Source organism: Listeria grandensis FSL F6-0971, assembly GCF_000525835.1.
In the GTDB taxonomy this organism is placed as follows: Bacteria; Bacillota; Bacilli; order Lactobacillales; family Listeriaceae; genus Listeria_A; species Listeria_A grandensis.
Genome location: NZ_AODD01000012.1, coordinates 57,672 through 115,342, shown reverse-complemented (window position 1 = coordinate 115,342; position 57,671 = coordinate 57,672). Strand labels below are relative to the sequence as shown.

Annotated in this window: 40 protein-coding genes and 5 pseudogenes (2 of these 45 cut by a window edge); 7 read left to right on the top strand and 38 right to left on the bottom strand. The window is 42.4% G+C overall.

Features of this window, described 5'->3' with window-relative positions:
* From PGRAN_RS08570 to PGRAN_RS08555, 4 genes and pseudogenes are all read right to left on the bottom strand, one after another.
* Positions 1 to 803: pseudogene (locus PGRAN_RS08570) on the bottom strand (Y-family DNA polymerase); it reaches 476 nt to the left of the window's first position.
* On the bottom strand, positions 791 to 1,129 hold the full coding sequence (locus PGRAN_RS08565; RefSeq protein ID WP_036066479.1) for a hypothetical protein: 339 nt from the start codon (positions 1,127 to 1,129) through the stop codon (positions 791 to 793). The pseudogene PGRAN_RS08570 and the gene PGRAN_RS08565 overlap by 13 nt, the downstream one beginning before the upstream one ends.
* Before the next feature lie 215 nt (positions 1,130 to 1,344).
* Positions 1,345 to 3,488: pseudogene (locus PGRAN_RS08560) on the bottom strand (DNA topoisomerase III).
* A 376-nt stretch (positions 3,489 to 3,864) separates the two neighbouring features.
* Positions 3,865 to 4,875, bottom strand: coding sequence for a WxLIP family cell surface protein (locus PGRAN_RS08555; protein ID WP_036066508.1), 1,011 nt, complete (start codon positions 4,873 to 4,875; stop codon positions 3,865 to 3,867).
* 257 nt (positions 4,876 to 5,132) lie between these two features.
* On the opposite strand from PGRAN_RS08555, the gene PGRAN_RS15680 reads away from it, so the two are divergent.
* Positions 5,133 to 7,511 carry a GDSL-type esterase/lipase family protein gene (locus tag PGRAN_RS15680; RefSeq protein ID WP_051998523.1) on the top strand — a complete coding sequence of 793 codons (2,379 nt, stop codon included), beginning with the start codon at positions 5,133 to 5,135 and terminating at the stop codon, positions 7,509 to 7,511.
* A gap of 51 nt (positions 7,512 to 7,562) precedes the next feature.
* Here PGRAN_RS15680 and recQ read toward each other — a convergent pair whose 3' ends face one another.
* Positions 7,563 to 9,341: a DNA helicase RecQ gene (recQ, locus tag PGRAN_RS08545; RefSeq protein WP_036066478.1), complete on the bottom strand. Its 1,779-nt coding sequence runs from the start codon at positions 9,339 to 9,341 to the stop codon at positions 7,563 to 7,565.
* A 748-nt stretch (positions 9,342 to 10,089) separates the two neighbouring features.
* On the opposite strand from recQ, the gene PGRAN_RS15675 reads away from it, so the two are divergent.
* The gene (locus PGRAN_RS15675; protein ID WP_051998522.1) at positions 10,090 to 13,227 is read left to right on the top strand and encodes an MSCRAMM family protein; all 3,138 of its coding nucleotides are present in this window, start codon (positions 10,090 to 10,092) and stop codon (positions 13,225 to 13,227) included.
* A 73-nt stretch (positions 13,228 to 13,300) separates the two neighbouring features.
* Here PGRAN_RS15675 and guaB read toward each other — a convergent pair whose 3' ends face one another.
* The 19 genes and pseudogenes from guaB to PGRAN_RS08450 all read right to left on the bottom strand — a co-directional run bounded on the left by guaB (position 13,301) and on the right by PGRAN_RS08450 (position 37,256).
* The gene (gene guaB / locus PGRAN_RS08535) at positions 13,301 to 14,767 is read right to left on the bottom strand and encodes an IMP dehydrogenase (RefSeq protein WP_036066476.1); all 1,467 of its coding nucleotides are present in this window, start codon (positions 14,765 to 14,767) and stop codon (positions 13,301 to 13,303) included.
* A gap of 208 nt (positions 14,768 to 14,975) precedes the next feature.
* A complete protein-coding gene (abc-f, locus tag PGRAN_RS08530; protein ID WP_065427914.1) occupies positions 14,976 to 16,667 on the bottom strand; it encodes a ribosomal protection-like ABC-F family protein in 1,692 nt (563 codons plus the stop codon).
* A 518-nt stretch (positions 16,668 to 17,185) separates the two neighbouring features.
* A complete protein-coding gene (locus PGRAN_RS16990) occupies positions 17,186 to 18,103 on the bottom strand; it encodes a MucBP domain-containing protein (RefSeq protein WP_065427913.1) in 918 nt (305 codons plus the stop codon).
* A 6-nt stretch (positions 18,104 to 18,109) separates the two neighbouring features.
* A pseudogene (locus PGRAN_RS16985) lies at positions 18,110 to 18,838 on the bottom strand (EndoS/ChiA family endoglycosidase); the annotation flags it as partial.
* 277 nt (positions 18,839 to 19,115) lie between these two features.
* A complete protein-coding gene (locus tag PGRAN_RS08520; protein WP_036066473.1) occupies positions 19,116 to 19,916 on the bottom strand; it encodes a hypothetical protein in 801 nt (266 codons plus the stop codon).
* A gap of 7 nt (positions 19,917 to 19,923) precedes the next feature.
* Positions 19,924 to 20,430, bottom strand: a complete 507-nt coding sequence (locus tag PGRAN_RS08515; RefSeq protein WP_036066472.1) for a hypothetical protein — start codon at positions 20,428 to 20,430, stop codon at positions 19,924 to 19,926.
* 112 nt (positions 20,431 to 20,542) lie between these two features.
* Positions 20,543 to 20,836 carry a hypothetical protein gene (locus tag PGRAN_RS08510; RefSeq protein WP_149024024.1) on the bottom strand — a complete coding sequence of 98 codons (294 nt, stop codon included), beginning with the start codon at positions 20,834 to 20,836 and terminating at the stop codon, positions 20,543 to 20,545.
* A gap of 85 nt (positions 20,837 to 20,921) precedes the next feature.
* Complete coding sequence (locus tag PGRAN_RS08505; protein ID WP_420911972.1) at positions 20,922 to 21,509, bottom strand: DUF3885 domain-containing protein; 588 nt, start codon at positions 21,507 to 21,509, stop codon at positions 20,922 to 20,924.
* Positions 21,510 to 21,789: 280 nt separating this feature from the next.
* On the bottom strand, positions 21,790 to 22,101 hold the full coding sequence (locus tag PGRAN_RS08500; RefSeq protein WP_036066467.1) for a hypothetical protein: 312 nt from the start codon (positions 22,099 to 22,101) through the stop codon (positions 21,790 to 21,792).
* A gap of 18 nt (positions 22,102 to 22,119) precedes the next feature.
* Positions 22,120 to 22,299, bottom strand: coding sequence for a hypothetical protein (locus PGRAN_RS08495; protein ID WP_036066466.1), 180 nt, complete (start codon positions 22,297 to 22,299; stop codon positions 22,120 to 22,122).
* Positions 22,300 to 22,599: 300 nt separating this feature from the next.
* Entirely contained in the window at positions 22,600 to 23,013 is a 414-nt protein-coding gene (locus PGRAN_RS08485) for a YxiG family protein (RefSeq protein ID WP_036066463.1), read from the bottom strand.
* 174 nt (positions 23,014 to 23,187) lie between these two features.
* Positions 23,188 to 23,367, bottom strand: coding sequence for a hypothetical protein (locus PGRAN_RS08480; protein ID WP_036066462.1), 180 nt, complete (start codon positions 23,365 to 23,367; stop codon positions 23,188 to 23,190).
* Between the two features lie 472 nt (positions 23,368 to 23,839).
* Positions 23,840 to 24,403: a hypothetical protein gene (locus tag PGRAN_RS08470; protein WP_036066459.1), complete on the bottom strand. Its 564-nt coding sequence runs from the start codon at positions 24,401 to 24,403 to the stop codon at positions 23,840 to 23,842.
* Positions 24,404 to 24,884: 481 nt separating this feature from the next.
* On the bottom strand, positions 24,885 to 25,058 hold the full coding sequence (locus PGRAN_RS17770; RefSeq protein ID WP_077914638.1) for an AAA family ATPase: 174 nt from the start codon (positions 25,056 to 25,058) through the stop codon (positions 24,885 to 24,887).
* Positions 25,059 to 25,409: 351 nt separating this feature from the next.
* Positions 25,410 to 25,859: a hypothetical protein gene (locus tag PGRAN_RS08465; RefSeq protein WP_036066458.1), complete on the bottom strand. Its 450-nt coding sequence runs from the start codon at positions 25,857 to 25,859 to the stop codon at positions 25,410 to 25,412.
* A complete protein-coding gene (locus PGRAN_RS15670) occupies positions 25,856 to 26,173 on the bottom strand; it encodes a hypothetical protein (protein ID WP_051998521.1) in 318 nt (105 codons plus the stop codon). Before PGRAN_RS15670 ends, PGRAN_RS08465 begins: the two co-directional genes overlap by 4 nt.
* Before the next feature lie 12 nt (positions 26,174 to 26,185).
* Positions 26,186 to 32,260 (bottom strand): DNRLRE domain-containing protein, encoded by a 6,075-nt coding sequence (locus tag PGRAN_RS08460; protein WP_051998520.1) that lies wholly within the window; start codon positions 32,258 to 32,260, stop codon positions 26,186 to 26,188.
* Positions 32,261 to 32,372: 112 nt separating this feature from the next.
* Positions 32,373 to 33,533: a hypothetical protein gene (locus PGRAN_RS08455; RefSeq protein WP_036066456.1), complete on the bottom strand. Its 1,161-nt coding sequence runs from the start codon at positions 33,531 to 33,533 to the stop codon at positions 32,373 to 32,375.
* A 9-nt stretch (positions 33,534 to 33,542) separates the two neighbouring features.
* Positions 33,543 to 37,256, bottom strand: a complete 3,714-nt coding sequence (locus tag PGRAN_RS08450; protein ID WP_051998519.1) for a DNRLRE domain-containing protein — start codon at positions 37,254 to 37,256, stop codon at positions 33,543 to 33,545.
* 532 nt (positions 37,257 to 37,788) lie between these two features.
* On the opposite strand from PGRAN_RS08450, the gene PGRAN_RS08445 reads away from it, so the two are divergent.
* The 3 genes from PGRAN_RS08445 (at position 37,789) to PGRAN_RS08435 (ending at position 41,604) form a co-directional block, all read left to right on the top strand.
* Positions 37,789 to 39,234, top strand: a complete 1,446-nt coding sequence (locus PGRAN_RS08445; RefSeq protein WP_036066454.1) for a glycoside hydrolase family 1 protein — start codon at positions 37,789 to 37,791, stop codon at positions 39,232 to 39,234.
* 114 nt (positions 39,235 to 39,348) lie between these two features.
* Positions 39,349 to 40,713 (top strand): PTS sugar transporter subunit IIC, encoded by a 1,365-nt coding sequence (locus PGRAN_RS08440; protein ID WP_036066452.1) that lies wholly within the window; start codon positions 39,349 to 39,351, stop codon positions 40,711 to 40,713.
* A gap of 12 nt (positions 40,714 to 40,725) precedes the next feature.
* The gene (locus PGRAN_RS08435) at positions 40,726 to 41,604 is read left to right on the top strand and encodes an ROK family protein (protein WP_036066450.1); all 879 of its coding nucleotides are present in this window, start codon (positions 40,726 to 40,728) and stop codon (positions 41,602 to 41,604) included.
* 43 nt (positions 41,605 to 41,647) lie between these two features.
* On the opposite strand, the gene PGRAN_RS08430 is transcribed toward PGRAN_RS08435, so the two are convergent.
* The 7 genes from PGRAN_RS08430 to PGRAN_RS08400 form a co-directional block, all read right to left on the bottom strand.
* The gene (locus PGRAN_RS08430) at positions 41,648 to 42,376 is read right to left on the bottom strand and encodes a MurR/RpiR family transcriptional regulator (RefSeq protein WP_036066449.1); all 729 of its coding nucleotides are present in this window, start codon (positions 42,374 to 42,376) and stop codon (positions 41,648 to 41,650) included.
* 101 nt (positions 42,377 to 42,477) lie between these two features.
* Complete coding sequence (locus tag PGRAN_RS08425) at positions 42,478 to 43,095, bottom strand: NUDIX hydrolase (protein ID WP_036066501.1); 618 nt, start codon at positions 43,093 to 43,095, stop codon at positions 42,478 to 42,480.
* Between the two features lie 58 nt (positions 43,096 to 43,153).
* On the bottom strand, positions 43,154 to 43,813 hold the full coding sequence (locus tag PGRAN_RS08420) for a DUF1129 domain-containing protein (RefSeq protein WP_036066448.1): 660 nt from the start codon (positions 43,811 to 43,813) through the stop codon (positions 43,154 to 43,156).
* Between the two features lie 77 nt (positions 43,814 to 43,890).
* Positions 43,891 to 44,988 (bottom strand): hypothetical protein, encoded by a 1,098-nt coding sequence (locus tag PGRAN_RS08415; protein ID WP_036066447.1) that lies wholly within the window; start codon positions 44,986 to 44,988, stop codon positions 43,891 to 43,893.
* Positions 44,989 to 44,999: 11 nt separating this feature from the next.
* The gene (locus PGRAN_RS08410; protein ID WP_149024023.1) at positions 45,000 to 46,058 is read right to left on the bottom strand and encodes an ABC transporter permease subunit; all 1,059 of its coding nucleotides are present in this window, start codon (positions 46,056 to 46,058) and stop codon (positions 45,000 to 45,002) included.
* A gap of 42 nt (positions 46,059 to 46,100) precedes the next feature.
* A complete protein-coding gene (locus PGRAN_RS08405; RefSeq protein ID WP_036066445.1) occupies positions 46,101 to 46,988 on the bottom strand; it encodes an ATP-binding cassette domain-containing protein in 888 nt (295 codons plus the stop codon).
* Positions 46,989 to 46,994: 6 nt separating this feature from the next.
* Entirely contained in the window at positions 46,995 to 47,372 is a 378-nt protein-coding gene (locus tag PGRAN_RS08400) for a GntR family transcriptional regulator (RefSeq protein WP_036066444.1), read from the bottom strand.
* Positions 47,373 to 47,570: 198 nt separating this feature from the next.
* On the opposite strand from PGRAN_RS08400, the pseudogene gshAB reads away from it, so the two are divergent.
* A pseudogene (gene gshAB, locus PGRAN_RS08395) lies at positions 47,571 to 49,893 on the top strand (bifunctional glutamate--cysteine ligase GshA/glutathione synthetase GshB).
* Between the two features lie 48 nt (positions 49,894 to 49,941).
* Here the strand turns inward: gshAB and ychF are convergent.
* The 3 genes and pseudogenes from ychF to PGRAN_RS08375 form a co-directional block, all read right to left on the bottom strand.
* The gene (ychF, locus tag PGRAN_RS08390) at positions 49,942 to 51,045 is read right to left on the bottom strand and encodes a redox-regulated ATPase YchF (RefSeq protein ID WP_036066443.1); all 1,104 of its coding nucleotides are present in this window, start codon (positions 51,043 to 51,045) and stop codon (positions 49,942 to 49,944) included.
* A gap of 116 nt (positions 51,046 to 51,161) precedes the next feature.
* On the bottom strand, positions 51,162 to 51,863 hold the full coding sequence (locus PGRAN_RS08385; RefSeq protein WP_036066442.1) for a hypothetical protein: 702 nt from the start codon (positions 51,861 to 51,863) through the stop codon (positions 51,162 to 51,164).
* Between the two features lie 599 nt (positions 51,864 to 52,462).
* Positions 52,463 to 53,920 (bottom strand): annotated as a pseudogene (locus PGRAN_RS08375) (catalase); the annotation flags it as partial.
* A gap of 357 nt (positions 53,921 to 54,277) precedes the next feature.
* Between PGRAN_RS08375 and PGRAN_RS08370 the strand changes: the two are divergent.
* The gene (locus PGRAN_RS08370; RefSeq protein ID WP_036066439.1) at positions 54,278 to 54,562 is read left to right on the top strand and encodes a hypothetical protein; all 285 of its coding nucleotides are present in this window, start codon (positions 54,278 to 54,280) and stop codon (positions 54,560 to 54,562) included.
* A 559-nt stretch (positions 54,563 to 55,121) separates the two neighbouring features.
* Here PGRAN_RS08370 and PGRAN_RS08365 read toward each other — a convergent pair.
* From PGRAN_RS08365 to PGRAN_RS08350, 4 genes are all read right to left on the bottom strand, one after another.
* On the bottom strand, positions 55,122 to 55,313 hold the full coding sequence (locus PGRAN_RS08365; protein WP_036066438.1) for a DUF951 domain-containing protein: 192 nt from the start codon (positions 55,311 to 55,313) through the stop codon (positions 55,122 to 55,124).
* 5 nt (positions 55,314 to 55,318) lie between these two features.
* Entirely contained in the window at positions 55,319 to 56,176 is an 858-nt protein-coding gene (locus PGRAN_RS08360) for a ParB/RepB/Spo0J family partition protein (protein WP_036066437.1), read from the bottom strand.
* Positions 56,169 to 56,930, bottom strand: coding sequence for a ParA family protein (locus PGRAN_RS08355; RefSeq protein WP_036066436.1), 762 nt, complete (start codon positions 56,928 to 56,930; stop codon positions 56,169 to 56,171). Before PGRAN_RS08355 ends, PGRAN_RS08360 begins: the two co-directional genes overlap by 8 nt.
* A 151-nt stretch (positions 56,931 to 57,081) precedes the next feature.
* Positions 57,082 to 57,671, bottom strand: the final stretch of a protein-coding gene (locus PGRAN_RS08350) for a DHA2 family efflux MFS transporter permease subunit (protein WP_036066434.1). It continues 832 nt past the right edge of the window; only the last 590 of its 1,422 coding nucleotides appear in the window; the start codon falls outside the window, past its right edge; it ends in the stop codon at positions 57,082 to 57,084.

Genomic DNA, 57,671 nt, shown 5'->3' with positions numbered 1-57,671 from the left:
GGCTCTTGCCAAAGCTTTTCGACAATGGGACGTACTTCTCTGCCAAATCCGTGTGGTCAATACCATTCGCATGATAAAAAAGCTCTTCGCCAACGAGACCCATCGCGTGACGTAATAGGTTGGGTTCTGTATGCGCTAAGTCATATATTGTATATATTCCCAACCGATTCAATTGTACTTCTGTTCTTCGGCCAATGCCCCACATTTCTGTCATTGGCTTCACACGCCATAACTTGCTGGGAACATCTGCGTAGCGCCACTCTGCTATTCCACTTTGTTGATGTTTTGCTTCCACATCTAATGCTACTTTGGCTAGCAATGGATTATCGCCGATACCGATAGTGACGTAAAGTCGCAATTCCGTTAAAATATCTTGCTGAATCCGCTTCGCAATCGTCATGGTATCTCCAAATAGGCTATGTGAATACGATACGTCTAAAATCGCCTCATCAATGGAATAAATCAGCAAGTGTTCTGGCGCCACGTAACGCTTAAATATTGCGATAATCATTTCATTCACTTGCAAATAAAGCTTCATTCTTGGTTCCGCCACCACAATACGCGAATCTTCTGGGATTTCATAGCGTCTCGATCCTGTTTTGATATTGAATGCATCTTTCATTCTCGGTGTTGCGGCAAGGACTAAGCCTCCTTGATTTTCTTGATTGCTCATCACAACTAAATAAGCCTCTAACGGGTTTAAGCGTCGTTTAACACATTCAACAGACGCGAAAAAAGCTTTTTACATCGATGCATAAAATATCGCGTTTCGGGGCGCTATCATAGTCTATTAACTGAACCATTTCTCAAGCCGCCTCTCCTCAATATGGCGAATATTCGCAAGTTCCGTCGCAGAGATTCCTGTACTCGTTCGAATGTAAATACTGTTGCCTTCTATCCCAATTAATTGCCCAATAATATCCGCCTGTGCATCGACACCGATAGCTTGATATTCTTGAATTGCTAACATGACGCGTTGGGAAGTTGCGTGCTGTAGAATGGACTCAATTTGTTCTTCACTCATCGCTTCTTTCCACTCTGGAGTCTTGTTCGCTTGCTCCATATGTGCTGTGTGCTCACTTAATATAAAGCCGCCCCACTTCTTCATTCCTCGATCTGTGTAGGACATGATCAATCGCCTCCGGTTTATTGGTTGGGTGATATTTTCCATGTCTTGTCTCCACCACTATATATAACAGTATACAAACATACGTTCGCTTTAACAAGTCCCTAAAGAACTATTTACTACTGTATCTAATTATCTAGTCCATTACCAATTTCAAGAAGCGCATGAAAAAAATACACATCCTAGCCCATTTCTAGGTTTGGATGTGTATCCTGCTCTTACTTCAGCTTCAATTTCGCTAATGCTTCTGCCATTGGGTTATTGAATGGCTCTTCTTCTTGTTTATTTTGCTTCTTCATATAGTTTGCAACTTCGCTTTTCGAGACGTTTTTATTCTTTTCGTTGCCTCGGCGAGCGTTGAATGCTGACAGTTTTTCGCGATGACCACAGGAGCACGTGAAAATTTGTTTATCGCCTTCTCCGCGTAATTCCATCCGTTTATGGCAAACGGGACAGCGGGCGTTTGTTGTTCTAGCAACGGATTCACGGTGCCCACATTCGCGGTCTTGGCACACGAGCATCGTGCCCCGCTTTCCTTTGACTTTAAGCATTAGTTTACCGCAATCTGGACATTTTGTTGATGTGATATTATCATGCTTGAATTTCTTATCATTTTGCTTGATTTCCGTCACGGCTTTTTTGGCGTAGTCGCGCATTTCATTCGTAAATGTCGTTTTATCTAGCTGACCTTTTGCGATTTTAGATAGTTTTTGCTCCCAAATTGCAGTAAGTTCTGGTGATTTCAAATCAGCGGGAACAAGGTCGAGCAACTGACGACCTTTGGAGGTGATCATGATGTCTTTGCCTTGCTTTTCTAGGGAAAAACTGTTGAAAAGTTTCTCGATAATATCGGCGCGTGTCGCAACGGTACCGAGTCCGCCGGTTTCTCCGAGCGTTTTCGCCAGATCTTTTTTTACCACTAGATAAGCTTGGGTTTTCCATCGCAGAAAGTAGTGTTGCTTCATTGAAACGAGCGGGTGGCTTTGTTTTGCCAGTTTGAATCTGGATGTCGCGAACTTTTAGCTGCTCTCCTTTTTTCAGCTTTGTCACGGTGTCTGTGTCGTTGTCTTCATTGTAAACCGCTTTCCAACCAAGTGATTTCACGACTTTGCCTTTGAGACCGAATGTTTCAGCCCCAATTTTAGCTTGTACAGCGGTTTCTTCATACACAAATGGTGCAGATAACACGGCTAAGAAACGCTTCACAACGAGGTCATAAATTTTGCGTTCGCGGTCATTTAAGTCGGATAGACTCGGCGTTTCTTCGGTCGGGATAATCGCGTGGTGATCGCTTACTTTGCTATTATCAACAAATGATTTGTTTGCCTTGATCGGCTTAGATGCCACAGCACGAGCAGGTTTCGCGTATGGGCCGATACCACAGGCCTCGACGCGCTCCTTCAGCGTTGGTACGATATCATCCGAAATAAAACGCGAATCGGTACGTGGATACGTCAGAATTTTGTGGCGTTCGTAAAGGGTTTGCATAATGTTCAGCGTTTCTTTTGCGGAAAAATCAAAGCGTTTGTTGGCGTCACGTTGCAGCTCGGTCAAATCGTACAGACCTGGCGCGTGTGTTTTCTTCTCCTTCACGGCTACATCGGTAATCAGGCTTCCTTGCCGTTCAAGCTCCGCGCAATTTTCTCAGCCTCGGCTTCGTCGAACGTCTGGCCTTTGCTCCAAGCAAAACTCCCTTGCTCCGTCACCGCGGTCAACTGATAAAATTCTTTCGGCTTAAATTGGCGAATTTCTTCTTCGCGCCCGGCAATCATCGCAAGCGTCGGCGTTTGCACACGACCACAAGATAGTTGGGCATTGTACTTCGTCGTTAAGGCTCGTGTGGCATTGATTCCAACCACCCAATCAGCCTCTGAACGCGCTTCTGCCGAACGATAGAGGTTTTCGTAGCTTTGCCAGGTTGTAACTTGCTGAACCCTTCACGAATCGCCTTGTCCGTCACAGATGAGATCCATAAACGTTTAATTGGCTTCTTCACTTTGGCGTACTCGATAATCCAGCGCGCCACGAGTTCACCTTCGCGCCCAGCATCTGTCGCAATCACGATGTCGCTTACATCTTTACGCGTCATCAAGCTTTTTACCGTTTCGTATTGTTTACGCGTTTGCTTGATTGGGACGAGTTTCATTTTTTGCGGGAGCATTGGCAGGTCTTCCATGTTCCACGATTTATATTTGGCGTCGTAATTCTCTGGATCAGCGAGCGTGATCAAGTGCCCCAGCGCCCAAGTAACGATATATTTCGAGCCTTCCAAGTACCCGCTCTTGCCCTGTTTACAGCCAAGAACGCGCGCAATATCTTTCCCAACAGAAGGCTTCTCTGCTAAAACTACTGTTTTTGTCATATTAAAATTCCTTTCTGGATTATGAGATACGTTTATTTTAACACAGAAAAGCTAAGCAGGCTCGTCCAGATCTGACAGTGCTTGGAAGCCCCGCAGTAAAAATCCTCTTTTGATTTTTGCGGAGGGGATGAAAGCTCCGAAGATCTAGCCTGCGAAGCTAGACACACAGAAAAGCTAAGCAAGCTCGTCCAGATCTGACAGAGCTTGGAGGCCCCGCAGTAAAAATCCTCTTTTGATTTTTGCGGAGGGGGTGAAAGCTCCGAAGATCTAGCCTGCAAAGCTAGATGCTAACTCAGCGCACGACACTTCTTAAGACCTACAACAAAAATCTGGATAACGCGGGTACTTCCCTCCCGTCATTATCCAGATTCCCTACTTATTCTTCTTTATCTTTGTCTTTCTTCGAGCGTTTTCCTAACCAGAATGCTAGTAGTACAAGTAGAATTAGCGCTAATGCTCCACCTGCAACGTACCACCACGTATAGTCTTTCTCAAGTTCTACGGCGGTATCGTTTAGTTTCTTCGCATCGTCACCTTTAATGGTGAATTCTTCATCCCATTTCCATGTTTTATCACCGGATGTAGCGACCATTTTCAATCGGTATTTTCCAGCTTTGAGTGGCTGGTTTTCCCAGTCAATCGCGTAGTTAAAATTAGAATTTGGTGCCATGCGAAGATTATCACGTTTGGCTTGATGCAAAACTTGATCGTCCCCTGATTTGTAAACTTTTGCATCGATCGTCAGTGGTTTAATCATCGTTGCTTCGGGATTTTGTAAGTTCGCCGTCACCACATTGCGATAGTTGATTTGTTGAGGTTTGATTTCGTGTAATTTCATGTTAGGCTCTACAACCGTATCGTTTTCCGATAGTTGCACGCCAACCACATACGCGTAACGGTTCTTGATTTGTACGCCTTTGCCATCTTCATTTTTTGCGTTAGGATCTTCTTTTTCGATGAACTGTAGACCTCCGAGAATAATGCCGTCAAAGCTTTCTGCTGGCATCGTCACGGATACCTTAATTGTTTTGCTACTTTTGGCGGGAAGTACAGCCTCTGCATCAGTTTTAGCGATTGCGGAGAACGGTGTTTTCAGGGATTTATCAAGCTTCGGATCGGTCTGGCTATAATCCACGATTCCGTTGTCATTCGTCACGGCCGTGTTTGCGTTCGTTTCGATTGTAATCTCTTTATCTGTATCATTTCTAAGTACAACCTCTAAATCTTGCTTTTGACCTGGCTTCATGCGCAAGTCAAAATAGGTTTTCGATTTATCTATTTGGTTCTCTGGAATCACTGCCGTTACCGAGAAATTCGCGGCCGCCTCAGGGCTTAACGGGTGAAACAGCACCCCTATCAACATTATTGGCAATACTAAAAGTAACATGAACTTCTTCACAAAAACCCAACTCCTCTCAATTCTCTCTTTTAAAAAAATTTTATATACCTCTCTTACTTGTACCCGCTGATCCCATTTTAAAAACTAAGAATGCGTTTTTTTATACAATCAATCGTGGAAAACTGTTCTTTTGGTGAACATTTTGTTAACACTAGCTTTTTTTGTCCTTTATAACACTAAATAAAGCTGGTGCCCCCATTTGAATTCGCTTATGCTTAGGAAAGATTACAATAGAAAGGATGAAAATGTTGAAAAAAACACTAAAATACGCTTGGATGACATGCCTAATTTTTGCCATTTTCGTGATTTTACCTTTATCGACGAAAGCAGCTGAAACCGGCTTTATTCCCACTATAAACATTGTGACAACAGTTGGAAATGCAGTTGGATTACCTACAGAGGTGCAACAAGCGGACAATGCATATAAACTAACAAAAGTGAAAGTACAGTGGAATACTATCGATCCTGCCATTTTTAATGAGGTTGGGGAACATGTTATATTCGGAACAACCGAAAATGCGCATAAACCGGTAAAAGGAGCGATTCATGTTTTCTCAAATGCAAAACCGGTGAATATTGCTGCAATTGGGGATAGTATCACATACGGGCTGAACGTGGAAAACGTTTTTTATAACGCTTATCCGAAACAGCTGAACAATCGACTCGGAACGAATTACAATGTCACGAATTATGGGAACAGCGGGAAAACCTTGCTGGAGAACGGGGATGATCCGTATATCCGCACAACGCAGTACACGCAAAGCTTAGCATCTAACCCAAATGTCGTGATTATACAACTTGGCACGAATGATTCTAAATCGTTTAATTTTGCAAAAATCGATCAATACGTGGGCGATTACGTGAAATTAATTAATAAATATAAGGCGCTAGCAACGAAACCGGTCGTCTATGTTTCCCTACCACCGGTTGTGTTTAACACAGCTTACATGATTAACCAAGCAAACATGGATAAAATTTTGCCAAAAATTGTAGAGGCTGCTGAAAAAGCGAATGTGGACGTTTCGATTATCGATAATCAGACGGCGACGGTTGGTGCGAAAGAATTTGTACCTGATGGCGTGCATCCGAATGGGAAAGGCGCTGCGATCTTGGCAAACAATGTCTACCATACAATAACTGGTGAGCAACCTGAGTTGTCTGGAAAAGTAGCGGCGAATGCTTATAGTACAAGTTATGGCGCGATTAATGCGGTCCCTACGACAGCGGACAAGACGCCATTTCTATCGAATATTTCGACACAAAACTGGGTTTCTTACAAAAATGTGAATTTTGATAAGTCTTTTGGTAGCTTGCAGATGTCAACGGCGGTACTCTATGATGCAACGACTGTTGAAGTGAAACTGGATAGTCCAACGGGCACAACGATTGGGACAAAGGTTTTGAAACAAACAGGAAATGTGAACACATGGGCTCTAAATACAATCTCAACAACGAATGTTAAGGGTACGCATGATGTATATTTCATTTTTAGCAGACCTTTTTCATTCCCGAATTTTGAGTTGCTGAATCTAGGAAGCATTGATTTTTCTTATGATGCGGCGAAACCGACGGAAATTATGTCAGCGCAGGATCTTGAGGCAGCTCTAGCAAGCAGGCTTACAAATTTGAAGCTGATGAATAATGTGACATTCACGAAGAATTTACAGCTTTCAGATGATACGAAACTAAACCTAAATGGCTACACGATGAATACCTCGAACTACTATTTAAGCAAAAATGACGCGGCAGGGAAACGTATTCAATTTGATATTTTTGGCGGTAAGGTAGCTGGTAATAACGCGTACGGGAGTATTTATAGCGCTACTTCTGAGTACAACAACTACGGCATGAACATTAACGCTAAGGACATCACGTTTAACGGTACTCTCTTTATTCGTAATAATGTGCTGGGCGCAGTAGTTACTTTTGATGGTCATAACGTGATTAAATCAACGACGGGTAGCAATGTTTACGTTCGCAATATGACGATTAAGGCAGGCTCTTATTACTATGGTTCCACGGAGGGCGGCGGTTCATCTAATGAAAGCGGCTCGACGGTCATCACGATGGGCATGGGTAATACAGACAAAAACTTCATCGTTGAACCTCAGGCAAAAGTAGAGCTGTACCCTGGTAGTAATGGGCCTTGGTATGGACAGAACGCGATTTACGGCTTCTCTAAAATAAGCATTGCAGATGGCGCTAGCTTCACGGCAAGTGGCGCGCAACCGATGCTACGTACAGAATACACAGCCAAAAATGCACGCGTAGAAGTTGCACCAAATGCGGTATTCAATGTTCGCACAACAGAAGCGGCAGAGGGCTTTTCTTATAGTTTTGGTATCGATTATGTTTTTGATCATGTCGCGTATCTGAACTTGGAGAGCCCAAATAAAACAAACTTCATGTATGCCTTTTACAACAGTTCCATAAGCATTTCCGGTGGCAAAATCAGCGTCTGGAATGCAGCAAATAGTACGCAAACCTGGGATTCTGTCAATGTTTTCCGACTGAATAATATTCTGAGCAGCAAAAACATGGGCACACTAACAACAAGCTCGGCGGAACTGAAAAATACATTCGGTAGCCTTGCGAATTATGTAAGAATCACGAATCAAAACTAAGCAACAAAAAAGCAGTATCTGGGTTTAAGAATACACCCAAATACTGCTTTTTTATGCTTGCTTTTGTAGTACTTCCAAGAATTCCGCGCCATATTTCTCAAGCTTATTCATACCGACACCTTTGATTTCGAGGAATGCCTCTTCATCTTTTGGCAGGTATTCACACATTTGCCGTAGCGTTTCGTCGGAGAAAATAATGTATGGCGGAACTTTGTGCTTCGATGCAAGTTCCCGACGTACTTCGCGCAATTCGCCGAACAAGCCCTCGTCGACATCAATCGATACTTTCGTAACTTTACGAGCCGTTTTCCGCGTCACTTTCTCTTTACCAAGCAGGACGTTAACCGCCTCGTTCGTCAGTTTTAACGATGGAAATTGGCTGTCTGTATACGCTAAATACTTCTCCGCCGCCAAATAATCGATCAATTGCAACACATCTTTTTGCGAGCGGTCCTTCATCAAACCATGCGTTGATAGTTCTTCCAAACGCCACTGTTGAATTTTCTGATCCTTCGAGCCTGTTAACACTTTGGCGACCATCACTTTTCCGAACCGTTCTTGCATTCTTTTAATACATGAAAAGACTTGCTGCGCCTCAATCGTGATGTCCTGCGCCTCTCGCGTATCTAGGCAATTCCCGCAACGCCCACAGTTCTCACCTTCCTCGCCAAAATATTGCACAATATATTTCTGCAAACAGATCTCCGTATAGCCGTAACCCGCCATTTGACGCAGTTTTGCATACTCGTTTTGCTTGCGTTCTTCGTCCATTTCCGACTGATCAATCAAAAAATGCTGAATATGCGTGTCTTGCGGACCGAAAAGCAAAATGCAATCGCTGGCAACGCCGTCACGCCCAGCACGCCCAGCTTCTTGATAATAGGCCTCGACATTTCGCGGCAAATTATAATGAATCACATACCGCACATTCGACTTGTTGATTCCCATTCCAAAAGCATTCGTTGCTACCATCACGCGCACATCATCGTACAAAAACTTCTCCTGCCAAGCGTTACGCTCCTTATCCGACATACCGCCATGATATTTTCCCGTCGGAATCCCCTTTTTCGTTAGCATCTCGTATAGTCGCTCCACCTCTTTACGCGTCGCTGCATACACGATCCCCGACTGCTCACCATTCGTTTTCACATAATCGAGCAAATACTTATCACGATCCTGCCCCTTCACGACCTGAAACGCCAAGTTCTCCCGTGCAAAGCCCGTCTGCACAATGCTGTCTGCGCCGATGTCGAGCAACTTCATGATGTCCTCCGAAACCGTTGGCGTTGCCGTCGCCGTCAGCGCAATAATGAGTGGCCGCGGGTGAATAAGATCCAGTGTATCACACAACGTCAAATAACTCGGACGAAAATCATGTCCCCAATGCGAAATACAATGCGCTTCATCAATCGCGAAAAGCGCAATATCCGTCGTATCGACCAAACGCTTAAAGCTCGCCGTCTCTAAGCGTTCCGGCGCGATATAAAGCAACTTCACCGCCCCATTTTCCGCATCCCAAAGCCGATTGTCAATCTCGTTGCCCGAAAGTGAACTATTAACAAATGTCGCCGGAATCCCCTGCTCATTCAGCGCATCCACCTGATCCTTCATCAACGAAATCAGTGGCGAAACAACGATCGTCAAGCCATCCAAGACAAGCGCTGGAATCTGGTAACAAAGCGACTTTCCGCCACCCGTCGGCATGATTGCTAGCGTATCCTTACGCGCAAACAGATTCCGCAACACGTCCTCTTGTCCATCACGAAATGTCGAATACCCAAAGCTCTCCTGCAAAACCTGTTGTGATCTACTCCAATATTGTTCAATCATTTATTAGCACCTACCTTATCTCCCGTACAAACTTTTCTATCCATCTAGTATACCGTTTTTCTCCAAACAAAAGAAGGGCTTTCGCGAAATCCGTTTTTTCACAGATCTCAAGCCCTTCAAAATCAGTTTTTATCCCTGATTTAGTAGCTAATCGCGCGTTTCTTCAAAGCACTCCACGTACTATTAAACGAAGCCTTCGAAATACGGATGTTCTTTTTCACTGTCCACGGATCGTTGAACTGCTCTAAAACAAGTAGAAGATACATGTTCCATCTATTTCACCCAAAAGAGACAACTCTACAATAAAACCGATTAATCCCCATTTACATTAAAAATTCACATTTTAGACATGACACATTTTACCTAAGCGGTAAAACACGCAAATCCTACTAACATGCATGAAAAAACAGGCTTTTTTAGTAAGGTCTATTACACAAAAAAAATACATTATCGTTATTTTTTTTACAATTAACAAACCTATTTACATAAAGTTAGGGAGCCCCATTTAAACAGCCTTTACACCGTTACTTGTCTATGCTAATATTTTACTTTGTAAGTTAATAACAAAAAAATGTATAGTATTTATTTCAAATCCATGATTAAAAAGGAGGCCATAATAAACAAATTTATATCAAAATCGTGCCTATTGAATTATACTTCTTCTTCACAGAGTCTATCCGATACAAATTAGTTATATTTCAATAAGTTAGATTTTTCAAAAAAATAATTCCCATAAAGGAGAAACATAATGAAAAACAAAAGAAGATACCTAATAACATTAATATGCTTTGTCCTATTCTTACAATCGTTTAGCTTGGTCGCGATAGCCGCTCAAACTACATCCTCCACAGATAGCATTAAAACAACGATTACTGTCCCATCTGGCTCCATTACTAACCGAGAAGAAGTCACGCTTCAAGTTAACCTTTCCGGTAGCGCAGGTTCCTTCACACCAGAGAACGGCGATCTGACCATAACCATACCAAAAGACATCGTTTATAGCATCACCGATTTCACTTCTAAGCTAGATTTACCAGCACCTTTCAAGCTGAAAAACATTACCTCAGATGATACAAATTACAAAATTATAATATCCATAGACACTACCTTGATTGCCTCAAATGAAGCCTTTCACGGTATTTTTCAGATTCAATTTGGCGCCCCAATACTGACGATAGGTGATTCACATAATGATACGCAGACCTTCTCCATTGATTATGCTACGAAGCATGATGATATAACAGTCGATGTCTCAAAGAAAAATCCGATTGTACCAGTGATTTTCGATAAGTGGTATAAAGGTGATTTAGACGAAAACAACGTCGCAGTTTTAAATACAACGACACCTACAAATAATAAATTCCAGCTTGTCGTGAACTACAAACAGGTGGACCTAAATGACGTCATCATCACCGATACACTTCCGATAGGAACCTCTTTAGTAGCTACTGACACAAATTCCAATATACCTGGAAATAACATGACCGTTGATAACATCCGTATTTTAAAGGCTACCGCATTTGATGCACAGGGTCTTGCAATCAGTTTTGAATATGCAACGGCCGATTTTCAAGATAAGATTAGTTACGACACGACAGCTCGCACTTTTAAAGTAGATTTAGGTGACGTAGCAGCAGAAGATACTTATTTTATTGAATACGCTTTAAAAGTAGATGACCCAGACCTTGGCGCGCAAGTGAATACTGCCAATTTCACAGCGTCAAACACGAGCGCTATTCAGAGAGTCTTTCCAGTTAAAGCGATTCAACATTTCGGAACAAGCTACGTTCTAAGTAAAAGCGTGGATAAGCAAATTCTTAACTACGATGAAAACACGCTTACTTATACGCTAAAACTGGTGTCACTAGACGGTGCTAGCATTCCTGCGGGCACGGTTATTACCGATCCGCTAGACTCCCGAATCCAAATCACATCGATACTTGACTACGATAAAAGCAAATTTGACATTCAATATGACGCTAATGCACTAACGATAAAAACGCTCGTCGATACACCGAAAAACGGGAGCAATAGTTGGGCTTTTGAAGCTAATGTCTCTACTTTAAAGATTGGCGATTCTCTCTTGAACTCTGCCTATATGAACGTCTCCAATAACATTATCCAATCAAACACCGTAGCAACGAAGAAATACGACGGGCGAATTCAGATAGTGAAAACCGATAATTTCGGTCAACCGGTCGCCGATGCTGAATATACAATTAAAGATACACACGGTAAAGTAGTTTTCCAAGGCAATACGGATGCAAACGGTATTTTACTATCAGCAGCACTACAAACGGGCACATACACAGTAGTAGAAACAGCTGCGCCAGTCGGTTACGTTCTCGATAACACACCACAATCCGTGACGATTACCGAGCAAGACACCGATCCAATTATCTTACAAACAAAGAATCTCATGAAAACTGGGTCTGTAGAACTGACAAAAGTCGATTCAGCGGACCACACAGTGACGCTTGCTGGGGCCACTTTTGATCTACTGGACGAGCAAGGCACGATTTTGAAAACTGGCTTGACTACTGCTGCAAACGGTGTTTTAAAAATTGCTAGTTTGAATCCAGGGAAGTACAGCCTTGTCGAAACGGCCGCTCCCTCTGGTTACACACTAAATAGCACACCGGTTGCGTTCGAAATCGCTTTTGGCGACAACCAGACTCCTGTTACTTTAGTTAAAGAAAACACCATGAAGAACGGGTCTGTGGAACTGACAAAAGTTGATTCGGCGGATCAGACATTGACACTGTCTGGGGCTACTTTTGACTTGTTAGATGAGCAAGGCACGATTATAAAAGCAGGCTTGACTACCAATGACAAAGGATTTTTGGAAGTTTCCGACTTGAAACCTGGAATATACAGCTTTGTTGAAACGGCCGCTCCATTTGGCTATACACTGGATAGCACACCAGTCGCATTCGAAATCGCTTTTGGTGATGATCAAACGCCTATTTCATTAGTCAAAGAAAACACGATGAAAAATGGGTCTGTGGAACTGACGAAAGTTGATTCGGCAGACCATGCAGTGACACTCACTGGGGCTACTTTTGACTTGTTAGATGAGCAAGGTGCAGTTTTACAAACAGATCTAACCACTGACGACAATGGATTCTTGAAAGTTTCTAATTTGAAACCAGGAAAATATAGCTTTGTCGAGACTGGGGCGCCTATCGGTTACACGTTAGACAGCACACCGATCGCATTTGAAATTGTTTTTGGCGACGATCAAACCCCTGTTTCTTTAGTCAAAGAAAATACGATGAAAAATGGGTCTGTGGAGCTAACAAAAGTCAGCGCATCCGACCATTCGATTTTGTTAGCTGGCGCTGTTTTTAACCTATTAGACGCGCAAGGTACGGTTGTACAAGAAGGCCTCACAACGGACGAGAACGGATTTTTGGCAGTGGATGGGTTAATACCTGGGAAGTACAGCTTTGTCGAGACTGAGGCTCCTGCTGGCTACACATTGGACAACACGCCGCTCCTATTTGAAATTCCGTTTGGCGATGATCAAACTCCGGTAAAAGTCATGATGGAGAATGTGATTACGTTCCAACCAGGACCATCATTCGATGACCCTACACCTTATGATCCAACACCGGTGAATCCAGGTACAGAGGAACCAAGTACAGAAACACCGGGTACAAAAACACCAAACGTAGAAAAACCAAGCATCAAAGATCCTGCAGAAAAAGCACCAGCTCTAGAGGAAACGAGCACACCAACAAAAATGACAACATCGAAAACAACAGAATCAAAAATACCAAAAACCGGTGACAGCTCCGAGCGTAATTTAATCCTAATCGGCTTAGTTTTATGCCTTCTTGCTTCCATGCTATTCGTAGCACAAGCTAGAACGAGGAAAAACTAGCCACACAAAAAGCGTCCTAGATTTGATGAGATTTGCGAGTCTCATCAAGCCTAGGACGCTTTATTTTGTTTATTTAAGAAATACTATAGTTTGGCGCTTCTTTCGTAATTTGGATATCGTGTGGATGCGACTCACGCAAGCCTGCACCAGTCATTCGAATGAATTGCGACTCTTCACGTAAGTGGCGCAAATCGGCTGAACCACAATAACCCATACCAGAGCGAATACCGCCAATCAGTTGGAACAGCACATCCGCAAGAGAGCCCTTGTAAGGCACACGACCTTCGATACCCTCCGGAACTAGCTTCTTCGCGTCGGCTTGGAAATAACGGTCCTTAGAGCCCTTCTCCATCGCAGCCAGACTACCCATACCGCGATACGTTTTAAAACGACGACCTTGGAAAATTTCCGTTTCGCCAGGACTTTCGTCGGTTCCAGCAAACATACTACCGATCATAACCGCATGACCACCAGACGCAAGAGCCTTCACGATATCGCCAGAATACTTAATCCCGCCATCCGCAATAATCGTTTTGCCATACTCACGCGCAACCGTCGCACAATCATAAATCGCCGTAATCTGAGGAACCCCAACACCTGCGACCACACGCGTCGTACAAATCGAACCAGGTCCGATACCCACTTTCACGATATCCACCCCAACATCAAAAAGTTCACGCGTTGCCGCAGCCGTAGCCACGTTACCAGCAACGATATTTACGTCTGGGAACGCCGCACGAATCTCAGCAATTTTGTCTAAAACGCCTTGCGAGTGACCGTGTGCCGTATCAATAATGATAGCATCCGCGCCAGCTTTGACTAGTTTCTCCGCACGGCTCAGCGTATCATGCGTCACGCCAACTGCTGCTGCAACGAGCAAACGACCATGAGAATCCTTCGCCGAATTCGGGAACTCAATCACTTTTTCAATATCTTTTATCGTAATAAGACCTTTCAAAACACCATTATCATCCACGAGTGGAAGTTTCTCGATGCGGTGCTTCTGTAGGATGTTCTCCGCTTGCTTCAATGTCGTGCCAACTGGTGCTGTAACTAGGTTTTCCTTCGTCATCACATCAGAAATCACGATCGAATAGTCTGTAATGAAACGCAAATCACGGTTGGTCAAAATCCCAACAAGAATGCGGTCTTCTTCATTATTAACAATCGGTACACCCGAAATACGATATTTCGCCATCAAATGCTCCGCGTCAAATACTTTATGATCTGGCGTCAAGTAGAATGGGTCAATAATAACGCCACTCTCCGAACGTTTCACCTTCTCAATTTCCCCAGCTTGCTCGTCGGCTGTCATGTTCTTATGAATAACCCCGATACCGCCCTGACGCGCAATCGCAATCGCCATTTTAGCCTCCGTAATCGTATCCATACCCGCACTAAAAACCGGTACATTGAGCTTCAGTGTCGGCGTCATTTCGACTTTCAAATCCACTTCATTCGGCAGCACATCCGATTTCGCCGGTACCAACAATACATCATCAAAAGTAAGACCTTCTTTTGCAAACTTAGTCTCCCACATGGGTCGCAACACTCCTTCAAATTTGGTTGACGTCACCGCTCCAAAATTACAAGCCATTCTTAATAGTAGAAAAAATCACTCGCAACCCCTCTTCGTTTCCGCCGATAGATTTTGCTAATTGTATAAATGCTACAAGAAATAGCGTCATATGTCAAGAGGCTGGTAATTATCAGTTTTTTCTGAACTATTTTGACTTTCAGACTATCAGCTAACTATTTTGATATGAAAGGAGTTGTAGGCGTTTTTTACATCCATTCGCCATAGGTATATAGTCTCTATGTTTCACGTGAAACAATTGCTTTTCGGTAGCATACGAATAATTTCCCCCGTACGAAAAAATCTGCCCCCGTTCCAACCAAACCGTCCTATCAAAAATCTGGTCCATGAAAAAGCGGTCATGCGAAATCGCAATAATCGTCCCCTCAAAATTTCGCAATGCTTCCTCAAGAACTTCCCGTGAGGCGATGTCCAAATGGTTTGTCGGTTCATCCAAGAGTAGCGTGTTCACAGGCTGATTCATAAATTGCGCCAAACTAAGCCGCATTCGCTCGCCACCACTTAAGTTTGCCACTTTTCGAAACACCATTTCGCCATAGAATAAGAAAGTCGCCAACATATGTCGCGCGTCGCCCTCAACAACCGCCACCTTATCGCGAAACGCCTCTAGAACCGTCTGATTTTCATCCCCTACATCCATGTGCTGCGATAAATAAGCAATGTCAACACTTGGCCCTACATGCACCGTCCCGATGTCAGGCTGCAACTCACCAAGGATCAGCTTCAAAAGTGTCGACTTCCCAGCCCCATTATCACCAACAATCGCAACTCGCTCCTTCTGCCTCACGTGCCAGTCCAGGCTCTCAAACAGAACCCGCGTCCCGAATTCCAAGCCCACCTGATCAAAAATCACCACATCTTCCCCGCTACGCTTCGACTCCTCGAACTCAAGCCGCATGTTCTTCTGCTCCAAAGCTGGTTTTTTCAAGACCTCAATCCGATCTAGCGCCTTCTCCATACTTTTTGCGCGGCGAAACAACGCATCATTCGGCGGATTAGCCTCCATCGCCCATTGCCGCAAGCGCTTGATAGCCTGCTTCATCTTCTTGATTTTCTTCTGCTGATCCTTATAATCCTTGAATTCCTTGAGTAGCCGCTCCTCACGCTCCACTAAATATCCCGAGAAATTCGTGTGATACGTGATCAACTCCTTGTTTTCAAGTTCCACAATCTTGTGCACAACCTCATCCAAGAAATACCGATCATGCGAAACAACCAACACCGTCCCCCGATATACCCTCAAAAACTGCGTCAACCACTCCACCGCCCGCAAATCAAGATGGTTTGTCGGCTCATCAAGCAACAGCAAATCCGGTTCCTCCAACAACATCTTAGCAAGCGACACCTTCGTACGCTCCCCGCCACTAAGCTGTTCCCAAGGCTTATCCGCCAAATGAGGAATTCCTAACCCATGCAAAATTTTATCCATATCCGTGTCTAAATTATAGCCTCCCAACTCGATAAAGCGAGCCTGCTTCTCACCATAATCTCGCAGCAACTTCTCGTTCGTATCATGCATCATTCGACTCTCCATCGCTTCCAATTCCACCTGTAAAGCCAGTACATGCCCAAACGCCGTCCTCAGAAAATCGCGCACAACCATCGTGCCCGTCACGTTCGGCATCTGATCCAACAAACCCACCGTTGCGCCCTTTTGCACCGAAACAATCCCCTCATCAGGTGGCTCAATCCGCGCAATAATCTTCAAAATCGTACTTTTCCCCTCACCATTTCGACCGATGAGCCCAATTCGTTCTCCCTGCTCCACCTGTAAACTAATTTTTTCTAAAATCAAATCCCCAGTAAACCGTTTTGTTACGTTATTGAAAGCTACTATTGTCATAATTCCTACTCCTCATCATTGTTCGAGAAGCATGCCATCCATGTGCTGCTTCATGTCCCGCGCCTTCGGATCCAGCTTCTACGGCCAACTCCTCGAAAACTTCACGCCCTCCGCAAAAAGAAAGAGCAACTTTTTACTGCGGCCGCTCCAGTTTTTTTCGGAGCTAACGGGCCGTTTCAGCTTTTCATCTGCATGCACAAAAAAGCTTAAGCAAATCCTCGATAATCCGGCAAACAACGCTTCACAAAACGCCCTATTCCAAAATTCGAGACAAATGCCCAAGCTTCTTCTCTATCTTATTTCAACGTGGGAATCCATGCTTCTCTTATTTTTCCGATATTCAGTTACTGAAATTGGGCAGACTTGTACCCTGTAACTGACATAATGGAAAAAACGGCACGGATGATACTGCATAAATTACTTACTAACTTCAAACGCGCTATTGAGAATTTCATGGATTCCTCACCTCTTTTCGTTACTAAAATATGCTTTTAGAATACTAGGTTTCGCGACTAATGTCAAATACCTTTTCTACGTAACACAACGATAGATGCAAAAATCGCTAACGCACCGACGACTGCCGGCCAATCGCTTGAAGCTCGATCCCCTGTTTGCGGAAGTTTTGCGGTTCCTCCCGTATTCGTCACTACCGGGGCTGCCTTTACTTCTTTGACAATAGGTTTATCGTCGACTGCTGGCACCGGTTCAGGTTCGGATTTCGCATAAACATAAATGACGCCCTGTTCTTGCTCTGTGAACATGCCACTGCTTAGCCCTTTTGTTTCTTGTAAAGTGTAATTCGGGATATCTTTTTGCGGAACTTCATAACTGCTACCGAATTTGCCAGTGAGCTGCAAATCCTCCGCCAGTTTTTGACCGTTTACATCTTGATAGCTTACTGTCACCGGTTTCGGGATTGCCGCGATACTATTCAAAAGTTGTTCCACGGCTTCATTCACTTCCGACTCAGAATATTTCTTCCCACCAATCAGCGTTTCTAAGGCTTCTTTGGCGTTTTTCAGAGCTTCAATGTCTGCTGCATTTGTTTTGACTTTGGATAAGATTGCGTCAGCTTCGTCGATCGCGCTGAATGCTGATGTGAGATAAATCGATGTTAACTTTTGCTCTAAGATTGGGTCGTAGCTTGGGCTCAGCGCTGTTTCGAAATTCGCACCTAAGATAGCTACATTGGCCTCATAAAGATTGGTTGCCTTGTTGATCGCGCTCTCCACTTCTGCTACTTTTTCGTTCGTTAGATTTCTGCTGTACTTAATTCGCTGTAAATGATGGTTTGCCAACGATTTTGCAGTATCCACAGAATAACCGTTGACTTCTAGGATTGCCGTTTTCGTCCATAACAAGTTCGAAGGTGAGACACTATTTATATCCGGCTCATTGTAAGTTTTTCCATCTCGGTCGAAAGCGTACAAGAACATCCCCGATAAATTATTCTCCCGAACGTGCTTCGCGACTTGATATATGTTCGAATCTTCGTACGGAAGCCTCGTATCATACCACCGATTCCGATCCTGCTCCTCTGGAAAAGTAAGGCCCGGTAAAAACTACGACTTCGGCAAATACGGCGCATACGCATTAGCCGCCATTTCCGTTCTGCTTGGACCACTTCCATACTGTTGATACGCCAGCAAGTCAAAACTATCGCTCACATTTTTAAATGGATTCATATTTTGCGCATTCGTATCATACAAAAAAAGCGTGCCGTTATTGGCTTTCGGGCCGATATATTTCGATAACGCCCTCACAACACCGTCAGAAATCTTCACTTCATCCGCAGTCGGATACGTTTCCATATCAATGTCCAAACCATCCAATCCCCACGGCACCATCAGTTCATCTAGCAATGCCTTAGCATAACTATCGAATTCCTGCTCTGTCGGAAAAGTGCCTGCATAAGGAATAGCCAGCAATTTCGAATAATCAAAACCACGAATCAGCTTCACACCCCGCGCATGCAACTCCGGCTCATATTCCGCTTTTAGCTTATCAAAAAACGGTTTTGCAAGCTCCTCCTGACCAGGCGGCACATAACTAAACACGTTAACAATATTTATCCCGTACGGAATATCGCTCATACTAATCCAGTTCTCATCAGGCAAGCTCGTGTTAACCCCCTTCATCTCCACATCCCGCCAAGCCCGATAATAAATCATGAAATTCTTATTCGTGACCTGCTCCTCCGCCTGAACACTTCGAGACGGCACCGAAAACATCGGAATCAAGCTAACACACAGCACAAAAACAATCGAAAAAATCAAGCCCTTCTTACTCATGAAAAAACCCCTTTCCATTTTCTAATCTCCCAAGACATGCTGAATTTAACCAGAACTAAAAAAGCGCTTACAAAACAATTTTAGCATAGATAGAATTGGATTATATAGACAAATTAAAGGTATTAGTGTACAAAATATTGTTTTTAATTCAAGCATGTCATTGATAAACACGATAAGATTGATCATCTTTGAAGACGGCCAAAGCTTGATAACCCCCTGTAACCTCGCCTACCCCCACCATATCAAGTGTAGTATAATTGATTACATCGAATTCACTATTAAACTCTGCGATGCCCTTCCCATCAAACCCAAAGCAGCGGTCGTTATAATAATAAGAGCCATCGTAATAAGTAGGAACCTTGTAGTGCTTGCCCTGACCCGTCACCAAATTATACTTCAAACAAAAGGTTCCATGCTCCGCACCCGCATTGCCATAATAAAAAATATATAGATTTTCTTTTCCATCATAGCAAAACGAATTGCCATCATCGATAGAGAACAGCAACTCGTCAGGCAACACACGCACCATTTCATTTTGAGCAATGTCCCATTTTAATAAAGCGTACATGCTATACCCGTTAAAATAATTATCCGAATACGTATGATATATTCCCTCCTCGTGATACAACAAATAAACTCGCCCATCGATCACTAAAAAATCTGTCAAACCTTCGCCTACTATAGCGTAGTTACTGCCCTTCTCGCTAAAACTAAGAATGTACAGGCCCTCATCATCCGGCCAATCACTAACTATAAGAAATACTTCCCCACCTTCTGTCAAAATAGCCTCCCAAACTGTAAAACTTGGTTGATTATATATGTACGGGAACTCCAAACGCTGATCACCGTGCAGAATTTCTAGCATGCCGTCCGTAATTGTGTATGTAGCTGGCCCGCCGCCATTCATAGAATATAAGTAAAATTCATTCTCTAGTGAAGCTTTACCTGTGAGTTTCATTGTAAGATCAGTCCTCCTTAAGATTAGTGTTTTGCTTTTCCAGATAATCTTTCATACACATCCTAGAATCAAATTGTAAAAGTTCTTCTAAATTTAGATTATCATATCCTCTTAAAATAGCTTTATTAACAACCAATGTTTTTTCCTTTGATCCAAACCTATCCTGCCAATAAAGTGCCATTGCCTGGTTTTCTGGAAATCTACTAACTCGCTCTAAGTATTTTTCGTACATATCTAAATTATCAGGGATAGATCTTTTCTTGCCACTAGTATTGCAATCCAGCCGTGCCAAATCTTCCGCTGTTATCCCACCTTTTATTCTTTTCACGACACCAATGGCGCTCGGTTTTCTATTGTCATGGAGCGCTACAAAATAGGAAGTCCCTCTTCTTGGCCTGAAGAATTTTTTCGCAGAATCACCCTGTTGAGGGAGAAAAAGAATATCACCTTGGTCTGCATAACTATCCAAATCTGGTGAATATATGCCAACTAAAATTTTTTCATATCGAATCATTGTGTACCTCCTAAAATTAATATCTGTAGAAACTTAGTAGAAAGCTGAATACTACTACCAGATAAGCACCTCCTGCGATTACCTTCCTCCTTTTCGCGAGCCGTATAGATAGCTATGAGAACAACGCCATTGCCTCCATCACAGTTCCATTGACAATGTAGGCAAGGCACACTATTGAAAAGATTCCTCCAAATACAACCAAAAACCAACTCTTTGTTTTCCCCCAAAAAATAATGAGAGCACACACCGCCAACACACTTACAAAGATAAATTCAAGTGGTTTAATCGCTATTTCCTCACCCCAGGCATACAGATATGTTCCACAAGTAAGCAGGAAAAATATAAAAATCAACAGTAGGAAAGAAATAACTTTTTTCGCACTCTCACTTCTCACCATAATGTCCAATTTATTAGCTGCTCCAAAAAAACTAATCATCACGATGAAAACTAGGCTGAATTTTAATATAAAACCGATAATTTTAATACCCTCCCTACAAACCAAGCTTATCCTCAATTTCATTTCTATCGTAAGACAGAGCCCAATCATTGTACTTGTGATAAATTGGCTTCAAAATTTCTGCAGAATTAGCTACAATGTCTAGACCTCGATCATCATACATATGATAAATTATTTTCTTCTCGATATTTAGAAAATAGCATTCATACTCTAGCTTTGGAGCTATATTCATATCTTGATTTGCTATTGCCACTAGCATTACTGTAATTCGGATATCTTTTACACTGCATCGAAGAACAAACTTAAAAAAATAAACTCCATCTCTTAATACTTTCTCGGCACTAAGACGATTTTTCAATGACTTTACTTTAAGATATTTTTTCAATACCCCTGTGGGTTCCCATTTTCTTCCCGGAGTGCATTCTGAATACCACACTACATATAACTGATCGTCCGGTAAAAATATTTCTTTAAATAATACTTGGGATCGCTTGTACACCTGGTTCATGTACAGTAATTCATCAGTATTCATACTGCTTTCGCCTAATTCAAAACGTATAGCTACGGAAGAATGATAAAAAAGCGGTTTTTCTAACTCCCTTTTTTGAAAACTATTGTAAATAAATTCTCTGTACTCCTCACCAATTATATCTATTTTAATCTACCCCTTCTTTAAGAAGCCCATTATTGTATCAAAAAACAAAAGAATCCGGAACCAAGATACCATTCCCAATGCTACCAAAATTATCGTCATCAGCGTCAGATAAAGAGACTTTTATTATTTCAATGCATCCTTGAAGAAAACTCAGGTGTAACAAAAACATGTAAACCCGCTTCACACCCTGCGTTCAAAAACTGAAAATAAACCGGATAATCACTTTGCTTCATAGTATCTGCGTTATCTAGCTTACTTTTTTTCCCTCAAAAATATATCTGGTATATCCAAATCTCCTAGTTCCATCGTATCTCCAAAAACGATACAATCCGAATATCTTTTTATAATGGTCAATACGCCTTGGAAACTCCACCTCTTCAAAAACCAAAACAAAATAATTCATGTTCTCTGGTAACGGTAGAGTTGCGTCTAATGTTTTTATGCAGTATTCCTTGTAATTATACGGAGCTACTTCCAGTTCAATACCCATTATCGCCATGCAATTTAAGTTTAAATGAGATATAGACTTGCTATTAAACTCCGTCCATACTTTTGACATCGTTACCATCCTCCAGACTCAAGCGATTAATTCACCAATCGAATACCAAATATAGCTACCGAATGCGACTAATACAACAACCATCAGTACGCAAGAATAGATTGTCTTATATTTTTTAGGCCGATATTTCGCAAACAATATTAAGTAAGTTAAAATAAGTACATTTATCAAAAATACAAGCACTAGCATATCTGGCATGTGCGAACCTCCTTTTGAATTAATATAAAAAATAAGATGCTATAATAATTGTCATCATCAGTCCAATGCATATTGTTTGAAGTAAATTTTCCAATCGTTTATTCAACCTCAGTTTACCGATTAAATCCTGAAGAAGAAAAATATTAGCAAGTAAAATAAATCCAGTGACAACTTCTAATATGGATTCAGTTATAAAGTTTCCTGTGAAGTAGTATATTAATAATACGGTGGCCAATGCTAAACAAATACACGTTACCCAAAGCCTCCATGTTTTATTAGGACGCTCCTTCTGTTCCTCCATCACAATTCGCCCTTTCTAACCAAATTTTCAAACTTGCAGCCATCAATATCAATTTCATCCGCCTCAATTAGTAGTAAACCTTCCATGAATTCTAGCGTGAAATTAAATTTAGAATCAAACCCATTATAAAAATTATCTCCGGATTTTATGAATAAGCCTTGATTTTTCGAATCGTCATAAACTATAGATAACAACTCCCGCTTTTCGCCATACTCATAATCACTTGTAGCATAACGACTATCCTCGTATCCATTTACAAAATAAAACGCACTAACTTTCCTAAAAACAACATTCACTTTCTTGCCATTATCAGGATATATGAGATCCAACTGGATTCTATTTCGTTGAATATCGACGCTGTGATTGTCGATTAAGGCCTCTTCTATATCACGCAATGCTTTCAGTAGTCGCATGTTTTACCTCCTTCCCTTAGAAGTACCCTTATTACAAAGCAGGCTTATTATAAGTCAAAAATATGATTAATCAACTATATCCATGTAATCGTTCCTAAAAACAAAAAGCATTTGTTGCTTCGCTATTCTTACACTAGCTCAACACCTTAAATTCCAATATAGTTAAGAAATATTTTATCCACTAAACATCACCTTACCGCTCTCCCATGCGTTTTTTAATAGCACAGACCCTAAACCTAGGAAAAACACCACGCCTATCATTTTTTTAATAATGGGAGTCTTGCTATCAAGTACAACAATACCGATAACAGAACTAATAATCCCACCAATCAAATATAAAATAAATCCCCACATGCTTCCTTGACTCCTTTGCATCACTCATAATAAATAAAAGTGTCCACCACGTACTTGGCATAAAGCCCGACAATCAACAAAAATACACCAATCGAGCTAAGAGTTAACCACTTATTATGTCCGTAGGCATTCATTGCAAAATAAAGTACCACGGTGACCAAAAAAAGAAGTAAAAACACCCCAAAATAAACAAAACGATATATATTTGAAAACTCCATTTCCCACCTGCCTCGATGTTATATTGTTACATAAAAACCTATACCGACAATTAGAAACCAGATAACCAACATGATATATGAAACTACTCTATCAAGAAAACCCCATTTAAATTTCTTAATACCTATTAAAACTAGTATCATAATCATCAATAATAAGTGTATAGATATATTTAACAACGAATCCAAAGATATCACCGCCTGCCTATTCTATAAAACAAGCCCTCCTCAAAACTCGAGAAGAGCCTGCTCCCATCTTACCTTGTTTGCTTCCGCAGTTTCCGCATCATATCTCGCTCAACGCTACCGCCAAATCGAACCGCAATAATGTCTTCTTTTTTGATCCAGCAAGTGCCATCCGGACGTCCTTCATCGGTGACCAGACTGATTTCCAAGCCTTCATAGTCACTTCCAACGATGAGCCCCGCAACCTGAGCCTCGTCTCCCAGGATTTCGATACCCGCGATTTCCTCATTGTGATACACGTGATCCACCGCAATTTCGAATAGCGAATGCTTTTTGTTCGGTACTTTATCAAAGAACGCTGGACTTTTCGGTTGGCCTAGCTGCTTCGCGAGTAATTCTGCGGTTTTCAGAAAAGCCGTGTCGATTTCGATGCGATACACCATTTCCAGTGGCAGCACGACAAACCCTTCCTCATAGCCATCCGCGCGCCTTGCACGGAACATGACGTCGCTTGCAGTGAGCGCTTCGATGTACCCCGCCTCGAAATAATCTGCTTCGCGAACCGTATAGATAGCCACGAGTTTTTGCTCCTCTTGGCATTTTAGTAAACGTTCATACATGAATTTTGTGGACATTTTTGTTCCTCCTTGTTGCTTATTAACCATTCCGTATTTTCATAGACTTTATTTTTACAAAAATATCCTTTTTATGAAAATAATTTCATTGTCTCCATAATAGTCCCATTAACAATATAGACCGTGCACGTTATCAAAATAACTCCTCCCAATATGACCAACAGTACACTTTCCCTTTAGTTTAACGTCCTCTTTAAAATCATCCTCACCTTCGCTTATATCAGGAATATTTTGTATAACCTGAGACAACCTTGAATTCTTTCCAGATTGCATATCGCTATATGCGTCTCTTAAAGCTCACAAATATGTAACTCTAAGTATTTCTCGAGATTCTGGCGAAAGCACTGGACCATTATCATCTTTTTCATATGTCAAATACTCTAAAAACGCTGCATTTTCTAATAGAGATAAACCTGTAAATTTACAAATAATTTTAATTTCAAGAGAAGTATCTTCCCCATGAAAGTCGGCTTCATTTAGCCTATACCAATGAAAATCTGTTGTGCCAAGAACTATACGAATAGCATCTAACTATAGCCGACTTTCCAGAATCATTTTCACCGACTAAGACCGTAAGACCCCTATTGAATTTTATTTCATGATAACTCGAACCAAAAGATCTGAAATTTTTTAACATAAGTGATGATAGATACATATTTTATTAACCACCTTGTCCTTCTATTATCAAAATTAGGTTACTATACTGTATTAATTTACAAAATCACATTAATATAATATAAACCTATCCTACCTCCGCTTAATTTTGGTTGCAATCTGTGTTTTAATCTTTGCCAAAATTCCGCTAATACATAAGCTCTATCTGTTTCAAAATATATACAAAAAAGCAATATGTTGCAAAACCTATTTTTGGATATTTTGAGACGTTATTTCCATTCTTTTCAGAATGTGTCAAAAAACATGCTTTTTGGTACATCACTAATACACAAAGAAAGAGCATCACTGTTTTTCAATGTGCCCTTCCTTTGCTTTTTAAATGACTACTTTATTAACTGTTGTCCACTTTAACATCAAGCTCTTCGACTAGAATATCCAAATCTCTAGCATAAAAATTAATACTCTCTCCTTCTAAAATTCGGAATGTTATGGTTGCATTTCTCACTAAAAAATAGTCAATATTTTCAAGCGTGTTAAGATTTGATATGTCGCTTAATAATTCTTTTATATCTTCATCTTTAGGAACTAGTACATACTTTCCATCTTCAATAAGTGACGAGAATTCATCCATCATTTTTTCTAGATAAAAATTTATATACCGCTTAGCTTTTAAAGGCAGTGATATTTCGGCCTTCTTTTTTTTATCTACTGTATACGCGTATATATCATATTTATCAAATAACGGATTTAACACCCCCCTTATGTTTGGCATTATATCATGATACTCCTTATCAGCTTCATTGTATGAACCCATTGTAGTCATTCCTATACTATAAATCATTCTATCACTTCCTGTTCTTCGCTTTTTTTTATAGTTATCCGCTTCTTAGCTTTACCTCGTTTCCATTTCCCTTTGTATTTCGAATATTGATTGTTTTGTAAGTGCCATCCATGATCATTATGAGGTGTATGAAATTCCCAACTCCTATAGGTTTTCTTGCCACTTTTCTTTTTTGTTGAATAAATAAATCCCCAATATCCTTTGCCCTTTTCAGAAGATCCTTTAATTTTACCCACTTTATGAATTTTATATGGAACTTTACTCCATAATTTTTTTGCTGATTTACCTACCCATTTACCCCCTTTTTTTCCCATTATTTCCAAGTCTCATACTTTTCCATATTTAGCAACAGCCCCTATAACTGGAATAATCCAAGCCCAGTGTCCATCCGGATCTATATATTTAACTGGATTATTATTGGCATAATTATAACCATTCATCGTCAGTGGGTCATCCTCATCCCCTGGATCTGGATCGACACTAATAAAGATGCCTTGTTCTGGTTCATAATAACGCGCCATCAAGTAGTACATGCCGATTTCTTTGTCATACGTATAGCCAGCATAGCCGAATGGGTTTTGTTTGGCTTCGTTCGTTGTTTCCGTTGCTTGTAGTACGTTACCCCATGCGTCGTAGCTGTATTCTGCTATCGTGTCGCCTGCTTCATTCGTCAGGGCAACCACATCGCCATGCGCGTTGTAGTGATAGAATACTGTTTTTGTACCAACTTTCATTGCCATTCGAACGTTACTATCAGAATAGACATATTGTCGTTGAACCGTTCCTGCACCGTCTGTTTCATACAAAACATCAATACTATCGCCATCGTAGTAATACTTCGTGGTTTGTCCGTTGACTGTTTTTTCAATACGACGGTTATCATCATCGTATTTATAGGTTGCGAATGAGGTTGTCTCTCCTTTTTTCGTGATGGCTGTTAGTTGGTCTGCGGTATCCCACGTGTAGGTGTACTTGCCATCGCTTTGACGGTTGCCATTCGTGTCATATGTCAGCTTGTCGCCATCCCATGTTGTTAGCTGGTTACCATCATTATAACTTGCATCGATGGCTTTTGTCTTGCTCGAATCGGTCACTTTTGTGCGATTACCAAAACCATCATAGGTGTAGGCTTTGACGGTACCATCTGGCAGTGTTTCTTTGGTTAGTTGGTTGATAGCGTCATATTCGTAACTTGTCTTTCCAGCTTTCTTATTATCGATGGTTGTTCGGTTACTTGCCGCATCATACGTGTAGCTTTCTTCAAATAAACTATCACCAAGCTTGTTTCCGATTTGGATTTCACGTACTTTTTGTGTCGCGTCATAGTTGAAGTTTGTTCCTACGCCATTTCCATTGATGTACTGGCTCACGTTTCCGAATTCATCATAATCTAGGAAATAGTTACGAGAACCATCATTGAATTTTGTATTTTGGTCTAAGGCGTTATAATCATAGGTTGCTTTGTAATTGTGCGCACCATGCGATACAACAACTTCATTGATTTTGTCGGTTTTCCCTTTGTTGTCTTTGCTTGGTTTGTCTTTGTATGTCCAGGAAACACTGCCTCCGCGCTCTGTTTGTCTCGTGATACGGTCGGCATCATCGTAGGCTTTATCGCGTACCATGCCAGATAGTGCGTCGGTCACTTTCGTTTCATTGCCATTCGGATCAAATTGGAAACTGAAGGCGGTTTGACCATTCCATTTCACGCCTGTTTCACGGTCTGCGGAATCATAGATGCTTTCGATGGTGTCACCGTTTGGTTTCGTGACTTTGGTTTCATTCGCATTGGCGTCGTATTCGTAGCTGATTTTGCGACCCAAGGCATCTGTGAATTGGGTGACTTTGTTGTCGCTATCATATGTGTAGCTATTTTGTTGTTCTTTACCGTCTGCGGTTACGAATTTCTCTGTAGTATTACTGTTATCGTCATACTTGTAGGCAACGGCGGTTCCATTCGCCAGTGTTGTTTTCGTCAACTGGTTATCGACGTTGTATTCAAGCTTCTTCGTGTTGCCTTTTTCATCGGTTTCGGTGAGTTTGTTGCCGTAAACATCATACGTGAAGGTGGATTTACGGTGTTCTTCGTCATAGGACGCGACCACATAATTCCCCGCGCTATCATACGTGTTCTCCGTCAACACTTCCCCGTCAATCACACGCATGTTATCAAACCATGCTTTACCTGTATGCTTCCCGCGGAATAACGTCCAGATTTTCAAGCGCGTGATTGGTTTATCCACGTTCACTGTCACCGCACTACGATTCCACTCATTCGTTCCAGTCGGGAATGGGGCGTAGAATGATTTCGTCACGCCGTCGCTCAATACGGCTTCGGCCAGGATCGCGTAATCGTTCGACAGCTTCTCGCCGCCTGCCGTATTCACCACGTTTTCCGATTTCGACATCGCTGTCACCGTCACGTTTTTCGCCGTCGTTTGGTTCAGCACGATTTCTTGCCCGTACTTGCTGTCCACGTCCGTCACCGCTGTCCGCACAATGCGCGCCGAAGAACTGTCCGCGAAGCCTTCCGTGTCGTCAATCGCCAGCTTATCCGCGCCCGCCGTCGAACCTCTCCACCAGCCCGTCGCCATCAATTCCGTGCCATTTTCAAAACTACTGTTCAACACTGGGTTAAAGTTCGCCGATACCTCGCCTTTTTCGAGTTGTACATTATCAAACCACGCCGTTCCTGTCCCACCAGTATCCTTATTTTGCTCCACTTCTAGGAAAATGTAGGCTTTCGCGGTCGTTTTCGTGGTCTTAATCGTCAACTGGCGTTTTGTCCACGGACGGTTCGCTTTGATATCGCTGTAACGGTTATTCTGCCACGCTTCGCCATCCGTCACACGTTTGCCCGTCGCATCGTGCAGTTCCACGTTAAAGAACACATTCGTATCCTTCATGTCGCTCGTTTTGATCAGCGCGCTCAGCGTATACGTGGCGTCTGGCTCCAGTTCCACGATCTGCTTCCCAGCCGTAAACCCGCGTCCCGTCGATTTCCCTGTAATCTTCAAGGAAGCCGCTCCACTAACGCCGCCCGGTGCCGATATTGTTTTGTCGATCGCTACCGTTCCCGTTGCCGTTTGGTACACTTGCGAGAACCATTCCGTCGCGACTAAATCCTTCTCAAAACTTGGATTCGCTAAAATATTCGTCGCTGTGCTTAGTTCCGAGGTTCCTTTAATCACGTTTCCATACTTATCATACTGCGAAACCGTCGAGGTCGCGCCGCCTGATTGGTTCGTTTCCGACACCGCGTCCGCATCATCGTAGGCTACCGTCGTTGTTTTATTCTCGGTATCCGTCATCGATGTCACGTCATTATTCTCGTTATACGTATAATTCTCCGTCCCATAAGGATCAGTCACCGACGTCACATTCCCGTCCGCGTCATACGTATACGTCTCTTCTTGCCCTTTCGGACTCACTTCTTTGATCAGGTTATTCGCCTCATAGCTCGTCGTCGTGCTCAGCTTCAAGCCATCCGCGTCTACAACCACTTTCTCGGGATTTCCCGCCTGATTGTAGGTATAAACCGTCTTCTTGCCTTTCGCGTTCACCAGCGTCGCCTCACGCTTCTCAGGCGCATAGCTCAGCGTCGTCGCTTTCCCAACCGGATCCGTCACCTTCACCAGCTTCTTATCCGCATACTCATACGCCGTCTTGTATGGCTTCTCTTCCGTGTGCTTCGGATCATAAATCGCCGTCAACAAGCCATCCGTGTAGCCATAACGATACGCCTTCCCTCGCGGTGTAGTCGATGCCGTCAATTGTTTTGCTGCATCATACGTAAACGTCACGTCGCGATTCTCCGGCCCCGTCACTTTCGAAATCTGCGCACCGTTATAGGTCACGCTCACCTTCCGACCAGACGCATCCGTGATCCCCGTCAATTTCCCACTCGCGTAGGTATACGTCAACACATTCCCATTCGGATCCTTCTCCGTCAAAAGTTGTCCCGCCGCATTAAACGCCACTTCCGATTTATCCTGCTCCACCAGCAAAAAGCCCGTCGCAGTCTTCGTCAACGTACTATAAACACCAGCAGGCGCCTCATACGTCGTCCCCGTTTTCATAAACAATTGTGTTTTATTATCGGATTCGTACAACAGCACATCGCCATTTGCCTGTTCTGCAACACGCGTTTCCAACGTACTCGTCCAGCCTTTCCCAAACAATCCTACTTGGTCATTTTGGCTGTTAAACGTTCGGCTAATATTGATACTCGGTCCGCGTCCTTCCAGCTCAAAATCCGTCTCGCTGAACAAGAAATTCCCGTTCGTCGCATTGACTTCGCCGCCAATCACCGGAATTGATGTCCAATAATCCACCATTCCCTGCTGCGAACCAACAAGCGGAATCATCGGTTTGTAAATCCCAGAAATGGCGCTCGTTTCCTGTTTTCCTGTCTTCGTATACGCCTTCACCCGGAAAGCATAGGTTTTCAAATGACCTAACGTCCCACCAGAATTGGTATACACAGGCGAAGGATCTTGCGCTAACTCCGCGCCTTTTCCGTCTGTGTGTAATCCCCAACCACCGGCCGCAATCTCTGCATTCGTTGGCCAAAGTCCTTTATTCTGCGTCGTCCACGTCGTCTTATTCCCAACATCAAATTCGACATCCTTTTTCCCGTCGAACATCGTCACGATATACCCTTCCGCATTCGCGACAGGCGCCCAATTCACTTGCACATAACCGGTATTCGTCCCCGCCAAATTGGCATACGCTTTCCCAGTCGGTGCTGCTGGCGTCTCTATCGGCATGTACACATCCGTAATATCCGACGTCGGGCTATCTCCACCTGGGAACGTCGCCACAATCCGCACAATATATTTCAGCTGATTGCGCAACCCAAACGTACTGCCATACTGGAAACCATTTTCATACAATTCCCGCGGATCATTCGCAAATTCCACACCCTTGCCGTCCGTATGGAAATCAAATTCGCCTTCATCCAACTCCGCTTGCGTCGGGAACATTTTCTTGCCCTTCGACGTCCACGAAGTCACGTTGCCAACTGGAAACTGCTGATAGTTATACCCGTTCGAAATCACGACTTTGTATCCCGTCGCGCCCGGCACCGCATTCCACGCCAAATCCATGTATCCCGTGCCAGTTCCCGGTCCATTCGATGTCGTTTTCACCGTCGCTTTTGCCGGTTTCGCATACGTATACGTCACTTCCAAATACGGCACATTCGTCCCCGTTTCCGTCGCCGTGAACTTTTTCCAAAAACCTTGCGTGTTCGTCGTGTGCATCATGAAACCGTAGTTCACCCGCGTGCCCTGCGCCCATGCCTGCACCGTATCTTTCACGTTAAAACTTGCCCACTGATCACGTCCAACATTCGTCTCCGCAATATTCGTCGCGCTCGGTTTCGTATTCCACGTAATCGCGTCAGGCGTCCAAGCCCCTTTCACCTCATCCAATTTCACCAAGTTCGGCGTCGATGGATAGTAATGCCACGTCGCGTACGCCTTAAACGTCGCCGACTCAATCGAAGCCTTCGCGAGCGACGACACATCCGGCTTGATATACGCGTAATTTATCCCCGTCGTGCCATCATATTGACCAACCGACATCGTATACTCGCCCTGACCAGCGTCCCACAGCTTGCTTCCCGAATAGTTCGTCGTCGGGTAAGCGCTCGCAATATGCGCATCCGTCACCTTTTTCAACTGCACACTCGGATCGATGTAAACTGGATACACCCGATCTTCCGCCTTCAACCAGTCCGCATCCGCCACGACTTGCAACGAATAAACCGTACTCGTCAACGCCTCCAGCTTGAATTCCACCGCATCCGAACTCACCGCGATGCCCGATTTCTCATCGATTTTCGAATCCGACATCACCGGCTTCGGCAATTCAAAAACCACCGCGCCCTTGCGATTCGTAAAGCTGATCGAGCCATCTTCCAATTGCTCCACTTTCAATTTCGTGTCCAATCGGAAATTATAAATATTGAATCCGTTATATTCATTAACCACGATGTCTTCCTTCACAGACGTGTTAAAATGCAAATTCCGCAAATCCGTGTTCGGTAACACCTCTTTAAATCGCGCTTCATTGCCGTCGACGCTCGCTTCCACGTCCGTCACAGCTGTTTTTTCCTTCTTGCCTTCTGCCGATTCAAAACCAAACGTAATCGCTTCGTTTCCCTCGCCAAACGTGCTATATTTTCCTTTTTCCATCTTCGGTAGGAATTGCGCTTGAATCTCCGTGCGTTCTGCCTCAATGACATCCTCATCCGTCGTCACTAAGTCATTGGAAACCCGCTCCCACTCGCCATCTTCCTTCACATTAATCGGTTCCGTAAAAATCTGTTTTGTAAAAGAACCGTATTTGAGTCTACAAAAAACACCTATAGAATGCACTTTTTTTGAAGTGTCCATTCTATAGGTACCATTGTAAAGCGCTCTCCTTCTTTTATCTCTACCTTATTAACAAAATCTATTCTCTATAATCATTGTTATAAACTAAATAGAAAACAGGGTAGTATTCGGGCTACTGAACTATTTCAGTTTCCCAATTCAATGAATCCTCATTGAATTCAATTATGGTATTAAAATTTGTCGTCTCTCCGACAGAAGTTGTAAAGCTAAGAGTTGAAAATGGCCCTACAGAGGAAAAATAAAAATTATCATCAAACTTTCGTTGTATTGTATCACTAAATCTTATTTCCCCATGTTTGTTAATCTCATAAGACATCGTACCAGAAATAATATGGCCCTCCCCATCATACGCAGAACGATTATCCGTCTCCTGCATATTTATTACAGATATTCTCCTTGAACTTGTATTGTATAAATACATTCCAACAGGCGCAGCATGGATGGTATACTTGAAAAAAGCTACACTATTGTTATCCACAGGTTTAAGGTGCCCTAAAAACTGTTCTTTCAAATCGTATACCAATATTTCCTTTGTATTAAAGTCATATGTTTTAATCAGTGCAGTATCTTCAAAGTCGCGATTATCTATATACCAAAGTTTATCTTTGGTTACTGTTAGCTCGTTATTTGGGTAGTTAATCGTCTTCACTGTATCTATTGTGTGGTACTTACCTCTTACAATATTATATGACTTAATTTCCCCTGAATAATTTCCTACAGTCATAGTGTCTTTATCCTCACCAGTTCCTGTATCCATTTGTAATTTAGTCGTATCTGATTCTATCCAATAAATAGTATCTTCATTGAAAAGAAATGCGTCAAAATAGTTCTTTTCACTACTCTCTATAGTTGCTAATATCTTTTTTTGCGTAATGTCGTATACTGTCATGGTATTTAAATAATCATTGGTATTTTGATCTAACCATACCAGGTATTTCTCGTTCCCTGCTAGCGAAATGATTTGACCATCTTCCCCATGTTTGGTAGTATATATAGAATTTTTCAATCTACTACTTTTATCGATGGCAAATACATCTCTTGAGGGCGACTCTTCACTTATACTAATTAATGAGTAGAGCTCAGTCGGATTGTTCACAATACTAAAAAAGGAGCCTTTTTCTTTCAAACTATACTTCACAAAATCATTAACCTTTTGTATCTCAATCGCTCCCTCTTGCTTGGCGGCTCTCTCACTTTTAGTGTTCGATATATATATCCAGCTAATCGACACTGCGAAAAATATCACTAAAAATAGTATTACTAATTTTTTCATTGCTTCTCCTTAGTAAACAAAAACGGGATTGGAACTACTTAAATTTTTCTGATACATCGCTTTTGTTAATGTATTATTTTGCCCTGTACCCGTTCCAATGTTTTCCCAACTAACCATGTAACGATTGCGATCAGTATTATATATTCGTGCTTGGTATTGACTCCCATATTTTTGTACAGCACCCACAGTTAGATAGTGACCATATCGTCCATCAGTTTCTTTTGGATACGTACTCAAATAAAGCTGATGTACTAGAACCATCGGTGCGTTACTTTTCTTGGCTAAAACTCCATCTAAACGAGTTCGAATTTTATTGGCAGCACCCGATCCAAATTCTTTGATTGTAGCTGTAACGTATGGTGTACTTGTAAATTTAAAGAATTTTTTATTCATGTTCATTTGTTTTGCCATTTGGGCAGATGTAGTTTGTCCAATTTTCTTGTTATACCCCATAAGTTGCCCAAAATTATCTTGTCCTTTAGTAGTATTGTAACTGTACCTTATTTTTGATGCATGAAAGCTTAGTGCTTGTGTTAGATTAGCAGGACCACACCAGTGGTTATGCTTTTGTTTAACGTGTTGAATTCCTGAAATACTTGCCCTTACAACAGGTGCTCCATCAGGAAATAATTCATCACGTTCATCCAAGTAAGCCTCTAGCTCAGCATCTTTAGCATCTGAAATTTGCTTATCATACTCTGCATATTTTTCAATAACTGACTCCATAGAAGCTGATTCATCTAATCCGTTATTTTCAATAGGGCCTTCCTCTACTAACGAGAATGGACTAATTTTTTGATTTTCTTCCATCTTAGCAGCGTTCATGTCCTGTTCTCTTTGTTGCTCGATATCAGGATCAATTAATTCAGAGTAATTTTCCTCTGTTTCTATTTTCATTTTCTTTTCTTCTACGTATTGTGTCAAATATGCACATACATATACATAGTCTTCTCTTTGTGCTAAGTATGCATCTGCATCACTTTCTAATTGCTTGAGTACAAATTGCATGTATTCTTCCGTTCCAACTTCAGCTTGTACTCCTTGTTGCTTCAAATGAACCAGTATAAATTCTTCTATTTCATCCATGCTCGAGTACTCTGACAATACCTGCTCTTCTGGAATTATCGGTCTAAACACATCCGATATTTGACTATCTGCTCGAGACCCATTCGCTGTATAAGCTTGTACTCGGAACCAATAATTTTTACGTTCCCCATAAGCCCCATTGGAATTTTTATAGACTTGCGATGGATCTTGAGCTAATTCTACTCCCGTTCCATCTGTTCGTATATCCCAACTACCATTTTCAACTGCTTGTTGTGTAGGCCAAATACCTACACCTTTCGTTGTCCAAGAAAGAGCCTCTCCTGCATCAAAATAAACATTCTTCTTTCCGTCAAAAATAGTAACCTTATATCCGTCTGCACCCTCTACTTCATCCCAAGTTAAGGTAACATAACCACTATTTGTGCCTTTAGAATTAGCATATGCTTCCCCAGTCGGTGGAACAGGGGTCGCAAGTGGCATATACGAATTAGTAATGTCAGATGTTGGACCATCTCCCCATGGATAAACTGCTAATATACGTACGATGTATTTTTCTTGGTCTCGTAGTCCAAACGTACTTCCTGCTTGATAACCATTCTCATACAGTGCTCGAGGATCATTTGCAAACTCTTCACCTGTACCATCTTTATGAAACTTATACAGACCATTATCTATCTCTTCTTGTGTTGGGAATATTTTCTTTCCCTTAGTGGACCAATTTGTCACATTTCCAGTATTGAAGTATTCATAATTATAACCATTTCCAATGACAATTTTATAATCAACTGCGCCTGGTACCGTTTGCCAAGAAATATCCATGTATCCCGTTTCGGTTCCAGCACCACTTGAATAAGATTGGATAGTTGACTTCTCTGGCTTTGCTGGTGTAGCTTCTGGTGGCATGTACGCATCCGTTATATCCGATGTTGGACCATCTCCGCCCGGGTAAATAGCTAAAATACGCACTATATATTTAGTTTGGTTGCGAAGTCCGAATGTACTCCCTGCTTTAAAACCATTCTCATACAGTGCACGTGGATCATTCGCAAATTCTGTTCCTTTACCATCCTTGTGGAATGTGTACAGACCCTTGTCGATTTCCGCTTTCGTCGGGAAAATCCCTTTGCCTTTTGTCGTCCAAGATGTCACATTGCCTACCGCAAACTGCTCGTAGTTATAACCGTTTCCGATAATGACTTTGTAGCCTGTCGCTCCTGGTACCTTATCCCATGTTAGGTTCATAGCGCCAGTACCTGTCCCAACACCGTTTGATACCGTCTTAATCATTGCTTTTTCTGGTTTATCATATGTGTACGTGACTTCCAAATAAGGAACATTCGTACCGGTTTCCGTCGCCGTGAACTTTTTCCAATGATCTTGTTGGTTAACTGTATGCATCATGAAGCCTTTGTTTGGACGGGCACCAGTTGTCCATGCGCGGACAGAACTTGTCACATCAAAGCTCGCCCATTGATTTCGGCCAATATCGACCGAACCGACATTAAAAGTGGTTGGCCGATTATTCCAGGTCACACCTGTTGTTGTCCAATCACCTGTGACTTCTTCTAATTTCACTGGATTTTTGGCTGTCGATGAATGATGCCAAACAGCGTACGCTTTAAACATTGCGGACTCGATCGTTGCATTCGCCAAAGAGCTTGTCTCAGGTTTGATATACGCGTAGTTGAATCCTGTTGTATCGTCATAACGTCCGACTTTTAACACGTATTGATTTAAAGCTGCATCCCACAGTTTGCTTCCTGAATAATTAGTTGTTGGCGTGACACTAGAAATCCCAGCATCCACTACTTTTTTCAATTGTACGCTTGGATCAATGTATATAGGATACACGCGATCCGTATCTTTTAACCAAGCTTCATCTGCAGTCAATATGATTTCATAGGTGGTGTCATTCATTTTCTTTAACTCAAAGTCCACATTATCTGACTCTGTCGCATTCCCTGTATCTGGATGAATCTTGGAATCTGTCATGACTGGTTTTGGCAATGTATAACGCACATTGCCTGTTGTATCTTCAAACACAATGGAACCATCTGCTATTTTTTTAACAGCTAGTAACGTGTTTACTTGGAACGTATACATATTATAGCCTGTATATTCATGTAATACAATGTCCTCCTTGACGGATGTGTTAAACGTTAAGTTGCGCAAATCTATTTTGGGAAAAACATTGCTATATCGTATTTCATTTGCTTCTGTTTTCGCTATTGCTTTTTGCACAGCCATAGTGCCATTTTCCCCTGACGCTGACACAAGCGAGAATGTTACCGCTTGATTTCCTTCGCCGAACACACTATATTTCCCTTGTTCCATCGTTGGTAAAAAGGCTGCTTGAATTTCCGTTCTTTCTGGTTCAATAATTTTAGTCGTTTTAGTCACATCATTAGAGATAGGCTCCCATTCGCCATCTTCCTTCACGTGAATCGGTTCCATGTAGATTTCTTTGGTAAATGACCCGTCTTGATTATCGTACACAATCTCATTTTCTGTTCGTTCTTCTACAACTTCTACCGGCTTCGCTTCCGCCGTCGTTTTCAGTGTTGGTGCCATATCTCCCTTTATTTCCTCCGCGCGTGGTCCAAATGCCGGTAATGTTGAAATCACCAACGCAAATGCTAACCACACTAATAGTCCCTTTTTTAGCCACGTCTTCATGTAAAAACTCCTCTGCTTCTTTGTATTTTTTATACTATTTTTCTTTAGTGAACATTTTCACCAAACTCTAAAGTAACATATTTATCCTTGGAACTCAATGCCATTTTTTCACTTTTTTCTAATAAATTATTTTTTTCATGCTTTTCTAACTATAAATCTATTCAATCCTGCTATACCAAACTTCCATCAAGCCAAAATGGCATCACCACCTTTCTTAATCTCTTAATTCATTATAAGAATGTATGTTCTTATTGTAAATACTAAAAGTCTCCCAAGTTGAGATTGACACTTTCGATATTAATGCAAATTTTAGCACAAAAAATAGTCGAAAAACCATTTTAGTCCCAAACGCTTGATTTTCAATCCTGAACGCTAGTAGTGAAACACCCTGTTTCATTCCTGAAACATATTCCAACCCGCTGAAACTTCAACCCAATTCACCAATTCATATTTACATTTCAACCGAAACCGTTTACATTTAGATCATATAGACGGCGCGTCAAACGTCTTCTAATTTATTCGGAGGTGCATTATGCAACATAAAACGTTAAAACCTTTCCCAAAAGATTTCCTTTGGGGCTCGGCGTCCGCGGCTTACCAAGTCGAAGGTGCTTGGGACACAGAAGGCAAAGGCCCATCGGTTTGGGATGAATTTGTCCGCATTCCCGGCAAAACTTTTAAAGGAACAAATGGTGATGTGGCGGTCGATCACTACCACCGCTTCAAGGAAGATGTCGCACTCATGGCGGAACAAGGCCTGAAAGCTTACCGATTTTCCATCGCGTGGAGTCGTATTTTCCCGAAAGGTCACGGCGAAGCGAACGAAGCTGGTCTCGCGTTTTACGATGCTTTAGTCGATGAGCTCGTAGCAAACAACATCACGCCGGTCATCACGCTTTACCATTGGGATATCCCGCAAGCCATTCAAGACGAATACGGCGGCTGGGAATCGCGTCGCATTATCCAAGATTTCACCGACTACGCCGAGGTTTGCTTCAAGCGCTACGGCGACCGCGTCAAATACTGGGTGACACTGAACGAACAGAACGTTTTCATCTCACACGGCTACAAATTGGCGCTACACCCGCCCGGCCTTACCGACGACAAACGGATGTTCCAAGCAAATCATATCGCCAACCTTTCCAACGCATCGGCTATCGCTAAATTCCGCGAACTAGGAATGGACGGCAAGATCGGTCCAAGTTTTGCATACGGACCTAATTACGCGATCGACGGCAAGCCTGAGAACGCGCTAGCGGCCGATAACAGCGAGGAATTCAACGCGCACCTCTGGATGGACGTCTACACGTGGGGCGAATATCCAATCGCGGTTTGGAATTGGCTCGAAGAAAACGGTTTTGCACCAGAAGTGGAACCAGGCGACACCGAACTTCTCAAAAAAGGAAAACCAGATTTCATGGGCGTCAATTACTACCGCACGATGACGAACGCGGCGAACCCGCTTGATGGCGTCGGCGTTGGTAAAATGAACACCACTGGTGAAAAAGGCTCCACACAAGAAAGCGGACTTCCTGGCGTTTACCGTCATGTGAACAATCCATATCTTGAAAAAACCAACTGGGATTGGGATATCGATCCGACCGGTCTACGCGTTGGCCTTCGCCGTATCGCAAGTCGCTACCGTTTGCCGATACTTATTACGGAGAACGGGCTCGGCGAATATGATACATTAAAAGAAGGAAACGAAATCCATGATGAGTACCGCATCGACTACATTCGCGCCCATTCCCTTGCGATTCAAGAAGCAATTACCGATGGCGTGGAAATGCTCGGCTACTGCACATGGTCGTTTACAGACCTACTCAGCTGGCTCAACGGCTATCAAAAACGTTACGGTTTCGTGTATGTCGACCGCGATGAAAACGATGAAAAAGAGCTAGCACGCTATAAAAAAGATAGTTTCTATTGGTATAAAAAGACGATTGAGCAAAATGGGGCAAATTTAATTAAAGAGTAAGAGTTAGGGAGTCAAGTTTGCAAAACGTATCCCAAATGCGTTTTGCAAACTTGGTTTATCGCAATTAAAAAGAAAGCGTTAACAAACGCTTTTTCAAAAATGGAGGTTCATTTTATGAGTTTAATGACAAAATTCGAACACGGTATGGAGAAAGCACTTGTACCAGTTGCCAACAAATTGAATTCACAACGGCACATTGCGGCCATTCGTGATGCATTTATTCTAGTTTTTCCTTTAATCATGGCAGGGTCGATTATCCTTTTAATCAACTTCGCAGTGCTTAGTCCAGACGGTTTCATCGCTAAAATCTTATTTTTAGGTAAGATATTCCCGAATCTCGCAGAAGCTCAGGCTATTTTCGCGCCGGTCTTGCAAGGTTCCACCAATATTATGGCCATTCTTATCACATTTTTAGTAGCGCGAAATCTCGCTATCTTTTTCCAGCAAGATGATCTTTTATGTGGTTTGACAGCAATCGGCTCGTTTTTCATCATTTACACGCCGTATCTTGTTGTCGATAACCAAGCTTACATGACTACAAAATTCTTAGGAGCTCAAGGGCTTTTCGTAGCGCTCATCGTCGGTATTATTACTGGGGAAGTGTTCAGCCGTCTCGCACGCGCACCGAAACTGACCATCAAAATGCCAGCCCAAGTGCCACCCGCGGTTTCTCGTTCGTTTAAAGTTTTGATTCCAGTTATTCTCGTGATGATCTTGTTCTCTGTTTTGAACTATTTGATTACGTTAATCGCTCCAGAAGGCTTGCATGACCTTGTTTATACAGTTATTCAATCACCGCTAAAAGATATGGGTACGAATATTTATTCCGTCCTAATACTTGGCTTTATTTCCAACTTACTATGGGTTCTTGGGATTCACGGTCCAAATACGATTGCTGCAATCCGCGATACCATTTTCACAGAGCCTAACTTGGCAAACTTAAACTATGTCGCACAGCACGGTTCCGCGTGGGGCGCGCCTTACCCAACAACGTGGGCAGGTCTAAATGACGCTTTTGCGAACTATGGTGGTTCTGGAATGACGCTCGGTCTTCTGATCGCGATTTTCTTCGCTTCCAAACGTGCCGATCACCGCGATATCGCGAAACTATCGATCGCGCCTGGGCTTTTCAACATTAACGAACCCGTTATTTTCGGTCTTCCAATCGTGCTGAATCCGATCATGGTTATTCCGTTCATCTTTGTACCAGCCATCAACACGTTAATCGGTTACTTCTTCATTCACTTCAAAATTATTCCACCGGTTGCGTATCAAGTGCCTTGGACAACACCAGGCCCGCTGATTCCGTTCCTTGGTACCGGCGGAAATTGGCTAGCACTACTCGTCGGATTGCTATGCTTGGCCGTCGCTACCATCTGTTACCTACCATTCGTGCTCGTTTCGAATAAAGTAGCAGCGAGCGATGCCCAAATGGATGCGAACGCAACCGAGTCCGCAACAGCTACAGGCGAAAAATAGGAGTTGAAAAATATGAAAAACCTTGCAGCATTTGATATCGGCGGAACAACCTTAAAGATGGGCATTGTTTCGAGTGAAGGCGATATTCTCCAACACGAAAAATTAACAATCCCTGATTTTGATGGCGAACTGATATTAGCAGGGATTTCCGATTACACGAAAAAACACGATGTAGCGGGCGTTGCAATCAGCGCGCCCGGCTACATCAATCCAAAAACTGGCTTTATCACGATGGGTGGCGCGATTCGAGCTTTCGATAACTTCCCCATCCGCGAATACTTAGAAAAGAAAACCGGACTTCCCGTCACCGTCGAAAACGACGCCAATTGCGTTGCTTTATGCGAAAAATGGCTAGGCGGCGCGCAAGACTTGGATAATTTTCTCTGTATGACAATCGGAACTGGCATCGGCGGCGGCATTTTCATTGATGGCAAACTGTACAATGGCTCGCGATTCCGCGCTGGCGAATTCGGCTACCTCTTCAGTGACCGTCCCGGCAGTTACGAACCCGGCACGTACACTTTGAATCAGACCACCAGCTTACTTGTTTTGCGTCGCCAATACGCGGCACATACAGGCAAAGACCTACACGGAATCACCGGTGAAGAAATTTTCGCAGCTTACGATAATCACGACCCGATTGCGGAAAAACTAATCCACGACTTCTACACAGGCCTTTGCACCGGCTTATACAACCTGATTTACTGCTTCGATCCGAGCCACATCTTCATCGGTGGCGGCATCACAGATCGGCCAACATTCCTTGCCGAACTCAAACACCACATGGCCTTCTTCGGCCTTCGCGACACCGAACTCGGACTCGTCTCACACAAAAACCAAGCCGGCTTACTCGGCGCGGCGTATCATCATTTACTCCTAACAAAAATCTAAAAATAAGGCGGAGAACTCCAAACTAGGAATTTTCCGCCTTATTTTATATTTGATGCCTATTATACGTTTTCTTCGCCATCGCCTCAAGCAAAAATAAAACCGGAATCTGCGTCGTAATATTCGTCTCATGAATCATTTCCTGCGTCACAAAATAAGGAATATTAATATCCGAAAGCCCTGCGAGCGTATTTTTGCTAGAATTCGTAATGCTGATAATCTTGCTTCCGTACTGCTTCATGTTCTGCGCCTGCAAAATAACCTGCGGCGTCTCCCCAGAAACCGACAAAATGACCATCACCGCATTATCAAACTGCTGCGCCGCGTTCGGATAAAACGGGTCCTTAATATAAAACGTCCGCTTCTGCAAATTCGAGAAAAAGCGCGACCCATACTCCGCCAAAATACCCGATGTCCCGATTCCTACAAATACGACAAGTTGCGCGTCATCAATAATATCTACAGCCTTATCCAAACTCACATCATAATCCCGACGCAACGTCCGCTCGAAAAACTCCTCCAAAACTTCAATCGTATCCGCCGTCTTCTTCTTGCCCTTCTCCTTGGATGCCTGCTTCAACTGTACCTTAAACTCCGAAAAGCCATCGTACCCAAGTTTCCTCGTAAAACGAACAATCGATGCCGCCGAGACATGCGTTTCATCCGCCAACTCGCGAACCCGCATGTACATCACTTTTTCAGAATTATCCATTATGTATCTGTACAAATGCAACTCTGTTTCAGTAAACTTACTGACTATCTCATAAGGAAACATTCACTACTCACCCTTTCAACTAAAGGTTTCACGACTTCATTATGTCATATTCCAAAATGAAAAGCTAGCCGTTATTTCCCGGGAAATATTTTTCGCATCCTCTATAATATTCCCCGCAACTCCATCGCGCTTACTAATTTCCCGTAATAATTATTCTCCTCCAGCGTAAACTGGCGCATGCCAAGCACCTCATTCACGATCTCAATCCCTGCGTCGCACAACTTAAAGCCCTCCACACGAAGCCCGTCCGATTCCCCTTTAAAGAAAGCCCGAAATGCCTGCAGATCAGCCGTCACCATTCCGCCAACCTCTTCTTCCTGCAACCTGAAATCCGCTAAATTTCCCGCAAACCTATACAAAAACACATGGCAAAACTCGCGATCCACAAACCCCGGTGAAACATAACTCGTATCAATCACGCCGAGCGAAACCAGCTCATTCGCCGCCACCTCAACACCAAGCTCCTCCTTCACCTCACGAATCCCATCCAGCACCGTCTCATCCTCCGTCAAATGCCCCGCTGCCGTAATATCATACAGCCCCGCAAAGTCCCGCTTCTGCTCACTCCGATACTGAATAAAAATCCGCGTCAAGTCCTCCGACACAAACCAACAATGAAACGTCTCATGCCACAAGCCCTTATGATGCACATCATCCCGACTCGCCGTCCCAATCTGCTGATGCTCCAAATTAAAAATCTTCAATTTTTCTACCATCATAATCATCCTTTCTATTAAAAGATGCTGCTCCTATTAAGAAACAGCATCACATTATCATTTATAAATTCGGGATATTTTTCTTTTTCTTCAAGTAGAAACGTAATGCCAACAGCGCTGCACCAACAATCACCGTCGGATAAGGTTCTAACGCAACATTCCATTTCGCCGGAACTACCACCTGCACCACCGTCATAATCGTCATCCACACAACAATAACAACCATCGCGATCAAGAGATACTTCCACGTTCCACCTTTTTCACCTTGACGCATGGCACCAGCGTATTTACGCAACACCATCATCGCACCACCACCGACAAGAAACGTCACGAATAGCACGGCAAGACCGAGCGTTTGCCCTTGGAAAATCGCGCTCACACCACTGATCAGCATCATCGCACCAAGTACGAGCAAGCCGCCATCCAGTGCAATCCACCATTTCCCTGCAACTTCACCAGTCGGCGCCGCTTTCACCGTCAAAGCTTTCACATATTCTGTAGGCGTCACGTCAAATAATTTCCGCGCCGTCACACCTTGTTTCTGATTCTCAAGCACTTTCTCCGTCATTTCATAGATCAAATTTGCCTGTTGCTCCTCACCATATTGCCCAGCCTCACGAAGATGCTTCTCCACTTCCTGAACATATTGCAAGTTACGCTTCGTCAAATTCGCCTTCATCTCGCCAATCTCAGGCTTTACTGTTTCTGCTTCTGTTGTCACCGATAAAATCCTCCCTCAAACATACTACCTCTATTATAACCCAATATAGTTCCCAGTAGAAATATAATTATAAAAAATTACAACCGCTTCCCATAAACAAGCCGAATCGCAAACATAATAAAGCTAATCCCACTCAAACAAAAAACAATTAAAAACAGCACCAATCCAGCGATTCCAGTTAACTTCACAAAATCCTGAATCATATTAGCCACAAACATCCCCGTAAAAACACTAAAAATCCCCATTCCCCATGCGCGCATTCTCTGAAAAACAAACAATCTCCCATTCGTCTCAAGCGATTCCCGTTCCGCCGCAAACCAAGCCACCAACACAAAAGTGAGTAGCAATCCCCCTTGTAAAAGCAACGGTCCATACGCAGGTCTAATAAAACCCAACGGCTCAAAAATCCGGAAATAATCGCACCAATACGCCAATTCCCCCGTCTCTCCCTTATTCAAAAACGCACTCAAATGCCCCACAAAAGACAAAATCATGTTCGGCAACAACAATAAACCCGCCGTAATCATAATCCCACCAAGCGGCGATCCAATCAAATAGCCCACAACGATCGGCAACAAAAACAGGAGCAAGTAGGCAAGCCAAGTTCCAATCACATCCATCACCAATTTTTGCGCATCGAAATCAATAAATTCAGCCGGAACCTGCGATGAAAAATACCAAAATCCTAGTCCCAGACTCACAAAATAGCTCACCGTAATCACAGCTATCCCAAGTAGCACCTTAACACCTAAAATCGCTTTTTTCGAATACGGTAATACCGCCGTAAAATGGTTCCCACGCGTGTATCGTTCCAAAATAATCGCGCACATCCCAAAAACCACCGACAAAACAAGTGTCAACGTAAACGGCACACTCACTGTAAAGCTAAAGAAAAAATATGTATACAGGTCGATTTTATCCGTCAACTTGGTCTCATACGCCAAATAACGAACCGTAAGATCGTCCTTAATCTCCTGTTTCGTCATCGCAAAATCCGGATCGAGTTCCTGCTCCAACCGAAACGCTTCCGATTTGTAATGATCCTGACTCTTATTCCAAGCCCCCGCCTCATTCACCAAGCCCACAAAAAAAGCTAACAAAAACACGAGAAAAACAAGCGGAATAACCCACCTAATTCCCCGCCATTCCTTGTACCAAAGCCCCTTTTCCCACATACAGATCCCTCCTACCTTCGTACCCATGTATTCCGATAAAGCACCATATAGCAAATAAACAAACAACCGAGAAACGAGCCCAAACTAATGACCAGAAAACTAAGCAACGAAGGCATTTCATCCATGTTTCCATTTATCCAAAAACTAGTGATCAAAATCATGCTCGCAAATGAAATAAATAGCGCGCTCGGAATCCGCAAATACGAAAACATCAGTACTTTTCCATTTTTTTCAATCGAATTGCGCTTGTAGAAAAAGACCGCTCCCCAGCCTAAAAGTAACAACACCAACATCTGAAAAATAAAAGGCCCATACTGAAATTCGCTATTTCCAAATATTACAAAAATATTGGCATAAGACGTCCAATTGGTTAGTGTCGATGAATCTAGTTTTGGATCAAGTAATTGCACCAGTACCATCCAGATAGTATAAATATACCGTGGCATCATCGTAACAATAACAACCGCAATGATTGTTGCCATCAACTCACCCATGATCGTCCCCAAAAATAACGCCAGCACAAACAACAGTAAGAAAGTTCCCAAATTCCCAATCAAGCCTAAGTAAACTTTTTTCATATCTAAATCAATGTATTCGCTTGGAATAACGCTGAAAAGGTGTTGCAAACCTAGCCATAAACTGACACTGTATGTCACAACAATCGACAGACCTCCAACCAAAATCTTCACAATAATCATGCTACTACGCTTAAATGGTGCCGCCAAAGAAAAATGATCTTTCCGCGTATATCGTTCCCAACTAACCATCGCCAAACCTAAGATAACAACCAATATGCTAAGGCCAATATAAAATTGCCCCATCGTATAAGTAGGTTGATAACTGTCCCCAGGAAAGCCCGCTGCAAAATGATCCAGCGTCAAGCTCAATTTAACATCTTTGGGCGACATTTTAGCATCGTCCGGAGATTGCTGCTGTTCCTTCGCAAAACCATCCGATTGATAGTAATCATACTGCTCCTGCCAGGTATCCGCATCCAAATATAGCCCACCCGTTTGTGCATATAGAAATAAAAGCATCAAGCAACAACGATCCATCTCACGCCATGCCACTCTTTCAACCACAAATGCTTATTTAACATGCTTCTTCTCCTCCTATATCTCGTAGTAGTCTATCTTGTCATCTGCTAAACGGATTGTAAATACATCTTCAATTGTAATCGCCATTTCCTGATAAAGAATCGGTTCCTCTGCTTTAATTTGAGCCACAAAGTCATCCACGTTCTCCGTTACAAGCAACGTATAAATCCGGCCATTTCGCTGCAACAACTCCGATTCCTGTTTCACAAAATCCGGAATATGCTTCGCCTTAAAGGCAACCTGTATCTTCAAAGCCGCATCACGCAACGTTTCCAAATAATAATCGAGCTCCAATTTAGAACCTTTTAAAACCAACACACGATCCGCCACCATCTCAAGCTCGTCCAAACGATGCGACGCAATCAGCACACTCGTATTCCGATCCGCCACTGTCTCTAGAATAAACTGAAGCAACTGCTTTTTCACAATCACATCCAGACCGTCCATCGGCTCATCCAACAATAAATACCGAACATCCAGTGAAAAAGCCAAAATCATGAAAAATAACGCCTTCCGTCCCTTTGAAAACGACATCACTCTTGCTTTTTTTGGCAGCTCAAAACGCTCCATTAACATATCAAAAAACGCTTCATCAAACGTTGCGTACACATTTTTATAAATTTTCACGACCGCTTTCACGCTGTACGAATTAAAGTAGTTCATATTATCCTCAAGAAAGAAGATGTTCTTTTTTAAAGCCGGGTACTTGCGCAAATCATAGCCATCAATTGCAACTTGGCCTGCATCAGCTATATACATTCCCGCAATAATCGAGAAAAGCGTCGTCTTCCCAACACCGTTGCGCCCAATAAGCGCAGTAATCTCACCAGGCTTGAGTTCAAAAGAAACATCTTCTAAAACTAAATTTCCCTCAATACTTTTTGTGACTCCATCAATAATCATCTACTTCTATCCCTCCAGGCTCGTATAATATGCACTCACTAATCCTTTTAATTCCTGTTCCTCAATCTGTAAATAATTCGCTTCCAAAATCAATTGTTCCAAATTCTTCCGAAATAGAGCTAATGCCTCTTGATTTGGTCCATTATCTCTAGAATACGCTACATACGCCCCTTTTCCAAGTTTGGTCTCGATTATACCGATGCGCTCCAATTCTTTGTAGGCTTTACTTACCGTATTTGGGTTCACCAGAATATGCGCCGACATCTCGCGAACACTCATCAATTTTTCGCCCGGCTCTAGAACTCCTCGGATACAATAGTCCTTAATGATCGCCACAATTTGCTCATAAATTGGAACATGACTTTGAGAATTTATAGTATACATTACTATCACTCTCCTCATGTGTCCTATTATAACTAGTACCGTTCTGAAAGTAAAGTTATTCATTACAATTATTTCAAAAATATTTCTTTAATATTTCACTTTGAAATTTTAGTAATCTAAAACCCTTTTGTATACTATTGACCATAATTATTGTAAGATAAATCTAGTAAACAAAATGGACTACAAGAAGGTGAAATCGTGCTATATAAAAATGATAATTTGTTTCCAATACTAGAACAACACGCCGATTTGAAAAAACGGCTATTTGAAGGAAACTTTGGGCTTGAAAAAGAAAATGTGCGGGTAGATAAAAACGGGAATTTGTCACTCACACCCCACCCTGAAATTTTTTGGCTTAAAAGAAGAAAATCCGTATATAAAAACGGATTTCTCAGAGAGTCAAATCGAGATGATTACTCCCGTCAGCAATTCTGTTGACGAAGTTTATACTGCAATGGAAAATCTGCAAAATATCGTATCTGACCGTATTCGAGACGAATATTTATGGCCAAATAGTAACCCGCCAATCCTTCCAGCAGAACAAGATATTCCCATCGCGGTCTACCAAAATCCACAGTCAGCAAGTCGACTATACCGGGAGCATTTGGCACGCGAATACGGGAAGAAAATCCAATTATTTTCTGGCATTCACTATAATTTTTCGTTCTCAGATGCGTTCTTGGCTGATCTTCACGAAAAACTGGGCGGCGAAAAAACTTTACAAGACTTCAAAAACCAAATATACCTCAAAGTCGCCAAATATTTCATGCAAAATCGCTGGTTCCTGCTTTATTTAACTGGAGCAAGCCCGATTTACCTTCCAGATTTTCTAAGTAAACCCGCGACGAACGAAGTTTCACGTGAAACATCCGATCTGATGCTGAAAAACGGCGTCTCCTTGCGTAATAGTCACGCCGGATATAAAAATAAATGTTCGCTACATGTGGATTATTGTAGTTTTGACAATTACATTGCTAGCATTCAATCATGGATCGATAACGGAAAAATCGACAGCATGCGCGAGCTGTACAACCCGATTCGATTGAAAAATTCCCATACCGATCAGTCACTAGCTGGTCTCGCTGAAGCTGGCGTCGAATATATTGAAATCCGCTCCCTAGATCTCAACCCTTTCGACCCAAACGGTATCACGAAAGAGACGATGCATTTTATCCAGTTGCTCCTTGTGACGGGCCTCCTAACAGAAAGCGAAGCCTTCGACAAATCGCATCAAGAACAATCTGATGAAAATGAAGAACGTATCGCAAGCGATGGCCTCTCACAACCTGATATTTTTGTAAACGGTTCGGAAATCCCATTTGAAAAAGCGGTCGACAAACTTCTAACAGAAATGGAACAAGTCGCCAAGCAAGTAGGTTCCGCTGAATTTTTAGACTTACTAGCCGAACAGCGCGAGATCAGCAGAAACCCTGAAAAAACAGTAGCCGCGCAGCTCGTAGCAACACCCGAATCATTCGTTCCCTTCCATCTTGAAAAAGCAAGAATCTATCTAAGTGAGAGCCTCCAAAACGCATACAAATTAATTGGTTACGAAGACATGGAGCTTTCCACACAAATCGTGCTGAAATCAGCTGTTACAAAAGGATTCGCAATCGAGCTCCTCGACCGTGAAGAAAATTTTATTCGTTTAGAAAAAGGGAATCAAGTTGAATATATTAAACAAGCAACGAAAACCGCTCGCGATAGCTATATTAGCGCGCTAATCATGGAAAATAAAGTCGTGACGAAGCAGGTGCTAGCAGAACACGGCATTGAAGTGCCACATGGCCGCAATTTTTCCGATCTCAAAACAGCTCAAGCTAATTTTGAGATGTTTGCTGACAAACCTATTGTCGTCAAACCTAAATCTACCAACTTTGGCATAGGAATCAGTATTTTCAAAGATGGTTTCACGCAGAAAGACTATGAGGAAGCGTTGAAAATAGCATTTAGTTACGACTCCTCGGTCATTATTGAAACCTATATCCCTGGCGACGAATATCGTTTCTTAGTCATCGATGGCAAAATAGCCGGTATTCTGAAGCGCATTCCTGCCAACGTAACAGGCGATGGCATTCATACCGTTTCCGAACTGATCGATGAAAAAAACCTTGATCCATTGCGAGGCACCGACCACCTTAAACCTCTAGAAGAAATTTTAAAAGGCCCTGAGGAAACGTTGATGCTTTCTATGCAAGGTTTTACGATGTCTGATGTTCCTCCTAGCGGCCAAGTAGTCTATCTACGCGAAAACTCAAATATCAGCACCGGCGGCGATAGTATTGACGTGACCGATCTGATTCATCCCTACTACCAAGAACTAGCGATTGAATGTGCTAAAGTTGTTGATGCCAACCTTTGCGGCGTGGATATCATTGTTTCACGTGAAACAATGGCAAATGGTCCCTATGCTGTGATTGAGCTCAATTTCAATCCGGCTATCAACATCCATGCTTTCCCATATCAAGGAGAAAACCGCCGAATTGGTGACATGATTCTAGATTTTCTATTTAAAAAATAAGCAAAGAGGCTAGGAACCGTGATTCCTAGCCTCTTCTTATGCAGAGCTTTATACATTAAATAGGAAATGTACAACATCTCCATCTTTCATCACGTACTCTTTCCCCTCTGAACGTAGTCGTCCGGCTACTTTTGCAGCTTGTTCTGAACCATGTTCTAGAAGGTCATCGTAGGAAACCACTTCCGCACGAATAAAGCCACGTTCAAAGTCCGTATGAATAACGCCGGCACATGCTGGAGCCTTCATACCATTGCGGAATGTCCAAGCACGAACTTCCTGAACACCTGCTGTGAAATAAGTAGATAAGCCAAGCAACGAGTATGCTGCACGAATCAACTGATCCAAACCAGACTCTTCAATGCCAAGCGCCTCAAGGAATTCCGCCTTATCTTCTTCGTCCAACTCAGCAATCTCTTCCTCCGCACGAGCACAGATCACGATAACCTCTGAGCCCTCACCAGCAGCCAGTTCACGCACTTGTTGCACGTATTTATTGTTGTCCGGATCGCCAACTTCATCCTCTGCCACGTTCGCTACATATAATACCGGTTTGCGAGTCAACAAGAACAACCCACGAACAATTTTATCCTCATCATCGTTAAACTCTACGGCGCGCGCTGGTTTATCATTTTCCAAAGCCTCTTTCAGCTTCAAAAGAACATTATATTCCGCAATCGCGTCTTTATCTTTTTGCTTCGTCGCTAATTTTTCAACACGGCTAATGCGTTTATCAACCGTCTCTAAATCCGCCAAAATAAGCTCCAGATTAATGACCGCGATATCATCTAATGGATCAATACGGCCTTCCACGTGTGTGATGTTCTCATCTTCAAAACAGCGTGTCACATGGCAAATCGCGTCCACTTGACGAATATGCGACAAGAACTGATTTCCAAGACCCTCGCCCTTACTCGCGCCCTTTACAATACCCGCAATATCCGTAAATTCGAACGTTGTTGGGACTGTTTTCTTCGGTTTCACAAGTTCCGTCAGTTTATTCAGACGCGAATCAGGAACCTCAACGATCCCCATATTTGGTTCAATTGTCGCGAACGGATAGTTTGCCGCTTCTACTTTTGATTTCGTAATTGCGTTAAAAAGCGTCGATTTCCCAACGTTTGGAAGACCAACGATACCAGCTGTTAATGCCATTTAAATGAACTCCTTTGATCGAAAAGCGCATCGGCTTTCCTCATTTTATATTCCACTCATGTTTCTATTATAAAGGTTTTCTCACTAAAAAGACACAAGAATTTGCCAAGTCGTGTCTAAACCGTATTCCCAATATCATTTAGCTTATTTATCTCAACGTTCATACTGCCCAACATATCGATCGACAGCTCATCCATCAACTTCACAAGTCGCTTAATCACAGCTCTGTAGTTCTCAAGCTCCAGCCGAAATCCTTTCGAATCACCGATTAAAAGCTCATGTTCCATCGTGCTCAAATATTTATTACTATAATTAAATGTCGACACAATCAACTTCACCTTCTCCAGATCCTCCGGAAAATAAATGCTCATCAACTCAATCTCATGAATATACTTCTCCGTTTCATTCCGATTTTCAATCAACCGTGCCCGTATTTTCTCACTCTCCAAAATCTGCCCAATATCCTTGATAAAGCTCATTATTTCCTCGTTTTTATAAATCGCCGTGTTCAGCAAACCGTACGTCTTCTCGATCTTTTGAAAAAGCAATTCCTTGTATAAAAATTCAGCTTGAATCTGCCGTTCCTTCCGAGCATTCATATCAATCTCATCTCTTAACGCCTTATTTTGCTGTTTCGTCTCACTAAAAGCAAGCATCACAGCACCAATAATTCCAAAAAACGAGCCGATAAAGTTATACATTCCATCAATCGTCAGCTCATTATCAATACTCCGCATCAAAACAGGCACGATAATAAATAGCAAACCAATAATCATAATACCCAACATCAACCAATGGTCTTTGATAAATCGGATCATCTGCCTCATCTCCCTTTGCGTTCCTTATCTTATTCCCCGTAAAAGTTGAATTCTAACTTTAAAAGTAAGATAAAAAATCGCATGAATCCATTTTTCCAAATGTTATTTTCATGCGATTTCTTATCCTTTTGTCTGGCTTATTTTTATCAGCTATTATTAGAATGGATAATCAAATTTTTCGTAATTATAAAATATCATCAAACTAACTTTATCATTAAACAATCCTATTACAAGTTTTTGATTTGTATTAGAATCTTGATACTCTATTACATCCCCGTATCGCTCCGCACGCCGCTGTTATTTCTTTGAAGGTACTACCTAGTTTTATATTTTTTTCCGTCGAGAAATTTTGGTTAGGAACTTCATTCACTAACTCAATACAAACAACTTTTTTATTTTCAGCTGTCACTACAAAACTATTTTTGTCATTGTATATAGTAGACATTATTTTTACCTTCTTGAGCGATAAAAAAAATCCGGATAGTAAGGTTTACATGTTCGCTTCGCTCTCATGCATATTGGAGCTGTAACTCATTGCAATGCGAACAGCCCTAACAACAAAACCGGCAGAGCATCACGCCCCACCGGTTCATCTTAACTTATTTCAAATCAGAAATATGTTTCTCCAAATCAATACCCGTTCCTTTTGCTACGCGTTCTGCAAAGACTGGCTCCACTTGGTAGAAGTTGCGCAGATTACGAACACGAATGTCCTCACGTACGCCTTCCCAATCGCCAACGATATTGTTCACTAACGCATCACGTTCCGCGTCAGAATAACGATTCCAAACCTCACGCGCATGACCGAAGTTGTTCGGCTTTTCTTGCTCCAAACGACCAACGATACCCGCGATCAATTCTTGCTCATCTTCCACATAACGCGGCGTTTCTTTCGGCGTGTTGTCATAGCTATTTGGCTCATAGTTAATCGAGCTCGTTTGCTGTTTGAACGGCATTGCGCCATCACGCTGGTTGTTGTTCACATCCACTTTTGGACTGTTAATTGGCAACTGCAAGTAATTCGGGCCTACACGGTGACGCTGCGTATCCGAATACGAGAACAAACGACCTTGTAACATACGATCCTCCGATGGCAAAATTCCCGGTACAAGTACACCAGGGTTAAAACCAACCGATTCCGTTTCCGCAAAAATGTTTTCTGGATTGCGGTTTAGCGTCATCGTTCCAACATGCTCATACGGGAACACGTCTTCAAACCAATCTTTCGTCGCATCAAGCGGGTTAAAATCATAGTTATCGATATCCGCTGGGTCAAGCACTTGAATAAACAAATCCCACTCAGGGAAATCGCCGTTTTCGATCGCTTCATGAAGATCGCGAGTCGCATGGCTGAACTCTTTTGCTTGGATTTGTGACGCTTGGTCTGTCGAAAGGTTCACGATACCCGCTTTTGGCACCCAACGCATTTTGATATAAACGGTTTTGCCTTCTTCGTTTGTCCATTTGAATGCATGGACACTAGAACCACGAATTTGGCGGTAAGAAGCAGGAATTCCTTCATCGCTGAACAAGTATGTAAGCATTGTCACAGCCTCCGGAGTCAAGCTAAAGAAGTCCCAGTAACGGTTTCCGTCTTGCATATTCGTACTTGGATCAGGCTTGAGCGAATGGATAACATCCGGGAATTTAATTGCATCGCGAATAAAGAATACAGGCAAGTTATTACCAACAAAATCATAATTTCCCTCTTCTGTATAAAATTTAACCGCAAATCCACGTGGATCACGCAATGTTTCCGGAGAATGCAAACCATGAATTACAGTAGAAAAACGGGCAAAAACCTCTGTTTCTTGTCCTTCTTCTTGTAAAAATGCTGCTTTCGTATATTTCTTCATGCTATTCTTCACTTTAAATACGCCATGTGCACCAGTTCCACGAGCATGTACGACACGTTCAGGAACACGTTCGCGATCGAAATGAGCTAACTTTTCAATCAGCACGTAATCTTCTAATAATGTTGGTCCACGACGCCCAGCCGTCATCGAATTCTGGTTATCACCGATTGGAACACCTTGGTTTGTTGTTAGTTTTTTTTGTCATTCACACATACCTCCGTTTTTATAATAATTATAAAGTAATACTAACTCTATTCTACAAAACATATGCTCGGAAAACAACTATTAGCCCTTGCAAAAACTAGGTTGATCACTTATATTCAAAAATAAGGATGCCCTTGCACTTGGCGTGAAATCATGCTATTCTATAGATAATTCATATTCTCGTTCCCGATAAGGGAGTAGCAGTAATAGTAAAGTCGTCAATACGGGGCAACCCCGGCTTTACTTGCAATGTCATCATTGTTTGCGAGACCTTACGTTTCTTACGTAAGGTCTTTTTTGCATACTTTTTTGGGAAACACAGTCTATGAAAATCGCACAAAAGGAGACGATAGTATGGCTTTATTCGATTTTTTGAAAGATATGGCAACAGAAAAAGTAACAGATTTACTCGGCGGTGCAGGTGACGTCGTCGATCAAGTAACTGGCGGCGCAACAGATCTCACGGAACAAGCGCAGAACTTAACAGAACAAATCAACCCCGAAGAAATCACAGGTCAAATCAGCGAACAAGCTGGCGGCCTCGTTGATCAAGTAACAGAAAACGCAAATATCACAGAATCGCTTGGTGATGTTGGAAATATCGTGGACGGAATTAAAGACTTATTTGGTGGGAAGTAACAGAGCATGATTAAAAGGCCAAGATGACTACATGAAATCGGTAGTATGTTGGCCTTTCGTGTTTTTAAATTAAAAATCGTTTTATTTTGCTTTTTTGAACAAAAATATAAAACAACTAATTATCTACACAAATTTGACATATTATGAGTGTTACAGTACTATGATTTTGAAAACGAATACATAAAGATCAGGGAGCTAAACCAAATGACTATTTTCAAAATAATATCCAGTGTTCTTCTAGTTGTATATGCTATCCTCTTTATAAATATAATGTATAGCATTATTCAAACACAGAAGGCTTTGCTTACCCTATTTGGATTCAAATCCTGCTTTCTCTCTCCTTTTTAGCAGTGGCCTTGCTAAATTTCACTCAAAAGCGTTACATTCTTGGCGGCGTCTTAACAAGCGCAGTTCTCATGCTTGGGATTAGTATTGCTATTACTACTATTGCATAATAAAAAGCGTTGAACGAACAGCTCAGGCTAGATGTGCACCCCAAAAGTTAGATTTTTGGTCTAACTTTTGGGGTGCACATCGGCTACTCATTCAACGCTTTTATTTACTCAGCTCTCTCCAAAACCCGCTTCAATTTCTTCGTAAACTCGCGTCTTGGAATCATCACACTATGTCCGCAACCTTCACACTTAATCCGAATATCCATTCCCAGTCGGATAATACGCCAACGATTGGTCCCACATGGATGCTGCTTCTTCATTTCAACAATATCATTTAGATTAAAAGTCTGTTCCATACATCTTAATCCTCATCAAACTGAACATCTAAGATTTCTAAAATGCGACCTAAATCGTCCTCAGATAAAAATTCAATCTCAATTTTACCTTTGTTATCACGACGCTTAATAGAAACCGCTGTTCCGAATTTATCACGCAATTGTGATTCGCTTTCTTTGATGAAAATCGGGATTTTTTCTTGCTTTTTAGGTGTTTCACGTGAAACATTCCCGTTCAAATCCCCGACTAATTTCTCCAACTGGCGAACCGTCAAACCATCAGCCACCGTCTTTTTAGCGACTGGCTTGATGTTCTTCTTGTCTTTCAACCCGAGCAGTGCACGAGCGTGTCCCATCGATAACGAACCATCACGAAGCATCACTTGAACTTCTGCTGGCAATGAAAGTAAGCGAACCATATTGGCGATATACGGACGACTTTTTCCTAAACGATCAGCCAATTTCGCTTGCGTTAAGTCCAGATTTTTCATTAGCAAATCGTAGGATTCCGCCTCTTCAAGCACGGATAAATCTTCCCGTTGCAAATTCTCCAAAACGGCTAACTCCATCATTTCGCGATCATCGAGTGTACGAACAACCGCTGGAATAACCTCTAAACCAGCTTCCTTGGCTGCGCGGAAACGACGCTCACCAACAACCAGTTCGTAGCCCTTTGGTTCAGATTTCCGCAAAATAACCGGTTGCAAAATACCGTGGAGCTTGATAGAATCGCGCAATTCGCGGAGTGCTGTAGGATCAAATGTTTTACGTGGTTGATATGGATTTGGACGGATTTCGCCAACAGGGATATTCTGTACTGCTTCTTCGTTCTGATCAATATTATTGAACAGCGCGCTAATCCCTTTTCCTAATCCTTTAGCCATGTGCAATCACTTCCTTTGCAAGATCTACGTATACTTCCGAACCTCGAGATTTGTCATCATACAAAATAATCGGCTTACCGTGACTTGGTGCTTCACTTAAACGAATATTACGTGGAATAATCGTTTCGAACACTTTATTTTGGAAGTATTTCTTCACTTCATCGATAACTTGAATACCTAAATTCGTTCTGGCATCAAGCATCGTCAATAATACGCCTTCAATTTGTAAGTCTGCATTCAGATGTTTTTGAACGATCCGAATCGTATTTAATAGCTGGCTCAAGCCTTCTAGCGCGTAATATTCGCATTGAACAGGGATTAAAACCGTATCAGAAGCAGTTAGCGCATTTAGCGTTAGCAAGCCTAGGGATGGCGGGCAATCAATAATGACATAATCGTAGTTATCACGCACGGAATCAATCGCCTTTTTAAGACGAATTTCGCGTGAAATGGCGGGAACGAGCTCAACCTCTGCTCCAGCAAGTTGAATCGTAGCAGGAACCACTTCTAACGTTTCCATAGCTGTTGGTTTAATGACATCTTTAAGGGCAACATCATCAACTAGCACATCGTAAACACAATGCTCGATCTCACCTTTGTTGATACCAACTCCGCTCGATGCATTCCCTTGCGGATCGATGTCCACAAGCAGTACTTTCTTACCTAAAAACGCAAGACTGGAACTTAAGTTAACAGATGTCGTCGTCTTGCCCACGCCACCTTTTTGATTTGCTAGTGCGATCACTTTGCTCAATCTATTTCACCAACCCTCATATATTAGTAGTTTCGCTACACTTCTCATACTCTATTCTATCAAAAAAATAGGGTTTCGTCTTACTTTATGCGAAAATAAATTTCATTATAGGAAAAAGCCGCGTCAGAAATTTAACGACACGGCTCATTTTTTATGCTTTTTTACGTAAAAATAGAGAGATAACTAGGCCAATAATCGCCATCACTAGGCCGAACGTAAATGCATTACGCGAACCTTCAACGAGTGATGCGGCCAAGTCTTGCGGTCCTGGATTCGTCACAGTCGCCATATATGCTTTTTGGCCCGCCGACAAAATCGTGATCGCCACCGCTGTACCAATTGCACCAGAAACTTGTTGTAACGTATTCATGATCGCTGTACCATCTGGATACATTTTTGGTGGTAGTTGGTTGAGACCGTTCGTCTGCGCTGGCATCATGATCATACAAACGCCAATCATCAGTGCACTATGCAAAAGAACGATCGTCGTAGCAGACGTGTCTAATGTGATTTGTGTTAGGAACCACAGTGTCACAACGGAAACGATAAAACCTGGAACCACGAGTACGCGCGCGCCGAATGCATCGAACAGACGCCCTGTAACCGGTGATAAGAGACCGTTTATCACCCCACCTGGTAAAAGTACTAGTCCTGCTGAAAATGCGGCTAAGGCTAGTCCTGTTTGCAAATAGAGCGGTAATAGTATCATCGTAGACAAAATAATCATGAATGCGATAAAAA

Excerpts from the sequence above, each read along its gene's own strand:
- PGRAN_RS08565 (WP_036066479.1), bottom strand. The coding sequence starts at position 1,129 with ATGTCCTACACAGATCGAGGAATGAAGAAGTGGGGCGGCTTTATATTA.
- PGRAN_RS08555 (WP_036066508.1), bottom strand. The coding sequence starts at position 4,875 with ATGTTACTTTTAGTATTGCCAATAATGTTGATAGGGGTGCTGTTTCAC.
- PGRAN_RS15680 (WP_051998523.1), top strand. The coding sequence starts at position 5,133 with ATGTTGAAAAAAACACTAAAATACGCTTGGATGACATGCCTAATTTTT.
- recQ (WP_036066478.1), bottom strand. The coding sequence starts at position 9,341 with ATGATTGAACAATATTGGAGTAGATCACAACAGGTTTTGCAGGAGAGC.
- PGRAN_RS15675 (WP_051998522.1), top strand. The coding sequence starts at position 10,090 with ATGAAAAACAAAAGAAGATACCTAATAACATTAATATGCTTTGTCCTA.
- guaB (WP_036066476.1), bottom strand. The coding sequence starts at position 14,767 with ATGTGGGAGACTAAGTTTGCAAAAGAAGGTCTTACTTTTGATGATGTA.
- abc-f (WP_065427914.1), bottom strand. The coding sequence starts at position 16,667 with ATGACAATAGTAGCTTTCAATAACGTAACAAAACGGTTTACTGGGGAT.
- PGRAN_RS16990 (WP_065427913.1), bottom strand. The coding sequence starts at position 18,103 with ATGTTCTTGTACGCTTTCGACCGAGATGGAAAAACTTACAATGAGCCG.
- PGRAN_RS08520 (WP_036066473.1), bottom strand. The coding sequence starts at position 19,916 with ATGAAACTCACAGGTAAAGCTTCACTAGAGAATGAATTTTACTTATAT.
- PGRAN_RS08515 (WP_036066472.1), bottom strand. The coding sequence starts at position 20,430 with ATGATTCGATATGAAAAAATTTTAGTTGGCATATATTCACCAGATTTG.
- PGRAN_RS08500 (WP_036066467.1), bottom strand. The coding sequence starts at position 22,101 with ATGTCAAAAGTATGGACGGAGTTTAATAGCAAGTCTATATCTCATTTA.
- PGRAN_RS08495 (WP_036066466.1), bottom strand. The coding sequence starts at position 22,299 with ATGCCAGATATGCTAGTGCTTGTATTTTTGATAAATGTACTTATTTTA.
- PGRAN_RS08485 (WP_036066463.1), bottom strand. The coding sequence starts at position 23,013 with ATGCGACTACTGAAAGCATTGCGTGATATAGAAGAGGCCTTAATCGAC.
- PGRAN_RS08480 (WP_036066462.1), bottom strand. The coding sequence starts at position 23,367 with ATGTGGGGATTTATTTTATATTTGATTGGTGGGATTATTAGTTCTGTT.
- PGRAN_RS08470 (WP_036066459.1), bottom strand. The coding sequence starts at position 24,403 with ATGTCCACAAAATTCATGTATGAACGTTTACTAAAATGCCAAGAGGAG.
- PGRAN_RS17770 (WP_077914638.1), bottom strand. The coding sequence starts at position 25,058 with ATGTATCTATCATCACTTATGTTAAAAAATTTCAGATCTTTTGGTTCG.
- PGRAN_RS08465 (WP_036066458.1), bottom strand. The coding sequence starts at position 25,859 with ATGATTTATAGTATAGGAATGACTACAATGGGTTCATACAATGAAGCT.
- PGRAN_RS15670 (WP_051998521.1), bottom strand. The coding sequence starts at position 26,173 with ATGGGAAAAAAAGGGGGTAAATGGGTAGGTAAATCAGCAAAAAAATTA.
- PGRAN_RS08460 (WP_051998520.1), bottom strand. The coding sequence starts at position 32,260 with ATGGACACTTCAAAAAAAGTGCATTCTATAGGTGTTTTTTGTAGACTC.
- PGRAN_RS08455 (WP_036066456.1), bottom strand. The coding sequence starts at position 33,533 with ATGAAAAAATTAGTAATACTATTTTTAGTGATATTTTTCGCAGTGTCG.
- PGRAN_RS08450 (WP_051998519.1), bottom strand. The coding sequence starts at position 37,256 with ATGAAGACGTGGCTAAAAAAGGGACTATTAGTGTGGTTAGCATTTGCG.
- PGRAN_RS08445 (WP_036066454.1), top strand. The coding sequence starts at position 37,789 with ATGCAACATAAAACGTTAAAACCTTTCCCAAAAGATTTCCTTTGGGGC.
- PGRAN_RS08440 (WP_036066452.1), top strand. The coding sequence starts at position 39,349 with ATGAGTTTAATGACAAAATTCGAACACGGTATGGAGAAAGCACTTGTA.
- PGRAN_RS08435 (WP_036066450.1), top strand. The coding sequence starts at position 40,726 with ATGAAAAACCTTGCAGCATTTGATATCGGCGGAACAACCTTAAAGATG.
- PGRAN_RS08430 (WP_036066449.1), bottom strand. The coding sequence starts at position 42,376 with ATGTTTCCTTATGAGATAGTCAGTAAGTTTACTGAAACAGAGTTGCAT.
- PGRAN_RS08425 (WP_036066501.1), bottom strand. The coding sequence starts at position 43,095 with ATGATGGTAGAAAAATTGAAGATTTTTAATTTGGAGCATCAGCAGATT.
- PGRAN_RS08415 (WP_036066447.1), bottom strand. The coding sequence starts at position 44,988 with ATGTGGGAAAAGGGGCTTTGGTACAAGGAATGGCGGGGAATTAGGTGG.
- PGRAN_RS08405 (WP_036066445.1), bottom strand. The coding sequence starts at position 46,988 with ATGATTATTGATGGAGTCACAAAAAGTATTGAGGGAAATTTAGTTTTA.
- PGRAN_RS08400 (WP_036066444.1), bottom strand. The coding sequence starts at position 47,372 with ATGTATACTATAAATTCTCAAAGTCATGTTCCAATTTATGAGCAAATT.
- ychF (WP_036066443.1), bottom strand. The coding sequence starts at position 51,045 with ATGGCATTAACAGCTGGTATCGTTGGTCTTCCAAACGTTGGGAAATCG.
- PGRAN_RS08385 (WP_036066442.1), bottom strand. The coding sequence starts at position 51,863 with ATGATCCGATTTATCAAAGACCATTGGTTGATGTTGGGTATTATGATT.
- PGRAN_RS08370 (WP_036066439.1), top strand. The coding sequence starts at position 54,278 with ATGGCTTTATTCGATTTTTTGAAAGATATGGCAACAGAAAAAGTAACA.
- PGRAN_RS08365 (WP_036066438.1), bottom strand. The coding sequence starts at position 55,313 with ATGGAACAGACTTTTAATCTAAATGATATTGTTGAAATGAAGAAGCAG.
- PGRAN_RS08360 (WP_036066437.1), bottom strand. The coding sequence starts at position 56,176 with ATGGCTAAAGGATTAGGAAAAGGGATTAGCGCGCTGTTCAATAATATT.